Annotated in this window: 56 protein-coding genes and 1 pseudogene (1 of these 57 running past the window's edge); 21 read left to right on the top strand and 36 right to left on the bottom strand. The window is 45.2% G+C overall.

Annotated features, from left to right (window positions below):
* Positions 1-68 carry the 3' end of a GNAT family N-acetyltransferase gene (locus ACFSKO_RS01650; RefSeq protein WP_380247724.1) on the top strand. The gene continues 478 nt to the left of window position 1, outside the view, so 68 of the gene's 546 nt are visible here — the last part of the coding sequence; its start codon lies beyond the left edge, outside the window; it ends in the stop codon at positions 66-68.
* Here ACFSKO_RS01650 and ACFSKO_RS01645 read toward each other — a convergent pair.
* The 4 genes from ACFSKO_RS01645 to ACFSKO_RS01630 are packed head-to-tail and all read right to left on the bottom strand — an operon-like array spanning position 65 to position 6887.
* Positions 65-2134: a hypothetical protein gene (locus ACFSKO_RS01645; protein ID WP_380247721.1), complete on the bottom strand. Its 2070-nt coding sequence runs from the start codon at positions 2132-2134 to the stop codon at positions 65-67. The genes ACFSKO_RS01650 and ACFSKO_RS01645 overlap by 4 nt on opposite strands.
* A complete protein-coding gene (locus ACFSKO_RS01640) occupies positions 2131-4890 on the bottom strand; it encodes a DUF4159 domain-containing protein (RefSeq protein WP_380247719.1) in 2760 nt (919 codons plus the stop codon). The genes ACFSKO_RS01645 and ACFSKO_RS01640 overlap by 4 nt, the downstream gene beginning before the upstream one ends.
* The gene (locus ACFSKO_RS01635) at positions 4883-5863 is read right to left on the bottom strand and encodes a DUF58 domain-containing protein (protein WP_380247717.1); all 981 of its coding nucleotides are present in this window, start codon (positions 5861-5863) and stop codon (positions 4883-4885) included. The genes ACFSKO_RS01640 and ACFSKO_RS01635 overlap by 8 nt, the downstream gene beginning before the upstream one ends.
* A gap of 10 nt (positions 5864-5873) precedes the next feature.
* Complete coding sequence (locus ACFSKO_RS01630; protein ID WP_380247715.1) at positions 5874-6887, bottom strand: AAA family ATPase; 1014 nt, start codon at positions 6885-6887, stop codon at positions 5874-5876.
* Between the two features lie 209 nt (positions 6888-7096).
* On the opposite strand from ACFSKO_RS01630, the gene ACFSKO_RS01625 reads away from it, so the two are divergent.
* Genes ACFSKO_RS01625 through ACFSKO_RS01610 form a run of 4 tightly spaced genes read left to right on the top strand, consistent with a single transcriptional unit; the run spans position 7097 to position 9845 of the window.
* The gene (locus ACFSKO_RS01625; RefSeq protein WP_380247713.1) at positions 7097-7624 is read left to right on the top strand and encodes a DUF1285 domain-containing protein; all 528 of its coding nucleotides are present in this window, start codon (positions 7097-7099) and stop codon (positions 7622-7624) included.
* A 3-nt stretch (positions 7625-7627) separates the two neighbouring features.
* Complete coding sequence (locus ACFSKO_RS01620; RefSeq protein WP_380247711.1) at positions 7628-8296, top strand: CoA pyrophosphatase; 669 nt, start codon at positions 7628-7630, stop codon at positions 8294-8296.
* Between the two features lie 23 nt (positions 8297-8319).
* The gene (locus ACFSKO_RS01615) at positions 8320-8598 is read left to right on the top strand and encodes a hypothetical protein (protein ID WP_380247709.1); all 279 of its coding nucleotides are present in this window, start codon (positions 8320-8322) and stop codon (positions 8596-8598) included.
* Between the two features lie 11 nt (positions 8599-8609).
* Positions 8610-9845 (top strand): CCA tRNA nucleotidyltransferase, encoded by a 1236-nt coding sequence (locus tag ACFSKO_RS01610; protein ID WP_380247707.1) that lies wholly within the window; start codon positions 8610-8612, stop codon positions 9843-9845.
* A 16-nt stretch (positions 9846-9861) separates the two neighbouring features.
* Here the strand turns inward: ACFSKO_RS01610 and ACFSKO_RS01605 are convergent, their stop codons facing one another.
* From ACFSKO_RS01605 to ACFSKO_RS01595, 3 genes are all read right to left on the bottom strand, one after another.
* Positions 9862-10368: a GNAT family N-acetyltransferase gene (locus tag ACFSKO_RS01605; protein ID WP_380247705.1), complete on the bottom strand. Its 507-nt coding sequence runs from the start codon at positions 10366-10368 to the stop codon at positions 9862-9864.
* A 57-nt stretch (positions 10369-10425) separates the two neighbouring features.
* Positions 10426-11325, bottom strand: coding sequence for an oxygen-dependent coproporphyrinogen oxidase (gene hemF, locus ACFSKO_RS01600; RefSeq protein WP_380247702.1), 900 nt, complete (start codon positions 11323-11325; stop codon positions 10426-10428).
* Between the two features lie 62 nt (positions 11326-11387).
* A complete protein-coding gene (locus ACFSKO_RS01595; protein ID WP_380247700.1) occupies positions 11388-11948 on the bottom strand; it encodes a tRNA (cytidine(34)-2'-O)-methyltransferase in 561 nt (186 codons plus the stop codon).
* A gap of 225 nt (positions 11949-12173) precedes the next feature.
* On the opposite strand from ACFSKO_RS01595, the gene petA reads away from it, so the two are divergent.
* The 5 genes from petA (at position 12174) to ACFSKO_RS01570 (ending at position 16412) form a co-directional block, all read left to right on the top strand.
* A complete protein-coding gene (petA, locus tag ACFSKO_RS01590) occupies positions 12174-12728 on the top strand; it encodes a ubiquinol-cytochrome c reductase iron-sulfur subunit (RefSeq protein ID WP_380247698.1) in 555 nt (184 codons plus the stop codon).
* 10 nt (positions 12729-12738) lie between these two features.
* Positions 12739-13950 (top strand): cytochrome b, encoded by a 1212-nt coding sequence (locus ACFSKO_RS01585; RefSeq protein WP_380247696.1) that lies wholly within the window; start codon positions 12739-12741, stop codon positions 13948-13950.
* Between the two features lie 14 nt (positions 13951-13964).
* The gene (locus ACFSKO_RS01580) at positions 13965-14723 is read left to right on the top strand and encodes a cytochrome c1 (protein WP_380247694.1); all 759 of its coding nucleotides are present in this window, start codon (positions 13965-13967) and stop codon (positions 14721-14723) included.
* Between the two features lie 146 nt (positions 14724-14869).
* The gene (locus tag ACFSKO_RS01575; protein ID WP_380247692.1) at positions 14870-15742 is read left to right on the top strand and encodes a VOC family protein; all 873 of its coding nucleotides are present in this window, start codon (positions 14870-14872) and stop codon (positions 15740-15742) included.
* Positions 15743-15902: 160 nt separating this feature from the next.
* Positions 15903-16412 carry an HPP family protein gene (locus tag ACFSKO_RS01570; RefSeq protein WP_380247689.1) on the top strand — a complete coding sequence of 170 codons (510 nt, stop codon included), beginning with the start codon at positions 15903-15905 and terminating at the stop codon, positions 16410-16412.
* A gap of 108 nt (positions 16413-16520) precedes the next feature.
* On the opposite strand, the gene ychF is transcribed toward ACFSKO_RS01570, so the two are convergent.
* From ychF to rfaD, 9 genes are all read right to left on the bottom strand, one after another.
* Positions 16521-17618, bottom strand: a complete 1098-nt coding sequence (gene ychF, locus ACFSKO_RS01565; protein ID WP_380247686.1) for a redox-regulated ATPase YchF — start codon at positions 17616-17618, stop codon at positions 16521-16523.
* A gap of 60 nt (positions 17619-17678) precedes the next feature.
* A complete protein-coding gene (gene pth / locus ACFSKO_RS01560) occupies positions 17679-18404 on the bottom strand; it encodes an aminoacyl-tRNA hydrolase (RefSeq protein ID WP_380247684.1) in 726 nt (241 codons plus the stop codon).
* A gap of 38 nt (positions 18405-18442) precedes the next feature.
* Complete coding sequence (locus ACFSKO_RS01555; protein ID WP_380247682.1) at positions 18443-19093, bottom strand: 50S ribosomal protein L25/general stress protein Ctc; 651 nt, start codon at positions 19091-19093, stop codon at positions 18443-18445.
* Between the two features lie 162 nt (positions 19094-19255).
* Positions 19256-20188: a ribose-phosphate pyrophosphokinase gene (locus tag ACFSKO_RS01550; protein WP_380247680.1), complete on the bottom strand. Its 933-nt coding sequence runs from the start codon at positions 20186-20188 to the stop codon at positions 19256-19258.
* 126 nt (positions 20189-20314) lie between these two features.
* The gene (locus ACFSKO_RS01545) at positions 20315-21226 is read right to left on the bottom strand and encodes a hypothetical protein (RefSeq protein ID WP_380247677.1); all 912 of its coding nucleotides are present in this window, start codon (positions 21224-21226) and stop codon (positions 20315-20317) included.
* A gap of 156 nt (positions 21227-21382) precedes the next feature.
* A complete protein-coding gene (gene pgeF / locus ACFSKO_RS01540; protein WP_380247675.1) occupies positions 21383-22150 on the bottom strand; it encodes a peptidoglycan editing factor PgeF in 768 nt (255 codons plus the stop codon).
* A 28-nt stretch (positions 22151-22178) separates the two neighbouring features.
* Positions 22179-23291, bottom strand: a complete 1113-nt coding sequence (locus ACFSKO_RS01535; RefSeq protein ID WP_380247673.1) for a class I SAM-dependent methyltransferase — start codon at positions 23289-23291, stop codon at positions 22179-22181.
* Positions 23288-24202, bottom strand: coding sequence for a prolipoprotein diacylglyceryl transferase (gene lgt / locus ACFSKO_RS01530; protein WP_380247670.1), 915 nt, complete (start codon positions 24200-24202; stop codon positions 23288-23290). Before lgt ends, ACFSKO_RS01535 begins: the two co-directional genes overlap by 4 nt.
* A complete protein-coding gene (gene rfaD / locus ACFSKO_RS01525) occupies positions 24199-25182 on the bottom strand; it encodes an ADP-glyceromanno-heptose 6-epimerase (RefSeq protein ID WP_380247668.1) in 984 nt (327 codons plus the stop codon). Before rfaD ends, lgt begins: the two co-directional genes overlap by 4 nt.
* A 212-nt stretch (positions 25183-25394) precedes the next feature.
* On the opposite strand from rfaD, the gene ACFSKO_RS01520 reads away from it, so the two are divergent.
* The 5 genes from ACFSKO_RS01520 to ACFSKO_RS01500 all read left to right on the top strand — a co-directional run bounded on the left by ACFSKO_RS01520 (position 25395) and on the right by ACFSKO_RS01500 (position 28496).
* On the top strand, positions 25395-25697 hold the full coding sequence (locus tag ACFSKO_RS01520) for an accessory factor UbiK family protein (protein ID WP_380247666.1): 303 nt from the start codon (positions 25395-25397) through the stop codon (positions 25695-25697).
* 245 nt (positions 25698-25942) lie between these two features.
* On the top strand, positions 25943-26443 hold the full coding sequence (locus tag ACFSKO_RS01515; RefSeq protein ID WP_380247664.1) for a type III secretion system chaperone family protein: 501 nt from the start codon (positions 25943-25945) through the stop codon (positions 26441-26443).
* A 38-nt stretch (positions 26444-26481) separates the two neighbouring features.
* Positions 26482-27318 (top strand): pyrroline-5-carboxylate reductase, encoded by an 837-nt coding sequence (gene proC / locus ACFSKO_RS01510; RefSeq protein ID WP_380247661.1) that lies wholly within the window; start codon positions 26482-26484, stop codon positions 27316-27318.
* 154 nt (positions 27319-27472) lie between these two features.
* A complete protein-coding gene (locus ACFSKO_RS01505; RefSeq protein ID WP_380247659.1) occupies positions 27473-28075 on the top strand; it encodes a TetR family transcriptional regulator in 603 nt (200 codons plus the stop codon).
* 70 nt (positions 28076-28145) lie between these two features.
* Positions 28146-28496, top strand: coding sequence for a tRNA-binding protein (locus ACFSKO_RS01500; RefSeq protein ID WP_380247657.1), 351 nt, complete (start codon positions 28146-28148; stop codon positions 28494-28496).
* A 70-nt stretch (positions 28497-28566) separates the two neighbouring features.
* Here the strand turns inward: ACFSKO_RS01500 and ACFSKO_RS01495 are convergent, their stop codons facing one another.
* From ACFSKO_RS01495 to ACFSKO_RS01485, 3 genes are all read right to left on the bottom strand, one after another.
* Positions 28567-29979, bottom strand: a complete 1413-nt coding sequence (locus ACFSKO_RS01495; protein ID WP_380247654.1) for an ATP-binding protein — start codon at positions 29977-29979, stop codon at positions 28567-28569.
* A 2-nt stretch (positions 29980-29981) separates the two neighbouring features.
* Complete coding sequence (locus ACFSKO_RS01490; RefSeq protein WP_380247652.1) at positions 29982-30677, bottom strand: response regulator; 696 nt, start codon at positions 30675-30677, stop codon at positions 29982-29984.
* A gap of 72 nt (positions 30678-30749) precedes the next feature.
* Positions 30750-31256 carry a MarR family winged helix-turn-helix transcriptional regulator gene (locus ACFSKO_RS01485; protein WP_380247650.1) on the bottom strand — a complete coding sequence of 169 codons (507 nt, stop codon included), beginning with the start codon at positions 31254-31256 and terminating at the stop codon, positions 30750-30752.
* A 182-nt stretch (positions 31257-31438) separates the two neighbouring features.
* Between ACFSKO_RS01485 and ACFSKO_RS01480 the strand changes: the two genes are divergently transcribed.
* A complete protein-coding gene (locus ACFSKO_RS01480) occupies positions 31439-32317 on the top strand; it encodes a branched-chain amino acid aminotransferase (RefSeq protein WP_380247648.1) in 879 nt (292 codons plus the stop codon).
* 103 nt (positions 32318-32420) lie between these two features.
* Here the strand turns inward: ACFSKO_RS01480 and ACFSKO_RS01475 are convergent, their stop codons facing one another.
* The 10 genes from ACFSKO_RS01475 to ACFSKO_RS01430 all read right to left on the bottom strand — a co-directional run bounded on the left by ACFSKO_RS01475 (position 32421) and on the right by ACFSKO_RS01430 (position 44760).
* Complete coding sequence (locus ACFSKO_RS01475) at positions 32421-32873, bottom strand: molybdenum cofactor biosynthesis protein MoaE (protein ID WP_380247646.1); 453 nt, start codon at positions 32871-32873, stop codon at positions 32421-32423.
* Between the two features lies 1 nt (position 32874).
* Positions 32875-33126: a molybdopterin converting factor subunit 1 gene (moaD, locus tag ACFSKO_RS01470; RefSeq protein ID WP_380247644.1), complete on the bottom strand. Its 252-nt coding sequence runs from the start codon at positions 33124-33126 to the stop codon at positions 32875-32877.
* On the bottom strand, positions 33123-34382 hold the full coding sequence (locus ACFSKO_RS01465; RefSeq protein ID WP_380247641.1) for a molybdopterin molybdotransferase MoeA: 1260 nt from the start codon (positions 34380-34382) through the stop codon (positions 33123-33125). Before ACFSKO_RS01465 ends, moaD begins: the two co-directional genes overlap by 4 nt.
* A complete protein-coding gene (gene mobB / locus ACFSKO_RS01460; protein WP_380247639.1) occupies positions 34382-34915 on the bottom strand; it encodes a molybdopterin-guanine dinucleotide biosynthesis protein B in 534 nt (177 codons plus the stop codon). Before mobB ends, ACFSKO_RS01465 begins: the two co-directional genes overlap by 1 nt.
* A 112-nt stretch (positions 34916-35027) precedes the next feature.
* The gene (uvrC, locus tag ACFSKO_RS01455) at positions 35028-37085 is read right to left on the bottom strand and encodes an excinuclease ABC subunit UvrC (protein WP_380247637.1); all 2058 of its coding nucleotides are present in this window, start codon (positions 37083-37085) and stop codon (positions 35028-35030) included.
* Positions 37086-37786: 701 nt separating this feature from the next.
* Positions 37787-38179: a dihydroneopterin aldolase gene (locus ACFSKO_RS01450; protein WP_380247635.1), complete on the bottom strand. Its 393-nt coding sequence runs from the start codon at positions 38177-38179 to the stop codon at positions 37787-37789.
* 158 nt (positions 38180-38337) lie between these two features.
* The gene (locus ACFSKO_RS01445; protein WP_380247632.1) at positions 38338-39309 is read right to left on the bottom strand and encodes a calcium/sodium antiporter; all 972 of its coding nucleotides are present in this window, start codon (positions 39307-39309) and stop codon (positions 38338-38340) included.
* 361 nt (positions 39310-39670) lie between these two features.
* Positions 39671-41227, bottom strand: coding sequence for a PAS domain-containing sensor histidine kinase (locus tag ACFSKO_RS01440; RefSeq protein ID WP_380247630.1), 1557 nt, complete (start codon positions 41225-41227; stop codon positions 39671-39673).
* Between the two features lie 96 nt (positions 41228-41323).
* On the bottom strand, positions 41324-43456 hold the full coding sequence (uvrB, locus tag ACFSKO_RS01435) for an excinuclease ABC subunit UvrB (RefSeq protein ID WP_380247628.1): 2133 nt from the start codon (positions 43454-43456) through the stop codon (positions 41324-41326).
* Between the two features lie 50 nt (positions 43457-43506).
* Positions 43507-44760 (bottom strand): diaminopropionate ammonia-lyase, encoded by a 1254-nt coding sequence (locus ACFSKO_RS01430; RefSeq protein WP_380247626.1) that lies wholly within the window; start codon positions 44758-44760, stop codon positions 43507-43509.
* Between the two features lie 255 nt (positions 44761-45015).
* Between ACFSKO_RS01430 and ACFSKO_RS01425 the strand changes: the two genes are divergently transcribed.
* Both ACFSKO_RS01425 and ahpD read left to right on the top strand, forming a co-directional pair.
* The gene (locus ACFSKO_RS01425; RefSeq protein WP_380247624.1) at positions 45016-45555 is read left to right on the top strand and encodes a peroxiredoxin; all 540 of its coding nucleotides are present in this window, start codon (positions 45016-45018) and stop codon (positions 45553-45555) included.
* An 87-nt stretch (positions 45556-45642) separates the two neighbouring features.
* Positions 45643-46176 (top strand): alkylhydroperoxidase, AhpD family, encoded by a 534-nt coding sequence (ahpD, locus tag ACFSKO_RS01420; protein ID WP_380247622.1) that lies wholly within the window; start codon positions 45643-45645, stop codon positions 46174-46176.
* A 414-nt stretch (positions 46177-46590) separates the two neighbouring features.
* On the opposite strand, the gene ACFSKO_RS01415 is transcribed toward ahpD, so the two are convergent.
* Positions 46591-46803 carry a hypothetical protein gene (locus tag ACFSKO_RS01415; protein ID WP_380247620.1) on the bottom strand — a complete coding sequence of 71 codons (213 nt, stop codon included), beginning with the start codon at positions 46801-46803 and terminating at the stop codon, positions 46591-46593.
* Between the two features lie 388 nt (positions 46804-47191).
* Here ACFSKO_RS01415 and ACFSKO_RS01410 point away from each other — a divergent pair, with 388 nt between their 5' ends.
* Together ACFSKO_RS01410 and msrP are read left to right on the top strand one after the other, a co-directional pair.
* A complete protein-coding gene (locus ACFSKO_RS01410) occupies positions 47192-48397 on the top strand; it encodes a pyridoxal phosphate-dependent aminotransferase (RefSeq protein WP_380247618.1) in 1206 nt (401 codons plus the stop codon).
* Between the two features lie 224 nt (positions 48398-48621).
* Complete coding sequence (msrP, locus tag ACFSKO_RS01405) at positions 48622-49629, top strand: protein-methionine-sulfoxide reductase catalytic subunit MsrP (protein ID WP_380247615.1); 1008 nt, start codon at positions 48622-48624, stop codon at positions 49627-49629.
* Between the two features lie 19 nt (positions 49630-49648).
* On the opposite strand, the gene ACFSKO_RS01400 is transcribed toward msrP, so the two are convergent.
* From ACFSKO_RS01400 to ACFSKO_RS01390, 3 genes and pseudogenes are all read right to left on the bottom strand, one after another.
* The gene (locus ACFSKO_RS01400) at positions 49649-50761 is read right to left on the bottom strand and encodes a S1 family peptidase (protein WP_380247613.1); all 1113 of its coding nucleotides are present in this window, start codon (positions 50759-50761) and stop codon (positions 49649-49651) included.
* A 542-nt stretch (positions 50762-51303) separates the two neighbouring features.
* A complete protein-coding gene (locus ACFSKO_RS01395; protein WP_380249414.1) occupies positions 51304-51720 on the bottom strand; it encodes a helix-turn-helix transcriptional regulator in 417 nt (138 codons plus the stop codon).
* Positions 51721-51774: 54 nt separating this feature from the next.
* Positions 51775-52023: pseudogene (locus ACFSKO_RS01390) on the bottom strand (AraC family ligand binding domain-containing protein); the annotation flags it as partial.
* A 203-nt stretch (positions 52024-52226) separates the two neighbouring features.
* On the opposite strand from ACFSKO_RS01390, the gene ACFSKO_RS01385 reads away from it, so the two are divergent.
* Entirely contained in the window at positions 52227-53444 is a 1218-nt protein-coding gene (locus ACFSKO_RS01385) for an MFS transporter (protein WP_380247612.1), read from the top strand.
* Between the two features lie 415 nt (positions 53445-53859).
* Here ACFSKO_RS01385 and ACFSKO_RS01380 read toward each other — a convergent pair whose 3' ends face one another.
* From ACFSKO_RS01380 to ACFSKO_RS01370, 3 genes are all read right to left on the bottom strand, one after another.
* Complete coding sequence (locus ACFSKO_RS01380; RefSeq protein WP_380249412.1) at positions 53860-54750, bottom strand: LysR family transcriptional regulator; 891 nt, start codon at positions 54748-54750, stop codon at positions 53860-53862.
* 213 nt (positions 54751-54963) lie between these two features.
* Positions 54964-55908 carry a thioredoxin-disulfide reductase gene (trxB, locus tag ACFSKO_RS01375; protein WP_380247610.1) on the bottom strand — a complete coding sequence of 315 codons (945 nt, stop codon included), beginning with the start codon at positions 55906-55908 and terminating at the stop codon, positions 54964-54966.
* A gap of 292 nt (positions 55909-56200) precedes the next feature.
* The gene (locus tag ACFSKO_RS01370; RefSeq protein WP_380247608.1) at positions 56201-57256 is read right to left on the bottom strand and encodes a mitochondrial fission ELM1 family protein; all 1056 of its coding nucleotides are present in this window, start codon (positions 57254-57256) and stop codon (positions 56201-56203) included.
* Between the last annotated feature and the right edge of the window lie 44 nt (positions 57257-57300).

The raw sequence follows: 57300 nt of genomic DNA, 5'->3' as shown, positions 1-57300 counted from the left end.
GGGTAATACAACCTTGGTTTCCATCAAGCCGTCAAACCCGTCACCAAACTCAGGCGATAAAGGTCTAACGGCCTTCGCGATACCAGGCCCCAAAAGCTGTTAAGAGTAACAATGTGAGGAAAATCCAAGGTGGGAGTAATGCTTTCCTGCTGTCACCGGTTACTCTTTCAGCCTTCCTAGCCTGCAAACCAGCCCAATTTTTTCCATGAAGAACACCGTTGCCATGCACGAGCTTTATGTTTGGAAGGCTGTTGTTTAAAAGTGGATATATTCCACCGTCACTCTCATCGATGAGCGGGCTTAGTAAGGTAGGATCCGAGATGACCCTTTCATGTTCGGGGCCACGAAGTGTTTGGTGGGAGACGATTGTGTTCAGGCCATCGCTTATGGTGTAGATGCCGGTTTCAGGAGCAGATAATATCAATTGAGACCTTCCATCCGCTTCAGGTGACATAGTCTCTTTGAAAGTATCGCCGGATGGTTGTTGGATGGTGATTGGTGTCTCTGTAAGCGATAAACTCTGTCGGGTAACTGTCAGTTGATCATTGCTAAGTGTTGCTTTTAAGGTTTCCTCGTCAAGTTCGGGCTCTTTCATCAGCCAGTGAACCAAACGACGTATTAGTTCTGTTTGGGGGCCTCCACCTTCGATACTGCGGCCCCAAAGCCATATGTGATCACTGGTGATTTGTGCCACGCGTCCCTTTTTATAGTGGTCAAGGATGAGTAAGGGCTGTTTTTTGTCTCCTGTCATTACTGTTGAGCCACTCAAAGTATCTGTGTCGACTTGTCGGAACCACCGTCCCCAAGTTGGTTGCTCATGAACACTGATATTCGCCTGAGGTAGACGAGAAGTCACGGGATGACGTAAGCCTAGTTCTGTGATCAAGGGCCTGAAGGGATTTTGGCTTACAGTGCCTAAAGGTTCTGCAGGGAGTAGGTTGCCCAGGGCTGTGTTGTAGAGAGAAGAAGGGGTCGCGTAACCTGGACCGCCAACTTCTAATAATGCTCCTCCTTGCTCTACATAGCGCACGATGTTGCTGAGATAGTGACTGGGGAGGAAGCCCTGTCGCTGGTATTGGTCGAAAATGATAAGATCAAAATCAGCTAACTTGACTTCAAACAACTCGTGAATTGGAAAGGCAATTAAGGATAGTTCCCTAATCGGAGTTCCATCCTGTTTTGCGGGATGCCGGAGAATTGTAAAGTGAATCAAATCAACCGAGGGATCAGCTTTTAAGATATTCCGCCATGCGCGCTCGCCGGGATGTGGTTCACCTGATATCAATAAAACCTTTAAACGATCTCTGACACCATTGGTTTCAAAACTCGCCTGATTGTTAAGAAGAGTGATCTCATCTTCGAGGCCCTCGACTGTTATGTCAAATGTCGTCTGCCCCCTGTTTTCCAGAACAAGTTCCTGAGTGTAGAGTTGATCAACTGGTACAGCGAGTTCGGCTATTACTTCACCGTTTTGCCTAACGGTCACCTTTGCGGGGGGAGATTTTATTAAGGTGTTCTCGTCCGTAATATGAAAGGTAAAGTTTATTTTTTGATCGATAATCCCAAAGGCAGGTGCCTGATCAATGATGAGGCGGCGATCTTGTTTATTTGGATCGCCGGCCAAAAGCAGATGTAGAGGAATGGATTTAGGAAAGTTCGTTTGCTCCAATGTTGCAGGTATATCATGAACTTGCCCGTCGGAAATAAGAAATACTCCAGCCAAACGTGCTTTTTCTTCTGTTGTCAGGTTTAAGTTCTCAAATACTTTAGTGCCGTCTTCACCGCTGCCATTGATATGAACTGTCTTCAAAATGAGATCAGTACGTTTATTTATCTGTTCGTGCAGGGCTGTTAGGGCATCGGCAGCATGGCTTTTACGACGGCCGTAACTCATGGAAGGGCTGTTATCAATCACAGCGATTATGAGTTCTGGTAAGGGCTCGCTGATTTTAGTGTGAAGGGTTGGATTGGCTAAAAATAGAGCGATTCCAAACATGAAGACACATCTGAATTCACCGCCTTTATTTTTCATGAAGACCAGAGAAAGCAAAGAAACGACCGCTGTGCCAAGAATAATGTAAATGATTGGGAGAGGAAGAAGAGGAGCCCACTCAATCCCATAGTTAGAAATCATTGGCCCAACCTCTCCAATATGTGAGGGATATGTACCTGATCCTCTTTGTAGTTTCCTGTTAATGCATACATCACCAGATTAATGCCAAACCGATAGGAGAGTTCTCGCTGACGTTCCCCGCCCCTGACCATGGCGTAGAGAGGTCTGCCTTCTGCATTGATGGCCCAAGCCCGTGCCCAATCGTTTGAGCCAACAAGAATGCGAGCGACACCATCATTTCGATATTGATCGGTACGCTCGGCCCAAAAATCTCGATTGTTGTTGCGGCCTGGAAAGCTTTCCAGAAGGTAGAAAGAGCGGGTCATGACGTGACCTGAAGGAATTGGCTCTAGTTCCGGAATGTCAAGGCCGCTAGTCAATTGTTGAAGGTATTGGGCGTTGCCCATTGACCCCAACGCAGAATTTAATGTACCGGATGTTTCTCTGAGATCAAAGAGAATGAGGCCACCATTGTGGAGGTATTGATTTACCTGTCTTTGCCCTCTTTTTGTCAGTTCACCTTGGATTTCTGTAACAGGCCAATATAAAATTGGGTAGGGAGAAATGAAATCACGATCAAGGTCTATACCGGTAACCTGGACGTTCTCTACAGCAGTGCGCCGATGGAGTTGAAGCGATAGTCCAGCGAGACCCGAGTGACTGTCGAGATCGACTTTGTTATCTCCCGTAATAACATAGGCAAGATAAGTGTTAAGTGTAGCCTCAATTGCTTTGTTATCCAGAAGTTCGACCTGATCTTGCGCTTCTACGTTATGGGGGAAGACGTAACCAGATAAACCTATTGTCAATAAAAATGCCGTCGTCGATCTTCGGATTGGTAGATTGGAGAAAATCCCCCTGAGCCAAAGTGTAACAACTTGATCAATCAAAAATAAAAAAAGAGCCGTGAGTAGTAGGGGAACTTGAAGAGGGTTTTCTTTTTTCATGCCGTAGAAACGGCTTTCTGCTAAGTCGATATTGTTGTGAATATAGGGACCAAGATTTCCAGCCAAATTTACAGATTTTACCCGTTTGCTCACTCCATAATATCCGGGAGGGGTGCGAGGGCTTGCAAAAACATCAGAATCAACGGTTTGGGGAGCTACAGCTATTTTCAGATCTTTGTCCTGTAGTGGTGTGAGGATGCCATAGGCATCCATAATTTCACGAATAGGGAGATCTTTGACAGTATCATCAGCATTATTCACACCTTTTCCAAATTGGAGTATGCGGCGGAGTATGTTGACGAATGATCCTGATAAAGCAAAATTTGACCAACGAGTATTGGCTGTCGTGTGGACGAGAACGATATGCCCGTTGCCGGTTTTTTTTGCTGTGATTAAAGGTGTTCCGTCTTGAAGTCTTGCCCAAGTGTGTTGGTCCAATTCAGGACTTGGTTGAGCGAGGAGTTGCCCTGATATGGTAACTTCTTTTGGGATCTTTAAGCCGCGTAATGGGCTGTGCCTATCGAATTCTTCAATTGGTAGAGGTTGTTCCCAAGTTAGACTCCCCGCGAGATTTCGATATCCGCTTCTTAGAGGTACAGGAAGAAAGCGATCTCTGTGATCTGCGAGTCTAGGGCCCGCAAAACGAAGAAGTAATCCACCTTTATTTATCCATTCTAAAAGGGGTTCTTCATCGGACAGCGGGATAGGCTCGTTATCCGTAATAATGAGGGTGGAGAGTTCTCGGGACAGTAATTGTTTTATAGGGCCAGACCGGATATCTGTAAAAAGTCCCAAAGCACGTTGAAGGTAGTAATGTTCTCCGAGTAGAGATTTGTTATCAACTTTGCCACTGCTTGTTAACAGGCCAACTGGGAAACGATGATCATTTTGGTCCATAAGGTAGGTTGTTGCTGACGAGTTTTGTCCGGTAACAGTAATTTTCTGTACCCTGTTATGAAGCTCATTTGGCAGAGACAATATTACTGCTTGTGATGTTTGTCCTGTTTCCAGCGATACTTTCTCAGAAGCCAAAACTTCGTTTTTTTCAGAAAGGGCGGCGATCGTACGAATGCTTGCTTCAATGTTCGTGAGGCGCTGGAGAGTAACTTTGATACCGTTGTAATCTGTAGAAATGCTATCGATCCAGATGGGGAGCGCCGTAGTTAAAGGTGTGTAACGTATGCCTTCACCATAGCTCTTGAGTAGAACCTCTAGCTCATCTGATATGTCTGACCTGATAAGGCCGTTTGAAAGCCACACAATTTGTAGAGGGGCACGAACCTGAATTTGATCCTCTATAGATTTCAAGGCTCCAATGTGATCAGATTCCCAACTTAGGACCGGAGGAAGCTCTTGCATATCGTTAAGCAGGCTATCCGATGATTTAAACCCACTGAAGTTGAACTCCCCTTTTGTACGAGAAGCTGTTGATAGAATAGCCGTTTTGACATTCAACCCTTTACTCCGTTCGAGTTGGGATTTCAGAGCTTGAAGTTGTTTTTGCCTGCTTTGGGCTGATGCCCAGTCATTATCCAATAGGATAAGGGTATCGAGATTGTTGTTGGATCTTTTTTCAGGTTCGTAAATTGGTTCAGCCAGGGCGAGGATAATCAGAAGAAGGATCAGCAATCTGAGGATAATGAGCCACCATGCCGTATTTTGTGGTTTGGCTGTTGTTCCCGTTAGCCCGAATAATAACCGAAGGGCCGGGAAAGTAATGCGCCTAGGAGCTGGCGGTGTAATACGTAAAAGAATCCAGACAAGAGGAAAACTAAGCAGTCCAAGCAGAAGCCAAGGATTGAGAAAACCGATAAATCCCAATTCAAGCACGGCGATCTCCATACTGGTTGGTTGAGATGCTATCATCTTCTAAGTTACTGGAAGCTTCCATGTTGTTTTGTCGTTCGCGAGTATTGTGTCCAGTAATATTTTGATAGAGAGAAAGCAGAGTTGCTTCGGGTGGTTGTTCTGTGGTGTGGACGAGATGTCGCCATCCCCATTTGCGCACCATGGCGCTCAAGTCCTGATTATGCGCTCTTATTCGATCAATGTAAGACGATCGGATGGAAGCAACATCCGAGTGGAGCAGCTCCTGATCGCCAGAGGGAAGTTGAAACTTTATTCTTCCAGTGTATGGCAAATTCATTTCGGCGGGATCAAGGACTTGTACCAACCATACTTTAAGTTTTTGGCGAGCTAAAAATTGAAAGACTTGATGCAGGTCAGGTAACGGCGATAAAAAATCAGCAAAACATACCAATGCCCCATTGGGAGGAAAGTGATGGCCGGAGGGCAGGTCTCCGGATGCGTGATCATGATTTTCGAGCTGGCGGGCAATGGTGTGAATATTTTTTTGAGAATTTGAGGGAGAAGTTTGTCCGCCGACAAGCGCAACCTTCTCACCACCACGAATTAACAGATGGGCCAAGGCTAAGCTTAAAACACTAACGCGATGTTTCTTCGTGACATTTGACCATTGTGATGACCAGTCCATTCCGGGACCACCGCCAGCCCATATCCAAAGTGTTTGAGCTGATTCCCGTTCTTTTTGACGGATAAAGACACCAGAGTTATCGTGGGTGGTTTGCGATTTTGCTGAGCGTCGCCAGTCAATGTTTCTGGGCGAATCTCCAGGACTGTAGCGTCGATATTGCCAAAATTCATCTCCCTGCCCTGCGTGTCTGCGTCCATGAATGCCTTGAAAAACAGTCGATGCGACACGCTCCGCCTCTATCAGAAGCGGGGGCAAAGTGGAGGCCAGCTTTTCTGCATGTGTTTCAAGCGTTGAAATCGAATTGTTCATATCAAAGCCATTACATCAAAGGAGATATCAGGCGGTTAATAACTTTAGTTAGAGTGACGCCTTCGGCGCGAGCGGTAAAATCAAGGTGTATGCGGTGCCTTAAAACAGGTGCAGCGAGGGCGATGACATCATCTAGAGATGGGCTGAGCCGTCCTTGCAGTAGGCACCTTGCTTTACTGGCCATTAACAAGGCCTGGCTAGCACGAGGTCCCGGACCCCATGCTACGAATTGTTTTATGTATTCATCGTCAGTATCTTCGGGGCGTCCACTTCTGACCAATGACAAAATACCTTCGAGGACATCTTCGCCAACGGGAATCTCTTTTACGAGATTTTGTGCGGCAAGAAGTTCTCGTGCAGTTAGGACGATTTCTGCTTCAGGCTCTTGTGTCCCCGTCGTGGCAAGCAGCATTTGACGTTCAGCATTAAGGTCCGGATACCCCACGTAAATCTCTAAGAGGAAACGATCGAGTTGAGCTTCTGGGAGAGGGTAGGTGCCCTCTTGCTCAAGTGGGTTTTGGGTGGCAAGGACGTGGAAAGGAGAAGGTAGCTTATGGGTGTGTCCTGCAACAGTTACCGTATGTTCCTGCATGGCTTGTAGAAGAGCCGATTGAGTTCTGGGGCTTGCTCTGTTTATTTCATCGGCCATCAATAATTGAGAAAAAACCGGCCCGTGGATAAAGCGGAAGGAACGACGGCCATTTGTGTCTTCTTCCAAGACTTCGGCGCCAATAATATCCGATGGCATTAAATCCGGAGTGCATTGAATACGTTTTTCTTGCATACCAAAAACAATACCAAGATTCTCAACAAGGCGTGTTTTTGCAAGGCCTGGTGCGCCGACTAAAAGCGCATGTCCACCGGCTAATAAAGTAATTAATACCTGTTCAATGACTTCCTCTTGGCCAAAGATAACTTTGCCGAGGTTTTCATTGAGTTGAGCGAGACGTTCACACAATTGATCAGCTTGTTCTGCTAAATCTTTCGAAGACCCAGTGTTAATACTGTTATCTTCAGTGTTCATTTTGTTTCCTCTCTCACCGCACTAGGAAGAATAAATCGCGTTAGTTCCCAGCTATTTGGAGCCATTGTCGGTTGATATCCTATGATAGTATACATGAGTTCTGCGACACGTATGTTAACACCATTGGTATAATGTAGAGAAAGTTCCTTTCTGCCTAGAGCGGACGTGAACAAACAAAAGTGATATCAAGAGAAAAAGGCCAATCCGAGATGAGCCGTAATGAAAACAAAATTAATGACGAGGCTCTGAGTAAAGCTGCTAAAAGCCTACCGTTAACGAGTGAAGTGGATATGAGGATTGCCCGCGATGGTCGTTGGTATCACGATGGGGGGCTTATTAACCGCCTGCCTCTGGTTCGCTTGTTCTCGACGGTTTTAAAACAGGATGAAGACGGGGGATATTGGCTAATAACACCTGTTGAAAAGGCTCGAATCGTCGTTGAGGATGTTCCTTTCACGATTGTAGAGATGAAAAGTGTTGGTGCTGGTAAAGACCAAAAAATTACATTTCGTAACAATGTGGACACTTGGTTTGAATTTGATCAAGATCATCCGATTCGTATTGAATATAAAGATGAAAATGAAAGCCCCACTCCCTATATATTAGTGAGAGAAAGATTAGAGGGTCGGATCTTACGGTCAGTGTATTATCAACTTGCCGAGCTTGCGGTTGAGCAGAATAATGTAATCGGGGTCTGGAGCCATAGCATGTTTCATGTATTGGGAGATATTGAGTAAAAAATGTCTATTTGGGAATCTCAATGGACGGACGAACGCCTAGCCGCGCTTTTTGATGGTCGTGAGTTAGAGCTCGGCGTTCAAGACGATAAACTGCGCGGTGATCACGATTTAAATCCTGGGTTTTTAGATCTTGAGAGACGCAGAATTGCAGCTGCTGTTATTGTTCCGTTGGTTGCGAGGCCGAATGGATATTTCGTACTTCTTACAAAACGAACAGATCATCTCTATGATCATGCTGGACAAGTTAGCTTTCCAGGAGGGAGAGTTGATCCAGGTGATAAAGATCACAATGATGCTGCATTACGTGAATTGGAAGAAGAAGTTGGACTCCCTAGAAAGCATGTAACACTTATTGGGAGACTTGATACTTACCTGACGAGGACGGGTTTTGATATTACCCCTGTGGTTGGGTTGATTAAACCACCTTTTCCTGTGAATCCTGATCGCTTTGAGGTCGCAGAAGTTTTTGAAGTGCCGCTCAACTTCTTTTTAAAACCAAGTAATCGGCAGCGACATAGTAAGGAATTTGAGGGGCACAAGCGGTATTATTATGCTTACCCTTATGAGAATTATTTTATATGGGGCGCGACTGCGGGGATGTTGACGAATCTATGTGAAGTTTTGAATTCTGGCCCAATTGAATCACTTAAACGCGTCCCAAGCTATTAGCCATACTATTAAGGGAATTATTTATGTTATCTAGGTTTCTTCTGATTTTACTCCCCGTTTTGTTACCCTTTGCACTTTACTTTGGGTACTACTTTTTGACGAGGGGATCGCGTACGGAAGCGGATGGTGAACTCACAGAGGAAGAATTACCTTGGATGGAACGTGGGCCTTGGGCTTGGTTATTTCTTTCTGGCGTTGTGCTCTCGGGGATTGCGATGGCAATATCTTTTGCAAATACAGGGCCTGCCCCCGGTGATACGATTGTTCGGCCGAGCTATAAAGCTCCTCTTATAGAAGATTAAGATACGTAAATATGAGCGATATCTATCAGCTTGAACGTCAATCATGGATGGAGGCGACAGCAACACGTCGGGTGATGGACGCACTACGTGCGGGAGGACAAGATGTTCGTTTCGTTGGTGGATGTGTTCGTGATTCTTTAGTTGGTCGTGAAATCAAGGATATAGATATTGCGACACCTGATCGCCCTGAAGTAGTTATTACCTTATTGGAAAATGCTGGAATCAAGGCAATCCCGACTGGGATGGACCATGGAACTATTACAGCGGTCTGTAATCACAAGGTTTTTGAAATAACGACGCTGCGTCTGGACGTGGAAACAGACGGTCGTCACGCAAAGGTAATTTTTACAGACAGTTGGGTCGAAGATGCAGCGCGACGCGATTTGACCATGAATGCCCTTTCCGCAAATCTTGAGGGCGTGGTTTATGATCCTTTTGATGGGGTCAAAGACCTAAGAGAAAAACGCATCCGTTTTGTGGGTGATGCTGTTACCCGTATAGAAGAAGATGCCCTCAGGCTGTTGCGATTTTTCCGCTTTCAAGCTTGGTATGGTGGGGATGATATAGATGCTGTGGGGCTAGAAGCTGCGCGGAAAAAAGCACCTTTGTTAAAAGGATTGTCCGCGGAACGGATACACAGTGAATTGATGCGTCTATTGGCTGCGCCGGATCCCGGATCTGTATTAAAGCATATGTTGGACAACAATATTTTTACAACCTTCCTTCCTGAGGTTGTGACAACTGATATCTTTGACGCTTTTATCAAGTTGGAGGGACGGTGCGATCCTCTCGTACGGTTAGTGGCCCTGACGATGGTGGCGAATAAGACAATGGGATGCCCCAAGGATACGATTTTTTCCATTCCAGATCGGTTACGCTTCTCGACTGCAGAAAAAGAACACTTCTTGTCTCTTGTCAGGCCTGCTTACAATATCAATTCAAAGATTGATGACGCAACTTTTAGAGAAGCAATCTATCGTATAGGTTCTGGGCTTGTATCCGATTTGCTAAGACTGAGCATGGCGAGAACGGGGGAAGGTTTTGGTAATCAAAAAGCTCTAGAACTATCCCGAAAAATTGAAAGCTGGCAACCCGTTTTCTTTCCCTTGCAGGGGCGAGATCTGATTAAAGCGGGCTTTAAGCCAGGACCGAAGATGGGGCGCCTTTTAAAAATCACGGAACAATGGTGGATCGAACAAGCGTTTGTCCCTGATTACGATCAGTGTCTAGCCTATGCTATGAAGTGATTTTTGAAGTAACGCCTTAGCTATAGTATTTAGTGTCAGGCATATCATTGCCAAGATTGATTATGCGTTCGAATTTGAGGCCGATTTTTTCTAAGATACGGACAGAAGCCACATTCTCGGGGTTGGTAATGCCGACAACACGTGGCAACTGTAATACTGTTTTAGCGTATTCGAGCATCGCGGCGGCTGATTCGTAAGCGTAACCCTTTGACCAAAATGCTGGCAGTAAAGCGTATCCAATATCCGGATGCTCAAGACCGTCCCTTTTAACGAGACCACACATGCCGATGGGGGCTTTCTCTTTTTTTAACTCGGTAAGATAGAGGCCAAATCCGTTTTGTTGATAGCTTTTGATGGGGCCGTTATTTATATAATCACAGGCCTGATCAATGTTCCGGACACCTTTATCAACAATGTTCTGGATGAAAGTGGGGTCGTTCAGTAGTTCAAGAATGAAGGGGGCGTCAGCTTCACACAGTTCTCGTAGTCTGAGGCGGTCTGTTTCCAAAATTGTTGATGACATATTCATCTCTTGTTTTTGAGGTTACTGTGGTTGACGAGTGTATATTTAGGACCTTGTTTAAGGCCAGGCAGCTTCCGGTGGCATCGACATAAGGATAGCTTCAACGTTACCCCCGGTCTTTAGGCCAAACATGGTGCCGCGATCATAAAGTAGGTTGAATTCAGCATAACGTCCCCGACGAAACAATTGATGTTTACGTTGTTCATCGGTCCAGTCTTCTTGCATGTGTCGACGCACCAACTGGGGATAAATATCAAGAAAAGCTCTCCCGACATCTTGAGTGAAGGCAAAATCATCTGCCCAGTTACCTGTATTTAAGTAGTCGTAGAATATACCGCCAACACCGCGCGCTTCGTTGCGATGGGGGATATAAAAATACTCATCACACCATTCCTTAAAGGCGGGGAAGTAGCCTGGGTCATACTTATCGCAAGCCGTTTTATAAGCTTTGTGGAAGTCCTGTGTATCCTTTTCAACAGGATACATTGGGTTTAAATCTCCGCCGCCACCAAACCAGCTCGTCGTTGTAACGATATGGCGTGTGTTCATATGAACTGCGGGGACAAGGGGGGAGTGCATGTGTGCAACGAGAGATATACCACTGGCCCAAAACCGTGGGTCTTTGTCTGCACCTGGAATGCGTTTGGCAAAATCTTCGCTAAACTCTCCCATGACAGTGGAAATATTGACTCCGACTTTTTCAAAAATGCGGCCGTGCATAATTGACATCTCGCCGCCGCCGCCGCCATCACGATCCCATTTTTTACGTTCAAATCGGCCCGCTGCAGGGGAACCCCGTTTTTCAAGTATTGATCCAGAAAGCTCATTCTCCAACTTTTCAAATTCAGTACAGATGTTGTCACGCAATTGCTTGAACCAAATTTGTGCCTGCTCCTTATTGTCCTTGGGGGCACTGTGATCTGGGAAAGCTTGTGTAGGATCTTGGCGTTGATACATGAATATCTCTTTTGGAATATCTTAATGATAAATATTGTAAGCGATGTGGTTTAAAGAATGACTTATGATCTGGCGGCGCTTGGGAATCCCCTGGTCTGACGTAAGGCCTCTCCAAGTACCATTGCAGCCGACACGGCAATGTTTAAGGAACGAGCGCCAAGAGCCATAGGAATGAGCACACTGGCATCTACAGAATTGTGGACATCATCAGGGACGCCAGCGGACTCCTGTCCAACCATTAACGTATCATTTGGTCGAAAAGAAAAGTCGATATAGTTAGTGGTAGCTTTGGTTGAGAGCAATATTAGACGACCGGATGGTTCTTGGCTATGGGAAGGAATGTCGCGAGTTTGGTTAAATGCGCCCCATGAACTGTGAGTTACAAGCTCCGTTTGGTCGAGGTAATCCATGCCCGAGCGTTTCATACGTTTATCGTTTAAAACAAAGCCACAAGGTTCGATTATATCGACAGCTACATTTAGGCAGGTGGCCATTCTAAGCATTGTGCCAGTGTTCTGGGGAATGTCCGGTTGATATAGGGCAAGGCGCATACTGATAATCTTCAAATAAGTGACAAGAATGCCAAAGTGCTGGAAAAAACGACATTTTCCGTTCAAACTCACACTTAGAGTCTTTGCCTTTCTATGACAAATCCTTTATATCCGTGTCACTGAATATGGGACTAGCCGAAACTGCGACAGGATGTCACATCCGATCTTGCATCTTGTGTGTTTAGATAGGGACGCAAAAACGGTTAGACAAGGGCAATGGCTCAAATCGCCTGTATCGTATCGCAGCTTCGTTGTTCGGGGCTGTAAGCTTGAGAGATGAAAATAGGGATTACATAAATGGCAGATGGCGCGAATCCTGAAAGTTCCGCCCAAGAGTCCGGTGAGACTCGGCGTGAATTTTTGTACCTGACGGCGGGGGCTATGACAGTCGTCGGCGCAGCTGGTGCTTTATGGCCGATGATTGATTCAATGAATCCATCGGCAGACGTTTTAGCTCTTTCCTCAACTGAAGTAGATCTGACCCCAATCGAAGATGGTCAATCTGTGACGATCACATGGCGCGGTAAGCCTGTGTTCATTAGACGTCGTACTTCTGGAGAGATTGACACAGCTGAAAGCACCCCATTGGCTGATCTTCCAGATCCGCAAGTCGATGGCGATCGTGTTGAAAAACCTGAATGGCTTATCCTTGTTGGTGTTTGTACACACCTCGGATGTGTGCCTTTGGGGCAGAAGACAGGGGAATCCCGTGGTGACTATGGTGGGTGGTTCTGCCCATGTCATGGTTCTCACTATGATACTTCTGGCCGTATCCGTAAGGGGCCCGCGCCAAAAAATCTGGAAGTTCCTCCATATGTCTTCCTGACTGACAACTCAATCAAGATCGGCTAGGGGGCAAGTCATGAGTTTTAAATCTAACAATAAAGTCGTCCAATGGGTTGAAGACCGTCTTCCGGTTATCTCCGTGATGCATCATGCCATCTACGAATACCCAATGCCGAAAAATCTTAACTATCTCTGGAACTTTGGTTCTCTGGCTGGTTTTGCGCTCGTTACGATGATCGTAACTGGTATCATCCTCGCGATGCAATACACACCACACGTTGATTTGGCGTTTAACTCCGTTGAGCGTATCATGCGTGATGTGAACAATGGTTGGTTGATCCGTTATATTCACATGAATATGGCCTCGTTCTTCTTCATTGCAGTGTACATTCACATGTTCCGTGGCCTTTATTATGGGTCATATAAGGCACCCCGTGAATTGCTTTGGCAGTTGGGTGTTGTGATCTTCCTACTTATGATGGCAACAGCTTTCATGGGTTATGTTCTTCCTTGGGGCCAAATGAGCTTCTGGGGTGCGACTGTGATCACAAACCTGTTCTCTGCAATTCCTGTCGTAGGTGAGAGTATTGTTACGTGGCTCTGGGGTGGCTTCTCAGTTGATAACCCAACTTTGAACCGGTTCTTTGCTCTGCATTATCTTCTTCCTTTCATTATTGTTGCTGTTGTTGCCTTGCACCTTGTTGCCTTGCATACCGTGGGCTCAAACAACCCGCTCGGTATTGATACAAAAGGTCCTCAAGATAGCTTGGTGATGCAACCATATTACACAATCAAAGACCTTTTTGGTGTTGGTGTGTTCTTGATTGCTTTCTCGGTCTTCCTTTTCTGGGCACCAAATTATATGGGGCATCCGGATAACTATATCCCGGCCAATCCGTTATCAACTCCAGCGCACATTGTTCCTGAATGGTACTTCTTGCCGTTCTATGCGATTTTGCGTGCTATCCCTGATAAGCTCGGTGGCGTTTTGGCGATGTTCGGTGCGATTGCTGTACTTTTCGTCCTGCCGTGGTTGGATCGCTCTTCCATTCGTAGCTGTAAGTTCCGTCCGATCGCCCGCATCTTTTTCTGGGTATTCGTGATTAACGGACTGGCGTTGGGTGTTCTTGGTGGTAAGCCTGCTGAGGGGATTTATGTTATCTTGAGCCGTATTGCTACAGCTTATTATTTCTTCCACTTCCTGGTGTTGATGCCTGTGATTTTGCCGATGATCGAACGTCCGCGAAAGTTACCAAGCTCGATCCATGAAGCTGTAACGAAATCTTGAGAGAGGAACGACTTATGAAGAAGATTCTGTCTGGCCTCTTTGCCGTGACCTTTGGGTGTTTCACTGTTCCAGCTTTTGCTGCCGGTGACGCGGTTAAATTGCCATCTTACGACTGGAGCTTTGAAGGTGTTTTTGGCACTTACGATAAAGCTTCCATGCAACGTGGCCTCCAAGTTTACAAAGACGTTTGCTCAGGTTGTCACTCTCTTGATCTTGTTGCTATGCGTAACCTTCTTGATCTTGGGTACAATGTTGATGAAGTGAAAGCTTTTGCGGCTGACTACACTGTAGAAGATGGCCCGAATGACGAAGGTGAAATGTTTGAACGCGCTGGTAAGCCTTCAGATCATTTCCCAGCACCTTTTGCTAATGAGAAAGCGGCAGCCGCCTCTAACGGTGGTAAAGCGCCACCTGATCTTTCTTTGATGGCAAAAGCACGTGTTGGTGGGCCATCATACATCCGTGCCCTTCTTACGGGGTATGTTGATGCACCTGAAGATGTCGATGTTGGTAATTTGAGCTACAACACTTATTTTCCAGGTCATCTCATTGGGATGGCTGCGCCTCTTTCAGAAGATGCCGTTGAATATAGCGATGGAACACCAGCGTCTGTAGATCAAATGGCTACTGACGTAAGCCACTTCTTGATGTGGGCTGCGGAACCTAAACTGGAAGCACGCAAACAAACAGGTATCAAGGTTATGATCTTCCTCATAATCTTTACGCTGGTTATGTATGCTGCCAAACGTAAGGTTTTTGCTAAGGTTCATTAAGCAAAAATATCTTTAGTTATTAAAAAGGCCGTCCTGTTGGGCGGCCTTTTTTATGGTTTGGCTGTAATCTTTTAAGTAGAAGGATTCTCAAGAAAAACAAGGTAGAGTGTTGTGAAATGATAATTATGATATGAGGTGCCCTGCATATGCTATTTAACTCAACCCTCAAAGGGATTGATCATTTATTAGTCGGCGTTAAAAATCTTGAGGATGTAAGACATCAGTATTTGCGCCTGGGATTTCAGTTAACTCCCAGAGGCCGCCACATTGGTTGGGGGACAGCGAATTACTGTATTATGTTTCCCGATGATTATCTTGAACTTATTGGCATTGTCGATGCCAGTCAGGACACGAATGGTTTGGACGTCTTCTTGGAAAAGGGAGAAGGGGGACTTGGCTTCGCATTTCGTAGTTTGGATACAAAGGCAACAGCTAACAGTCTCGCTTGTTTGGGGGTTAGTTTAGAAGGCCCAAATGATTTGAAGCGGATACTGGAGCTTGATCAAGGGGATGTTATGCCAGCCTTTGAGTTGTTGCGGTATGGCTCAGAAGTGACACCTGGAATGGGAAGCTTTGTTTGCGATCACAAAACACCTGAGATCGTGTGGCAAGATAAATGGTTGCCCCATGCAAATGGTGCAAAAGGCATCAAGCGGATCGTCTATGCCATGGCAAACCCAAGTGATGTGATTAACAAGTACGCCCGTTTTTTTGGTGCGGACTCGATCGTTGTGACTGATGGATGTATTGATATTCAGCTTCATGAGAGAAATCAGACCTTGCGTTTGATCGCAAGTGACGCCGTCAGCCATTTTTATCCAAGTTATAACTTTCTCAAGAAAGAAAGAGATAGTTATATGGTCGGATTTCATTTGTGGAGTGATAGTGTAAAGGCCACACAAGCCTATTTTGATAAATACAGGGTTCAGTACCGAATTGAAGGGAATCAAAGCCTCAGGCTTATGGAAAGTGACACCGGGGGTATGGTTATAGCTTTTGATGCTGTGGTATGTCCTTGATATTCTTTTTTGAGTAGGTATGTATGATCGTTGTGCCTATGGAGTGATAAGAAATTAAAACTAGAACGATCGGTATGTTTTGCTATATCTCTCACAATCACAATCACAATCACAATCACAATCACAATCACAATCACAATCATTTAGAGTTTTAATTGAGATGAAGAAGCATTTTGCAAAATACAAAGGGCGAGGTGTGGCAGCGCCGGCTATTCCAAATGGATATCATATTTTATGGAGTTGGATTGGGGCCTGCCTTGCTATAGGTATGATTTCTTGGCTTTCTAATGAAGCAAATGCACCATTTTTCATGGTACCTTTTGGTGCAAGTTGCGTTCTTGTCTTTGGTCTCCCGAACAGTCCTCTGGCGCAACCTCGAAGCTTAGTGTTTGGTCATCTATTATCCGCCATAATTGGCTTGATTGTGATGAAGGTCTTTGGTCTTGAGTGGTGGGCTATGGGAATTGCTGTTGCTTCAGCTATTGCCTTGATGCAGATGACGCGGACCCTTCATGCCCCAGCTGGTGCGACGCCTCTTGTGGTTATGTTGGAAAACGCAGATTGGTCGTTCCTATTTACGCCTGTGTTGAGTGGAACATTGGTCCTCCTACTTATTGGGCTTGTCGCCAATAACTTATCAAAAGAGAGGTCCTATCCTGATTATTGGTGATAGGACACAAAAAAGGCGGCTAGAAGCCGCCTTTTAAGATCATTGTTATGTCCCGTCCTGAATAAGTTTACTTATCATGGGACATTTAGGACGGATCATTACTTCGTTTTAAACGTTGAAGCGGAAGTGAAAGATGTCTCCATCTTTTGTGATGTATTCTTTACCTTCAGCCCGCATTTTCCCTGCATCTTTAGCGCCTTGTTCACCGTTACAGGCGATGTAGTCATCAAATGCAATCGTTTCAGCGCGTATAAAGCCACGTTCGAAATCAGTATGAATTGCGCCCGCGGCATTCGGGGCGGTTGATCCTTCAACAACTGTCCATGCTCGAGCTTCTTTGGGGCCAACGGTAAAGAAGGTTAGCAGACCAAGTAGTCCGTAACCCGCACTAATAATACGTTTGAGGCCTGTTTCTTCTAAGCCGAGATCGGATAGAAATTCAGTTTTCTCTTCTTCGTCTGACAAAGAGGCAACTTCTGCTTCTATCGCGGCCGAGATGATCACGCAAACCCCTCCTTCGGTGGCCGCTTTTTCTTCTAACAATTTTGAATAGGCATTACCTGTGGCAGCGTTTTCTTCCTCAACGTTCGCCACATAAAGAACGGGCTTGGATGTGAGAAGTTGCAATTGTTCGTAAATATCCTGTTGATCCTTGGTAATTTCTGCAGTGCGTGCAGGTTTTCCATCTTGCAAAACGGCGCAAACGGCATTGAGGACTTCAAGCTTGGCCTTGGCTTCTTTGTCATTACCTTTGGCGCGTTTTGCATTTGTGACGATTTGTTTTTCAACAGAATCAAGATCAGCAATCATAAGTTCGGTCTCGACTGTATCCGCGTCGCGTATAGGGTCGACAGAACCATCAACATGGGTCACTTCGCCATCAAAGCAACGTACGACATGTACGATAGCGTCTACAGAGCGAATGTTGCCAAGAAACTCATTGCCCATACCTTCGCCTTTAGACGCACCGCGAACCAAACCGGCAATGTCGACAAATTCGAGTTGGGTTGGAATGATTTTCTGTGAATTTGCGATTTTAGCTATTTGATCCAATCTAGGGTCGGGAACAGAGACGCGCCCCACGTTGGGTTCAATTGTACAGAAAGGATAGTTGGCTGCTTCCGCTGCTGCTGTTTCAGTAAGCGCATTGAAAAGCGTGGATTTGCCTACGTTCGGTAAGCCGACGATGCCGCAGTTAAAACCCATGGGTAATTCCCTTTCACTAAGGTGCTGGTATGGTTGTTATACCGTACGGAGCTGTTGTTTCTAATCTTGGGGCGTTTTACTATTACTAAACCAGTTAGCCAAGGTGGATTGCCATCCTTGAGACGAATCAGATGGTTTATCTTCTTTTGGAGAAGGTATTTTGACTTCAACTCTGGATTCTAATGGTTTTTTTTCTTGTTTTGTCTTTTGAGGTTTAGACGGGGCAACATCATGAGCGACCTTTGACATATACCCGGAGCTGTCCCCTTCGGCAAGTAACGCAGCGTGGCGTGACAGGGCTTCTAGTTCTTTACCTAGCCAATCTTGATCGGCTTTAGAAAAATCACCTAACACGTGTCCAGTTACGCGATCTTTATGGCCGGGATGACCTATGCCGAGCCGAAGTCGCCAGTATTCTTTACCTATATGGGCATCTATAGACTTGATTCCGTTATGGCCCCCTGTCCCACCCGCTTTTTTAATACGGAGTTTTCCAGGAGCTAGATCAAGCTCGTCGTAAAAGATAAAAATATTTTCAGTCGGGATTTTGAAGAATCTGATGGCTTCGCCTACGGCGCGCCCAGACTCATTCATGTAGGTATCAGGCTTTAAAACAAGAATTTTTTCTGTTCCCAGTCTGCCCTCTGATACTTGACCTTGGAATCGAGATTTCCAAGGGGAAAAATTATGGCGGTGAACGATATCGTCCACCGCCATAAAACCGATATTGTGTCGGTTGCCTTCATACTTCTTGCCTGGATTACCGAGCCCCACAAATAATAACATAGTGGTTTACCTCATTGTTCAAGCCAGAAGGAAAAGACTTATTCTTCTGCTGCTGCAGGAGCGGCTGCTTCTGTAGCCACTTCTTCTTCACCATCTTCATCATCACCCTGTGAAGATTTGACGGAGCTAGGTACAGCAATTGTCGCAATTGTGAAGTCACGATCATTGATCACAGGAACGGCGCCATCAGGAAGTGTCACAGATGAAATGTGAACACTTTCGCCGAGTTCAACCGTTGCCATATCAACAATGATACTTTCTGGAATACTGTCTGCGCGTGATGTCAGTTCAATATCGTGACGAACAACGTTAAGAACACCACCTTGCTTCAGGCCAGGGCATTCTTCTTCGTTGATGAACACAACAGGGATCATAACGTTGACAGTTGTTTTCGCGGATACGCGCAAGAAGTCAACGTGTTCAACCATGTCTGTTACAGGGTGCAATTGAATGTCACGAGGAAGTGTACGCTCTTTTTTGCCATCAATTTCGATTTCCCAAAGAACGGTACCGAAATGGCCAGAAGCGTACTGTTTCATGATTGGACGTGGGTCCAAATTGATCATGACAGGGTCTTTTTTTGCACCGTAGATGACGGCAGGTACAAGGCCTGCACGACGAGCGGCACGAGCGGGCCCCTTGCCGGCTCTATCGCGAGCAGTTCCGCTCACTTTTGTGATATCACTCATTGTATTCTCCAATAGTAAAATAACAGCGGCAGAGCATGTGCTCCGCCGTTGTGTTAACTGGCCAGCCTCCAGGGGTGCTGCACCAGAATTTTCGGCCATATAATTAAACAGGCCCTTATTACAGGGGCCTTTTATACGGCCGAAAGGATTTCGTCAAATCAATCAGTCAAACAAGCAGGAAACGGATTGCTCATCACTAATACGACGCATTGCTTCACCGAGAAGGGGAGCAATGGAAATTTGTCGCATGTTGTGTGCAACTCTTACTGCTTCAGTCGCCTGAATTGAGTCTGTTGTTACGAGTTCTTCAAGTGGAGAAGCTGTTACGCGCGCAACCGCACCTCCGGAAAGAACACCATGCGAAATGTAAGCAGAAACCGAAGTCGCGCCAGCATCTTTTAGAGCGCCAGCAGCATTGCAAAGCGTGCCGGCTGAATCTACGATGTCATCAATCAGTATGCAGCGCTGCCCTTTTACATCACCGATGATGTTCATAACCTCAGAGACTCCGGCTTTTTCTCGACGTTTGTCGATAATAGCAAGATCGGCATCAAGACGTTTGGCAATAGCTCTCGCGCGAACAACACCACCAACATCAGGTGATACGATCGTAAGAGGCCCTTTATCCATACGGTCTTTGATGTCTTTGATGAACACAGGAGCTGCAAAGAGGTTATCTGTTGGGATATCGAAGAACCCCTGAATCTGCCCCGCATGGAGATCCATGGTCAAGACACGATCTGCACCAGCTGTCGTAATCAAGTTTGCAACAAGCTTGGCAGAAATCGGTGTACGAGGGCTAGATTTACGATCTTGCCTCGCGTAGCCATAATAAGGAATCACTGCTGTTATGCGGCTCGCTGAGCTGCGTTTTAAAGCATCAATCGTTACCAAGAGTTCCATAAGGTTATCATTGGTAGGATATGATGTTGGTTGAATGATAAATACATCTTCACCGCGCACGTTCTCGTGGATTTCCACGAAAACTTCTTCATCAGAGAATCTACGAACTGACGCTTCTGTCAGTGGCAGGTTCAGATATGCAGAAATGGCCTCGGCAAGTGGTCGGTTGCTGTTACCCGTTAAGATCTTCACGCCAAAATCCCCGGCTAGGCTGGACCAGACGCTTAATGCGTCTCAGTCATCAGTTTTCATATTGGTCGGGCGGAACTTACCAATACCTGTCTCGCCTGTAAACGCCCATAAGGATTCATTTCTTCGTTATTTCAGAACAGTTTGATTTTGATGACTATTTTGCAACAAAAGATCTTCAATGCCGACCGCGACGCCCTCAGAAATGGCTTCAGATACGGGGATAATTATCCTGGATAGTGGTATATTGGGCACCGGATTGGTTTGTTCTATTATACCAACTTCTTCGCCAGTCTTATAATCTGCAACGATCCAACTGAGTGTAAGGAAGAAGTTATTTTCCTTCTGGAAAGGCGTAATATCGAGTTTTAACGTGTATTGGTTGTTCGAGTCTTGTTGCTCAACGAGCTTATAACCACGTAACCGTAATGATGTTTTTAGTTCCGTTTTTAGCACTTTTTGTGTTGGGGGGCTCAATGTATCTGGAAAAGGCTGAAGGGCGATGAGGAGATCAGTATTTGAGTTCGGTTTCTTTTGATCTGGTTTGTCGAGAGCAATAATTTCAACACTCAACCTTTGGGCAGCCCTTTGAAGTAACTCGTTTATTAATGGTTTGGGTGATTTGGATAGCAGGGACGTTGGTACGTTTGTTTGTTCAGAGAAAACAATGATGGCTTCATTTGGTATGCTTGTCTCTGTAACAGAAATGTCCATTCTGAGTTCTGTCGTCAGGCTCTCAGTGTTAGCGGCGTTGAAGTGACTTATAATATGAAGGCTGTTTTCAGCTGGAGCATAACCAGCGGCAGGAAAACCCTGTTTTCGAATGTCTTCACTCAAAATTTCTTGTGCCCATAGGGCAAGATCCGTGATCTGATCTTTAGGGGCCGGTATACTAAACAGCGGTAGTTCAACAGCTATAGGGCGCGTTCCAGAGAGCTGAAGTAAGGGATTATTTTGAGGTTGCTGATCGATAAAGGGGCGCGGCAAAGGACCACAGGACGTCATTATTAAAGCGGCAACAAAAATGAAGAGTATTTTCATAGGCTATAATTTTCGTTCCTGCTTATATAGGCTGAAAAATATGTCGATAGTATTGAAGATGTTGGTCTGTCTTACATAATGGTACAGCTGACCGCTAAGCCAAGAATACACATGAGAAAGAATAAGATTAAGTGGGGCATTTGTTTTCCAATTAATTTATTTCAGGGCGATTACTGACAGGCCTCGACCATAGTCAGCTTCTTTGCGGTGGCAAGAACGACGATAGCTAAAGAATAGTTCTTCTTCTGAATAGGTGTCATTTTTAGAAATTGATACTTGTCCGACGCCATAGGATTTTAATCTGTCCCCGACATACTTTCGAAGGTTAAACAAGAATCGCCCTTCTCTGGGGGATGGTATGAAATACCCCATGTTATTCTCATTCTCTTCAAAGAATCGATGAGCAAATTCGGCGCCGACTTCATAGGAACTCTGAGCGATACAAGGACCGATGGCGCAAGAAATATTTGATCGCTGGGCACCAAGGCTTTCCATGGCATCAATCGTATTGTCTGTAACGCCTTTAATGGCACCTTGCCAACCAGCGTGAGCCGCGCCAATCACACCTGCTGATGAATCAGCAAAAAGAACCGGGACGCAATCAGCAGTCATTATGCCAAGGGCTATCCCTGATTGCTTTGTCACTAGGGCATCTACTTGTGGTGCATCTTCCGGACATTTCCAGGGGGTTGTGACGATCTCTACTTTTGCGGAATGGATTTGGTAGCCTGTGACAAGTTTTGCAGATGGACAACCAACCCGTTCCAGCGTGCGTCGTCTATTCTCATGAACATTTTCTTTTGCTTCATCAGCCCCAAAGCCACAATTGAGTGAACTGTAAAGGCCTTCGCTTACGCCATCACGACGGGTGAGGAACCCATGCACGATACCTTCAAGATTATGTAAAGCAGGACTGTTCAGCATAAATATTCCTTTGAGGGCAAGCCGTCGTTTATTTTCGGTGTTCTGGAAAAGTCGCAGGTGTGGGGTGATTGGGGTGTGTCAGCGAGAGGACTTTAAATAAAGTCCCCATTTCATTAGTATCGATTAGTCGATGCTCTGCGGACGTAATATCAACGATTTGTTCGTCGGTCCCGGTTTTTCGTAACATTTCCGCACGTTGTTCAATGCCAAGAGAACGTAAAAAATCACCTTGAGTTATGGGGCCATGAGCCGCAACGCCAGATTTTAAAGCAGTGCTTACAAGAGTGGGAAAATCAACTAAGGCAGAAATATCAGCAGTACCCGGTTCTTTGAGGACGGAATGTTTTTTGTGTGCCTTTATCGCTTGAAGGCTTGGTATGGCAGTAGGAACATCCCGGCCATAATCAATAAGCAAAGCGGCCCCACCATGATCAAGAATGTGTCGAGAGATCATGTCTATGATTGTCGAGGCTATGGGGGACAGTTCAACCACAGCTCCTTCTTCTGCGGAACGCAAATCTTGAGGGATAAGCGATTCTATAGCCTTTGAAGGAGGTGAAAGCGTGAATATTAGTTCTTTCTCATCTTCGTTCAGGGTGATTAATCGCTCACACCACCCTTTGGGAGAACGTTCGAATTGCTTGATTGGAAGTGCATCAAAAAATTCATTGGCAATAAAAATCGTTGGGCCTTCTGGGAGAGTCGTTAGGTCCTGATGCCATGTTATGTTGTAACCTGCTAAAGTTTGTTTTTGCTTTTTCTTTAGGCTTGGACTTATTTCAATTAGATGAACTTGAAGAGTTTGCAAAAAGCCGGGCACCATTCCTGCGGCACGGAGCATATCGGCCATAAGGGTTCCTCGACCGGGACCCAATTCAACGAGGTTCAGAGACGTTGGGCCCCCCATGTTATACCAGGTATCGGCACACCAAACACCGATCAGCTCACCAAACATTTGGCTGACTTCTGGAGCCGTAATAAAATCGCCTGCCTTTCCAAAAGGTTCGCCAGACATGTAGTAACCATGTTTGGGGGCGACCAGAACATCTGCCATGAAGTCTGCGATCGTTATGGCGCCTTCTAGCTTAATGCGTTTGGCCAAAAGATTGAATACGGATACTCCATCTTGGTCGGTCGTCATTTTCTTTTGGACCCGTTATTTTTTTGCTTGGATTTCTTCTTAGCTGTTTTGTCATTTTCTTTTGGTGAAATGTCTTCAGGTTTGTGCTCAGGGCCAATGGCCTGTTTGGGCTGCTTGAGGGCATAAAAAGCAACACTCAGGCCAATTAAAATCATCGGTAATGATAACAGTTGCCCCATTGTGACTTCGCCAAATAAGAAGCCGATGTGGGCATCTGGTTCACGAAACAGCTCTACAATAGTTCTGGAGAGTCCGTACCCGACAAGGAATATACCAGCGGTAAGGCCTCGCCTTCTCAAACCGCCAACTCGGGCGATAAGAAAAAGGATAAGAAAGAGGGTTATCCCTTCCAAGCCGGCTTCGTATAGCTGACTGGGGTGTCTTGGAAAAGGCCCACCATTTGGAAACACCATACCTATTTCAGCTGTGGTGACCCGTCCGAAAAGCTCTCCATTGATGAAGTTAGCCAGTCGACCAAAAAATAGACCTATTGGGGTCGCGCAGGCAACGATATCGGCGAGGGTTAGGAAATGTACATTCTCTTTTCTGGCAAAAAGAACCATCGCTGTTATGACGCCGAGGAGACCACCATGAAAGCTCATGCCACCTTGCCATACGGCGAATATTTCAAGTGGGTTATATAGAAAATAGGTAAAGTTGTAGAACAGTACGTATCCAACCCGTCCGCCCAGTATAATCCCAAGAGTTGCCCAGACGATGAAATCGTCCATTGCAATGGGGCGCATTTGGCGGGGTGCTTGAAAACAAAGCCAGCGGCTGTAACGCCATCCAGCAAGGATTCCAAAAATATAGGCAAGAGAATACCAGCGAATCGCGATAGGACCGAGGCTGATTGCGATAGGATCAATTTCCGGATACGCCAGTGCGGCAAAAACCAATTCTTGTGTCATCGGTGGGAATCTTCCTTTGCGAGGAATTCTTTGACATAACGTCCGACGCCTTCTTCAAGAGAGAGGAACGGGTGGTTGTAGCCAGCAGCTTTGAGCTTATTCATATTTGCTTCGGTAAAATACTGGTATTTATCACGTATACTTTCCGGCGTCGGCACGTATTTGATATTCTCGTTTTTATCCATGGCCTCAAAAACGGCTCTGGCAAGATCGACAAAAGACCTGGCTTGTCCCGTACCTACATTAAAAAGACCGTTCACATCTTGGTGGTCTTTCAACCACATCATAACAGAGACACAATCTTCAACGGCAATAAAGTCGCGCAGTTGGCCGCCATCAGAGTAATCAGGATGATGGGATTGGAAAAGTCGCGCGGGTTCACCTGATGTTACCTGATTGAATAAATGGAAGGGAACACTTGCCTGGCCGCCTTTATGATATTCGTTGGGTCCGTAAACGTTAAAGAACTTTAGGCCGGCCCACTGAGGTGGTTGTGGAGATTTATTCGCAATTCGACGCGCGACCCAACGATCAAATAGTTGTTTGCTCCAACCATAACCATTAAGGGGGAGAAGGTTTGAGAGATGATCAATACTGTCAGTATCATCAAATCCTTGTTCGCCACCACCGTATGTCGCTGCTGAAGAAGCGTATATAAAGGGGATAGAGTGCTTGGCGCAAATACTCCAAAGAATTTTGCTCAGACGGAAATTATTTTCCATCAAAGCATCACCGTCGGTTTCGGTTGTTGCTGAAATAGCTCCCATATGGAACACGCCTTTTAAATGTTGGGCGTGTTCCGCTAAAAACTCGGATAGCTTTTCAGGGGCGATAACATCTTCGAGTTCATGCTTGGCGAGGTTCCGCCACTTGTCTCCTTCGCCCAGCCAGTCGCTAACAACGACAGCCTCACCCTTTTCAGTAAGTGATGCGACGAGATTCGAGCCGATAAAACCAGCACCGCCAGTGACAAGATACATGCCTGAAGCCTTCCATTTTATTCTTTAGCTTCTCTATATATGCCGTCCGTCGGAGATAGAGAAGGACCTGTTGTGATATTTTTCGATAACTTTGTCCAATCTGTGACGAACTTTGGTTGAAGCTTACGGGGCAACGCGCCATATTAGGGTTGTAGAACAAATTTGCTGAGATCCTGAAATAGGACATATCCAGCTATGTGAAAGGCAAAGTCATGCAAACTCAGAATCGTATCCTTGATGATCTGGCAAAGGTCGCCAGCAGTGCTATGGGAGCCGCGGCAGGAATGCGCGGCGAAGTTGAGGCAAGGATTCGTGAACAATTCGAGCGAATTATTACCCAGATGGATATTGTGCCACGGGAAGAATTTGATGCAATGAAAGCTGTTGCGGTTAAGGCGCGTGAAGAAGGAGAAGATCTTGCACAAAAGGTCACGTCTCTTGAAGCGCGTCTTGCTCATCTCGAAGGCGGAGTGAAGACAGCAACAAAAAAGGTGTCCTCTAAAAAAACGGATTAAGTTTAATGGGGTGATTTTTTTCAAAAATACGATAGTATTTATGCGAGGTAGATCTCCTTAAAGACGAACTCTTTAAAGCTCGGAACAAATGTTTCGAGCTTTTTATTTTTTCGTTTTTACTTGAACCGTGGATTCGTTCTGTGGCACACTATATTTGGTAGGGCGTTACCCATAGTATTCAACATATTGAATGATGGTAGTGCCGATTGTGTCTTGCTCGACTATTTTAGTGAGGGGTCAGTGCAATGAATTCAGATTCTACAAACCAATTACTACCTTTTAATCCTATTGATTCAATTGAAGAGTGGGTCCTAGATTATGACTGGGACTTTGAACGCGAGAGTGACTTTGAGCTTCTTGCTGTCATAGAGGGAAATTGGAGCCCGCTACATCTTCATTTCCAGTGGCAAAGCGAATTACAGGCTATGTTCTTTGCATGCCATGGAGATGTTGAAATTCCGCAAACAGCTTTTAGCCGTATTTGTGAACTCTTGGTTTCTGTAAACAGCCAGTTATGGCTCGGGCACTTTGATTTTATACCGGAAACAGGGGCACCAGCTTATCGTCATACCATCCCGTTGCGTGGACAAGATGGTTTTAGTGAAGATCAAACAGAAGATTTAGTTGCTACAGCAATCGCGGAGTGGGATCGGTTAATTCCTGCAATTCAACTGATTGCCATAGGGGGGGATTCCGAATTAAATGCTGTTGATCTTGCCTTGATGGATACGGCAGGAGAAGCGTAAGGTTCTGTTCTCTAAAATTTGGGAATGGGACAAGCCGGATGTTTAATGGCCAGATGCTTAATGGTGGAACTTTACTGCTCGTTGGTTGCGGTAAAATGGGTGGGGCTATATTACAGGGCTGGCTGGATAGTGGTCTTTCCGGCTCGCAAGTAACGATTGTCGATCCATCGGCAAGTGCGGATTATTTAACACCGTTCAAAGATCAAGGCGTTATCGCTGTTGAAAACCTGAGTGCGGTTCATGCCGATTTGTCACCTGCACTGGTTATGTTCGCGATCAAGCCGCAGATGATGGATGATGCCATTGGGAATTATCAACGCTTTGTAAGTTCCGATACCGTCTTCTTATCTGTCGTGGCGGGGAAAAAAATTTCCTTCTATGAAACTAATCTAGGTGCAGAAGCCGCGATTGTTCGAACGATGCCAAATACACCCGCGGCAGTCTCTCGCGGGATGACAGTTCTTTTTGCAAACCGGCAAGTTAGCGATCAACAAAAAAAGAGCTGTCAGGACTTGATGGCAGCGGTTGGGGAAACTGCGTGGCTAGATAACGAAGAGCAGATCGATGCTGTTACAGGTGTGTCTGGCAGTGGCCCTGCCTATATTTTCTTAATGGCTGAATGTCTTGCTCAGGCTGGTATTGATGCTGGACTTCCTGAAAATCTCGCCCGTAAATTAGCCCATGCGACGGTTTCAGGTGCGGGAGAACTTATTCACCAATCAGATGAAGCCCCAACGCAACTTCGTATTAATGTAACCAGTCCTAATGGTACTACTCAGGCAGGATTAGAGGTTTTAATGACGGATAATGGTCTGCAATCTCTTATGAGCAAGGCAGTTGCGGCCGCAACCAATCGAAGTAAAGCTTTGTCCTGATATATTGAGGGGCTGCCCACTCGGCTATAGAATGAGATGAGAGAGGGAATGTTTTATGCTCTTAGATTTAGATCTACTTGATCGAGTAAGGCATTTTTCGACTTATCTGCTATAATAGGGTTGTTCTTTGTTATTACAGGTGTGGAGACAAACTATGAAAAAGGCTGAAATCCCTCAACATATTGTGGATACAGCAATGTCCTTAGCAGCGGAGAAGGGGTGGCGAGATGTATCACTTGCCGATATCTCCAGTTCAGCGAAAATTCCGCTCGCTAAAATACACGATTTGTTTCCATCAAAACGGGCTATTTTGACGTACATATCAAGTAGTGTCGATAATCAGGTTACAGATGATGAAGATGGCGATCGTCTGGAACAATCGGCGAAAGATCGTTTGTTCGATCTACTTATGAACAGATTTGATGCACTTCAATCATATAAAGTTGGCTTGGCATCGGTTGTTCATGATGGCTGTCGGGACCCATTTATGGGGATCTCTTATTTGTATAATTTACGTCATTCAATGGCGTTGGTTCTTGAAGTTGCAGGCCTGTCCACTTCTGGAATACGTGGCGTTATTCGTATTAAAGTACTGTCGTTGCTCTACATAAAAATATTCCAGGTTTGGTTACATGATGACAGTGTTGATTTGTCAAAAACGATGTCGGCTTTAGATAAAGGGCTGGAGCGTATTGATACTTGGGCGCGTCGTTGTTCGCGCTCTGGTGGACACGAAAAAAGCGCGCACGCATTATAGCAACTCTTGCGTTATGGATATGGTCAATACACACTCTTGAAAATTTCAAGAGGACGATTTGGGTATAAACATGAACAACGCAATTGACGACATTACGTTTGATGATTTCCTGAAAGTTGATGTCAGGGTGGGTACGGTAATCGATGCGCAACCTTACCCCGAGGCGCGACGACCAGCGATTAAGCTCTGGGTTGATTTTGGAGACGAAATCGGGGTGAAAAAATCTTCTGCCCAAATCACCCTACACTATATTCCAGAAGATCTAATTGGTCGCCAAGTTATGGCAGTGGTAAATTTTCCGCCACGCCAAATTGGGAAATTCATGTCTGAAATACTTGTGCTTGGCGCTTCTGATCCCGAAGGTGGCATCGTGTTGATTGCGCCGGATAAGAAGATTCCAAACGGCAACAGAATGCATTAATACAGATACTTAGGCTTCACATTGAGAGAGTTTTGCTCGAACATATACACTCTCTCAATATATTGTCTGTCTAAAATGGTAGGGTTATTCTTGCGCGAAGGCCTCCGCCGGGGGCTTCTTCTAATGAGAGATCTCCACCGTGGTTGCTGATAACATCATTTGCTATTGAAAGACCCAATCCGACGCCCCCAGTGGCTTGATTACGGGACTGTTCTAAACGGAAGAAGGGCTTTAGAACATCCCTGCGGCTTTCTGTAGGAATGCCAGGGCCGTCATCATCAACCGTTATCTCTAAAAATCGCCTTTGTTGCGCCGATCTGATTTTTGCGCAAATCATCACATGCATTCCGTATCGTTGAGCATTGATAACCAGGTTGGTTACGGCACGTCTAAAGTTTTCCCGGCGCAAAGGGATTTCAATATTTTCTTCGATGTGTAAATCAATGGGATTATTGTTCATTCCTAATTGATGTACGAGCTCTCTCAGCAAAGAGGATATATTGCAAATTGCGGTTTCTTCTTGCCCCTCTCCTCTGGCAAAGGCGAGATAGCCCTCGATCATTTTCTCCATGTCTGAGACATCGGCCTGGAGGTTTTTGGTTTCTTCATCTTGGCCGGACATAGCAAGTTGAAGCTTCATACGTGTTAAAGGTGTACGTAGATCATGACTTACACCAGCGAGCATGGCTGTGCGATGTTCGACTTGGCGTTTGATGCGAGAACGCATACGAATAAAGGCGCCAGAGGCTTGTCGTACTTCTGTTGCGCCTTCTGGTTTGAAGCCTTTGACATCTCTTCCTTTTCCAAAGCTTTCCGCGGCTCTGGCCAAGCGTTGAATAGGGCGAACCTGATTTCTCATAAAGATAAAGGCGACCCCAAAAGTGATAACAGAAGAACCTACCATCCATAAAATGACGAGATAGGTCGTCGAGGTGAATAGGCGTTTGCTCGGAACCAGAACTAACAAGACACCTTCTTCGATTTGAATTTGAATTTTGACCTGATCGATCAGACTGACGGTATCGATAGTGTATCGATACCTTTTCTTTAAATTTTTGACGATTTGCTCATGAATAGCCTGATCTAAACGGCGTTCTAGCACAGACCATCCTGGCGACCAGTTGTTTTGTGATAACTCTATTCCATGGTGCAAGGTGAGTGAAAGATCAGCCGTTTTTTGCATGAGTTGAAACACATGCGCTTTTCCATAAGGCGTTTCTGCCTCCTGGAGCAATAATATCGAAGCTGCGATGTCACCGGCCAGGCCCTGGGCCAGACGTTTGGTCACTGTTTCGTAGTGCCGATCGTAGAATACCCACACGGAAATAGCCTGTACGAGCAGTAGGGGGGTGATAATAATGAGAAGAGAGCGTCCCAGTAGAGATTTCGGGAGGATCTTTTTTAAAAAAAATGGTCGCTTCCTTGGGCGTTTGTCTTTCCGATCCTCTGAGGGACGTGCTTCGTCTATTGGTTCAACTGCCATGCTTAATCCGTTTTGAGGACATACCCAACGCCTCGAACCGTTTGTAAGTACCTGGGATATTTAGGATCTTGCTCAATTTTGCGACGTAATCTGGTAACCTGAACATCTACGCTTCGTGTGTTGGAAAGGTCAGAGCCCTCTTCAACTAACGCGTCTCTGCTTATTGCTGACCCAGGTTGGTCGGCAAGGGCTTTTAACAGGGCAGCTTCGACATCGGTTAAGTGGATAAAGTCATCATTATTCCAGAGCTGAGACCTTCGGATATCAAATCTAAAGGTACCAAAGACAACACTTTCGCTGGGTAGTTCTTTTTCAAGTGGTTTGCTTTGGATGCGTTTTAAAATGGCATTGATTCGCAAAACCAACTCTCTGGGCTCAAAGGGTTTGGAAAGATAATCATCTGCACCACATTCCAAGCCGCTTATACGATCATCAGTTTCGCCCATGGCCGTTAGTAACAGAATAGGAACGTCGTCTTTTTCACGCAATGACTGGGTAAGTTCTAGTCCTGTTTCTCCGGGCATCATGATATCTAGAATGAGCAGATCGAATGATAGCGATACTAGGTGTGATCGGGCTTCTGCTGCGCTTGAAGCTGTGGTGACAACAAAGCCCTGATCGGTAAGAAACTTTTGAAGAAGATTTCTAAGTCGAGTATCATCGTCAACAACCAAAAGGTGTGGGTTCATATCATTCATGTTGCTCAGTGTAATACCTCGTTTAATTCTTTCCCAGAGCTTAATTTTGCCAAACTGTATAGGGAATTAACATTATCTTTTTCTGAAAGGCTTCTTTTGATTTTTGACGAATCTGGGGCGATCTTCTTCTTCCATCATGTTCATCAGAACGGATCTAAAGCCTGCGACCGCTTCCGCACCAGATTCTTTGTAAGCTCGGACAATCCGTTGGCGTTGGACATTGAATAACTTTTCGTCCAAATCCAGTCCTTTATCGGTTAATTCCAAGAGACGTTGGCGGCGATCTACAGCGCCAGGGGTCTGTTTGATAAAACCTTCCCGAACTAATTGTCCAAGGACTCGAGAAAGACTTTGTTTGGTGATTTGCAGGATGGAAAGCAGTTCACTAACTGTGATCCCAGGATGACGACCAACAAAGTGAATTACGCGGTGGTGAGCGCGACCAAAGCTATATTCGGCAAGAAGTTCATCCGGTTCCCCGGTGAAATCTCTATAGGCGAAAAAGAGAAGTTCTATCGCCTGCATTATCTCCTCAGTTCGTAAGAATAGAGGGTTCGTTCCTGATTTTACGTCAGTCATGTTGACTTATCTATCGAAGTGCTATTACATAATACGAGAAAATTTTGAAATAATTGTTCAAAATTCTTTATGACCATAAACTATATATGCCTCTAGTCGCGAAGTCATTCGATCAAATGCTCAAATGGAACCAAGCGATTAAAGCTGACTAGAGACACTATACCACCTTGGATGGGAAAGCCATGACTATACTACCATTTGATGATCGCGACGGGTTTATTTGGTACGATGGAGAGCTGATCTCCTGGAGGGATGCCAAACTCCATATTCTCAGCCATGGCTTACATTACGGTAGCAGCGTATTTGAGGGTGAAAGAGCGTATAATGGACGGATTTTCAAAATGCGTGAGCACCATGAACGTTTAATTCGCTCAGGGGAGTTGCTCGGCTTTACAAATCCTTATTCAGTTTCTGAAATAGATCAGGCCTGTAAAGACGTTATGGAGGCAAACAATATTGTAGATGGTTATTTTCGGCCAGTTGCATGGCGGGGTAGTGAAATGATGGCTGTTTCGGCTCAGCAATCAAAAATTCATATGGCGATTGCTGCGTGGGATTGGCCGTCTTATTTTTCACCGGAAGCTAGGTTAGAAGGCATTCGTCTGGACTTTGCCAAGTGGCGTCGTCCTGACCCGGCAACAGCCCCGGTCAACTCTAAAGCTGCAGGACTTTATATGATTGCGACCCTTTCTAAACACGCAGCTGAGGAGAATGGATATAACGACGCGTTGATGTTGGATTATCGAGGACAAATAGCTGAGGCAACCGGCGCGAACGTGTTTTTGATTCAGGGCGGTAAGATACATACACCAACACCAGATTGTTTTTTGGATGGGATTACCCGTCGGACAGTAATCGCGTTGGCAAAAGGAAAGGGCTATGAGGTGATCGAACGTGCAATTATGCCCGAAGAATTGGCTCAAACACAGGAGGTTTTTCTAACCGGTACGGCTGTGGAGGTTACACCTGTTCGTGAAATTGGTGAATATAAGTTTATCCCCGGAAAAATCACAAAAGATCTTCTCTTGGCTTATGATGAACTGGTTCGTAAGTCCATCTGATTAAATAGAATAGGTAACGTCTTACGGGTGGTTTTGTGCTTAAGTATTAGCTTAGCAGGATGCCACCCGGATTGATTCTTCGGCCATATTTCTGAAAGAATGGTTATTTCTCCAGCCATCTCGAGGCTGCATTATCATCAGAATCTCTGGCGTCGACCCATTTGCCGCCTCTGGAAGTTTCCTCAAGCTTCCAGAACGGAGCCTTGGTTTTCAGATAGTCCATTAAAAACTCACAACTTTCGAAAGCATCTTTACGGTGTTTACTGCAGGTGACAACAAGGACGATCTGCTCACCCGGCTCCATTCTGCCGTACCGATGGATAATCAAGCTGGCATCAAGGTCCCATCTTTGGTTGGCTTCGGCTTCGATTTCGCCAAGTAACTTCTCTGTCATACCCGGGTAGTGCTCAAGCGTCATTGCTGAAATGTTCTCGTCACTGGCAATATCTCGGACGAGGCCAAGAAAAGAAGCAACCCCACCAATTGAATGATTCTTTTTGGTAAGTTCTTTAAGCTCGTAACCAACGTCAAAATCTTCTTGTTGGACTCTTATCATTTTAACCGCCTGTAACGGGAGGGAATAGAGCGATTTCATCATCTGCTTTTATGAGTTGTTCAAGCTCCGCGTATTCTTGGTTAACTGCGACCCGAAGCAGGTCTCTTTTTTCCAAAGCACTCGCATAGTTATCACCTAGGGTAGGAAGCCAATCGAGAAGATTTCCTACAGTTTTGACCTCTGTGGGAGGGGATAAGGTTTCGGTTGATTTACCAATAGAAGTTCGTAACCAGGCGAAGTAAAGAATTTTCATAAGGCAATCTCATTAAAAGGTAGGTAGGTAATTATTTGACCGGGCTCGACGGTTAGAAGATCTTCTGGAAGCTCTGCGAAGCCGTCAGATGCGCAAACAGAAGAGAGCACACCTGCGCCATCCCCGGGGTATTTATGCGCTTCCCAAACATTCGCATCGTTTTTTTGAAGATGTACTCTGAGCCATTCCCTGCGATCGATTTTTTTCTTGTGACTGAACGCGGCAATAACGGGGAATGTAAAGGGGGGGCGAGTTTGAGAACCTGATAGGATTTGAATTAGAGGGCGGACAAAATTGGCAAAGGTGACCATTACTGCAACGGGGTTTCCCGGAAGGCCAACAAAAGCTGTTTGCCCAAGTTGGCCAAGAGCAATAGGGCGCCCGGGTTTGATTGCCAGTCGCCAGGCGTGCAGGTGGCCTTGAGTTTCAACGGCTTGCTTGACGTGATCTTCTTCACCAACAGAAACTCCGCCGGAAGTGATGATGAGATCAAACTTTCCGGCAGCTTTAGAAAGGGCATTACTTATGTGATCAAAATTATCGGGAAGAATACCGAGATCGCTAACCCGACAGCCCATATTCTGAAGTAACCCAGCAATGGCAAAGCGATTGGAATCATAAACTTGACCGCTTGCGAGGGTGTCCCCAGGGTTTTTTAATTCGTCTCCCGTTGAAAAGAGGGCAACGCTCAGAGGGTTTTGAATGGATATGCTTGGAATACCAACTGCTGAGATCAGGCCCAAGTCTTGGGGCCTAAGAGTACGCCCCGCTTCAAAGATGGTGCTGCCAGCAATGACATCTTCCCCGGCAAAGCGTCGGTTGGACCCGCGTTTAATACCGTGAGGAATGGTAACATTACCAGCATCATCGAGCTGACAGTCTTCTTGCATAAACACGGTATCTGCTCCCAATGGCATGGGAGCACCAGTAAAGATCCGGGCGCATGTTCCTGGCGTGAGATGTCCTTTGATCCGACTTCCTGCCGCGATGCGGTCACTGATGGGGAGACGTGTGTTTTGGTTGCATTTGAGATCATCAAAATAAACGGCGTAGCCATCGACAGCAGAATTGTCGTGGGGCGGGACATTACAGGGGGCAATCACATCCTGCGATAAAACCTTGCCGAGACAACTTGCTACGGGAAGTTCTTTTTGTTGGACGATGCAATGCAGCTTTTGATTTAGAAGCTCAAGTGCTTGCGCTGTTGTCATAAGTTTGCCGCCGTGTGCAAAACAATCGTCAGTTAGCTGGGCCATTAATCAGCAGCCTTTCGGATACTGTCGTCAAAGCCACAGATTTTACAGATAAAATCAGCAATCGTTTCTATATCATTGAGATCTAGAATGGGCAGAGATGAGGTCGCGAGTGTTTCATCTGTTGTGACATCTGTTGCGATGGCAATGATATTAGGGTCATCCTTGTGCAACATGCGTTTCCCAAGAGATGAGCGGTAGATTTCAAGCTTTTGATGACCTTCTTTTTTGAAGCCTTCTATCAAGAGGATGTCAACCGGTGTCATGTGGGGTATCAGTTCTTTAAGAGAAGGTTCTTTCTCATCGCGCAATTCGTGCATCAAGGCCCAACGGTTGCCGGAAGCAATCATGACCTCCGACGCTCCTGCTTCGCGGTGCTCGTAGGAATCTTTGCCAGGCTTGTCGACGTCGAATTTATGATGGGCGTGTTTCAGCGTTGAGACCTTTAAATCACGATCTACTAAAATTGGAATGAGTTGTTTGAGTAAAGTTGTCTTTCCACTTCCGCTCCAACCCGCAAAACCGAATACCTTCATTATATACCTTCTGGCCTAAACATGACTTTGTCAGTAGCTGTATAGCTAGCTGTCGTATCTGTCTCCATGTTATAGATCAAATCATCTGATGGCGACTGCCGATTAAGCTCTTTTATTCCGCATTGAAATGATCGTAAATAGACTGGGCAACGACGCGATTGATGCCTTCAACTGCTTCTAAATCTCCAATGCCTGCTCTGGCGACGGCATCTGCTGATCCAAATTTGAAAAGGAGGGCTTTTTTGCGCTTTGCGCCAATGCCAGGAATGCCATCGAGTACAGACTTTAGTCGAGCGTTTGATCTGCCTTTACGGTGTGTTTCAATCGCATAACGGTGTGCTTCATCTCTCAGGCGCTGGATGAAATAGAGCACGGGGTCTTTGGGATCTACCAGAAAAGAGGGACGGTTGGGTAAGAAAATACGTTCTCTCCCTGCATTTCTATCTTGCCCTTTGGCAATGGCAACGATGGGAATGTCACTCAATCCAAGTTCTTCTAAAACTTCAATGCCAACAGTCAATTGGCCTTGTCCTCCATCGAGAACAAGCAGGTCGGGCCATTGATCTGTTTGTCTATCTGGATCTTCTTTATGACTACGAGACAGGCGACGAGTGAGAACTTCGCGCATCATGGCGTAGTCATCTCCGCCTGTGTACGCGGCTTCTTGAGAGGTTCCTTGCTCGTGAGTGTTCGTTAGGGGGATCGTTGAAGATTGATCATTTTCAGAAGGTTTATCTCCTCGGATTTTAAATTTCCGATAAGCCTTCTTCATGAAACCTTCTAATCCCGCGACAATCATGCCTCCGTAAGCTTCTGAGCCTTGAGTATGGCTATTGTCGTAGACTTCGACCCGTTCTGGCGTGGCTTCCAAGGATAGCATCTCAGCTAAGCCTTCTAGCAGACGACGCTGGCTAGCGCTTTCAGCCATTCTCCGCGCCAGAGCTTCTCGTGCATTAACCGTGGCATTCTCGACAAGCTTTTTCTTTGGACCTCTTTGAGGATGGTTTACTTCTATACGGTAACCAGCCTTACTACTGAGGGCTTCTGCCAGAATTAACTGCTCGGGTAATTTGTGGCTGATCATTACCAATTTTGGAACTGGTTTGTTTACGTAAAACTGAGCAATGAAAGAGGTTAGGACGGTTTCTTCATCGATGGTTTTATCATGACTTGGAAAATAAGAACGGTTCCCATAATTGCGTCCTGCCCGGAAAAAGAACACCTGTATGCAGGATTGCCCGGCTTTTTCAAACAAGGCAAAGACATCTGCATTATCAATTTCAGCAACGTTGATCTCTTGTTTAGACTGTATATTGGTAAGTGCGCGAATGCGATCACGGTAAACAGCTGCTTGTTCATAGTCCTGTTGAGCTGCGGCATCCTGCATTTTAAGAGCCATCTTCTTTTGAAACTCCATGGATGAACCACTTAGATAGCTTTCTGCCTCCTTTACCTGTGACGCGTAACTCCTGAGAGATACACGGCCGACACAAGGTGCTGAGCAACGCTTGATTTGATACATTAGGCAAGGGCGTGCTCTATTTGTGTAAACGCCATCACTACAAGATCTCAAGAGGAAAGCTTTTTCCAAGGCGGTGATGGTTTGATTTACTGATTTTGCATCAGCGAAGGGGCCAAAATATTGACCGTCTCTTTTTTGCATGCCCCTGTGTTTGGTTATTTGAGGGGCTTCGTGGTCAGCTGTGATCAAAATGTAGGGGAATGATTTATCGTCGCGCAGAAGAACATTATAGCGGGGGCCTAGCCGCTTGATAAGGTTGCTTTCCAATAAGAGTGCTTCAGCTTCAGTATTGGTTTGGACGATTTCCATTGAGCGAGTTTCGGATACCATCCGCTTAAGCCGATAGGGAAGCTGATCCACTCGGGTATAAGAGACCACTCTCTTTTTTAAATTTTTGGCTTTCCCAACATAGAGGGCATTTCCGTCGCTATTTAGCATACGGTAAACACCTGGGGAATTAGGCAGAGTTTTTACAACATTTAGAATAATGCGGGTACCGAGCTCAATATTACTGACTGTGGTTGTTTCAGTATCAGATGAGGTGTTTGAAGAATTCCAAGTGATTGCAGATTCGGATAGACCAGAAAGGCCATTATCTGTTTGGTGTTTTTCAGGGGATTCTTTGTCATCAATTTCATGAATTGCCATCGCGGAGCGTTTCCCGCCCTGGGAAAGATCTTTTTTACGTGACTTATGAACGGGTGTTTTGGTCATGAGTTAGAAATTAAATACGCCCCAGATGAGACGCGATCCTCTGTTAATCCATGAAATATGACAGCAATGGGTCTAATCCCAAAGTAAAATAGATTTAGAGTTATTAAATGGACATTCACAGGGAACAGGTCAAGAACACTTTATTAACGCTAAAAGGTGACTCTGGAGAACTTCAAGGATTCGTACAAAGGGTGGTTGTACCAGTGTTAAACCCTCTGAAATTATATCCACGATTCCTGTGGATAACTTTGTGACTATCTTGTGTGCGTTTGCGTATACCCCTTGAAAACACTAGTGTTACAATAAGCTGCTCAAAAAATAGGCATTATTTTTAAGTTATTGAATTTATTATCTTATTTAAAGTCAACGCTCCTATATGGAAAAATATTTGTTTTTTTTAGTCTTGACCATTACAGAAAGATTTCTCCTGTGCACAAGTGAGGGAGCTTTATGAGCAATCTCTTTGATTTGTCTAGATTCTCTCTTTGATAATGGATGATTTGTTGGCGACTCTAGAGAATGATCCAGGCAGTGTTTTTAAAAAATAAGACAGTTAATAAATTCATAGATCGACATAATCGATAAAAAAGGGACTGAAAAAATCAGTCCCTTTTTTATCGATTATATATTTTACCCTAAGTACGGGTTCGTGTGATTTCAATCCCGACACCTGCGACATCAGGATAGCGGTCCAGCTTTTCTATGCGCATGTGCACGATTTTAATGCGGTCATCGAAGAAACAAGTTTCTGATATGTCGTTAGCCAGAGTTTCTAAAAGTTTCACTTTGGTCTCCAGGCACACATTACGAACTTTTTTTACGAGCACGCCGTAATTGATGGTTTCATCAATTTCGTCCTTGAGAACAGGTATCGGGTTCAACGTAAGTTCAAGGTTCAGTTTCAACCGCTGAGGTCGGATACGTTCTTCTTCAGTGAGGCCAATGTTGCAGCTAAGAGAAAGATCCCGTACGACCAATTTCTGCTCTGTAAGGTTACTATCTGTTGTCGTTTTATTTACGGATGCCATTTTTGACATTCCTTCTCTTTTATCAAATGAGGATATATCCGTATGTGATACGGCATTGATTGGGCGCCAATTTACGCTTTGATATATCAGAGGTCAAAAGACAAATATCATCTGCTCGATTGTTAAGGTTAAAGCGTACGTAATATGTAGTTTCGGTGTCAGGCTACTAACAGTTTATCTTTGAACTGATAAAGAATGTATGCGGCATAAAGAGCGATAAAGAAAACACCCTTTATGCGGCAGATCTTCCCAGAATGGCACATCGCGGGAATAACAAGAAGGCTAACGCCTGCCATCACCCACATATCAAACTCCAAAATAGCGGGAGATACAGTAAAAGGGGAGACAATTGCCAGAACGCCAAGGATGAGAAGTATGTTGAAAATATTCGATCCGAGGGCGTTGCCAAGGGCGACTTCGGTATGTCCACGAATGCCTGCTACAACGGCTGTAGCCAGCTCAGGTAATGAGGTTCCTAAGGCAACAAGCGTAACGCCGATAACTGTTTCAGAAATCCCTGCAGCGCGAGCAATAGTCTCTGCGCCGTCTACAAGGAGTTCTGAACCGATAATAAGCCCGCCAACACCAACGAGAAGTAAAAATAGAGCTAAGGGGATGGAGCCGGGTGCCGCTTCGAGTTCTTCGGCAAGTTCTGGATTAGCTTCTTCTTTGGGGTTACATTTTTTTTCACGATAATAGCTGCGCCAAATATAAAAGGTCAGCATTGCCAGCATGAAGATTCCGTGCCAGATCGTGAAGGTGCCAATAAGAGCAAAGATAATAAAGATAGCGGTCGCAATTAGCATGGCAATGGCATCGCGCATAACGTCACAAGGCTTAGTTGCCAGAGGCGATATTAAAGCACCAACACCAAGGATTAATAAAATGTTGGCAATGTTTGAGCCGACAACGTTACCGACACCGATATCTGTCGCGCCGTCTAATCCCGCAGTGAGGGTAACCATTAATTCCGGCATGGACGTGGCGCAAGCCACGATGGTTAACCCGATTAACATGGGGGAAATTTCGAGCTTATTCGCAATCCCTATTGCACCACGGAGGAGAATCTCACCACCTACTGCTAAGAGGACGAGGCCACCGCCGGCGAATAGAAATGCTGTCGCTGTCATGTGTGTTAGCTCTTTCTGTTTTGCACACTTGTTGCCCCGCATTTTGCTGGATGCGAGTGGCATAGGCCAATAGATGCCCCTAGAGTGAAGAGTTTTCAATAGAAGAAGTTGAAATATGTCGAAAATAGGGCTTATTTATCTGGATAAGAACGTCACTTTCAGAGTAAGAGAAACTGAGTTTATTTAATTGTGTGGACTTGTTCATCCGGGTTGTCAGGAAGAAACGTTTAGAGTCTTGAGCCCTGCTTTTTTCGTGCTGTAAAACTCTTTTTTTGATGAAGATTCATTTTATTAACTTTGTGTCGCGAAAATGAAATTTCAATTCCTTGAGATGAATGTTTTCTTAAAAATTTAAAAGAGATTAGTGTGAAGTGTTGGGATCGATGTTCTCGTTTAGTCTTGATTTGGGGATAATAACCGAAACTTTTGTCCCTTGTTTGGGCATACTTTCTATTACGAGTTCGCCATCATGAGCAGCGACCAATCGAGAGGCTATATATAGCCCTAATCCAACTCCTTTTCCTGATGCCCAAGAAGAACTTGCCGCCTGTGTAAATGGTTTACATACATCATTACGACGATCTTCAGGTATACCTATGCCGGTGTCTTTAATGGTGAAAACAATGTTACCTGTAGCATCATAATCAACGCCTAAGGAGATTGTGCCACCGTTGGGAGTGTACTTGATAGCATTGCTGATAAGGTTGATAAGGATTTGTCTGAATCGTCTGGAATCTCCTTTCATTGATATCCCAGTAACATTGTTTTGAACGAGGAAAGTTTGTTCTTTTTTTATTGCTTCAAGTTCAAAAGTTGCGCGGCAATAATCAATAAGAGTGACATGCTTAAAATATTCTTCAAAAAGGTTTAATTCTCCACTGTCAATTGTGGATGCATCAAGAAGCTCATTGATAAGCTCCAACAAATGTTGCGCACTGCAATGTATATCTTTTAACGCTGAACTTTGTTTGTCATTTATGGGGCCATAAATTTGATGTTCTAGCATACTGGAAAATCCGATAATCGCGTTCAAGGGCGTTCTGAGTTCATGGCTCATGGTTGCCAGAAAATTACCTTTGGATTTGTTTGCTGATTCAGCTTCGTGACGGGCAAGGGTGAGTTTATGAGTTCGTTCGTTCACACGTTGTTCTAAATCCAGATTGAGACGTCTCAACTCTTCTTGGGCCATGACCCTTTCGGTGATATCTTCTTCCGTGGCAACAATAACTTTTGCGCCAGAAACAGGATCCAGACCAAACTCGGTGGTTAAAGTGTGCCAACGATCTCCTATGGCTGTTTGGATTTTAATGTCTCGGCAAAAAGGGCTCCCGGTTTCCTGGTTATCAATAATTTCTTTGATAATGTTTGGGGCGTTGTAACGCTCTGCCAGTGTGGTTGTTGGCTTGTCTTCTATATCGTAAATTAATGCTGCAGACGGGTTTTGGGCGAGTAATTTTCCATCAATTGCAAAGGTGCTAATCATCAGTGGCGTATGTCGAACAGCTTCTAAAATGCGTTTGGCGCGATGATCAAGTTCTGCCCTGATCTGTGGACTAGCCTCAGTAATTACTGCGCGGTTACCGTTTTCTATGAGGATTGGAGTAAATGTAACAATGACCATTTTGGGGTGGCCATTGGGGTAGAGTGTCCAGTTTTCTTCAACACGATTGCCCTGTGATGTATTAGAAAAAAAACCCTCTAATCTTCGTCGGACAGAACTTGAGTCAGACGAAAAATCTCGAGCGATAAGAGTATCAAGAGAATCTGCTTCCCAAAATTCAAGTGCAGATTCATTTCCCCACCAAATTTTATGGTCATCAATATCAAAAACCCAAATCGCTATGCTAAGTTTATTAAAGGCATCCAAGTCTTGCCAAGTATAGAACTTAGGGGGTTTTTCTTTATCAGTGACAGTCATATATAAATCCCATAAATTAGATATGAATACCCCTGTATATAAGGAATGTGGGGACATCTTCTCACATTGCAGATGTATGTTTTCTTAACTTGTTGATTATTTTCCTTTTCGTCCTCTTTTGTACTTCTTGCTCTTGGACGTTGCTTCGGCCATTGCCATACGATCAGATAAGTTAGGGCTTCCCGGAGGAGCAATTCCAAGCTCTGATTCTTGTAGTTTTTTGATTTCATCCCGCATTCTGGCGGCTTCTTCAAATTCAAGATCTGCGGCGGCTTCGTGCATGCGCTTGGTTAAGTCATCGATGTAAGACTTCAGGTTATGGCCCACCATATTCGGAGTACTTAGATCGTTAATATCAACAGTAACGTGGTCGCTTTCGTAAACTGATCCTAATATATCGTCGATTTTTTTACGAATTGATTCGGGGGTAATGTTGTGGGCCTCGTTGTACGCCTGTTGTTTCTCTCTACGACGGTTGGTTTCATCTAAAGCTTTTGTCAGTGATTTTGTCATTTTATCGGCATAAAGAATGACTTTACCATCGACGTTACGTGCTGCGCGTCCAATGGTTTGAACTAGAGCGGTTGTCGAACGTAGAAAGCCTTCTTTGTCAGCATCTAGAATACAGACAAGACCACATTCTGGGATATCAAGACCTTCGCGGAGAAGGTTGATGCCGACCAGGACGTCAAAAATTCCTTTGCGAAGGTCGCGAATGATTTCGATACGTTCAAGAGTGTCGATGTCAGAATGTATATAGCGGACTTTTAAATTTGCTTCGTGGAGATATTCTGTGAGGTCTTCAGCCATACGTTTGGTCAGGGTTGTTACCAGGACACGCATGTTGCGGCTGACGACATCTCTACATTCTTTTATTAAATCATCGACCTGGGTTTCAATAGGCCGGATTTCACAAACCGGATCAAGCAATCCTGTAGGACGGATGATTTGCTCTGCGAAGACGCCTCCTGTCTCGTTCATTTCCCAAGGTCCGGGTGTGGCCGAGACAAAAACTGTCTGAGGGCGCATGGCTTCCCATTCTTGGAATTTGAGAGGCCGATTATCAATACAAGAGGGGAGACGGAAGCCGAATTCTGATAAGTTTGATTTACGGGCAAAGTCACCATTGTACATGCCGTTAAGCTGACCAATGGTGACATGACTTTCATCGACAAAGAGTAGGGCGTTATCCGGTAGATACTCAAACAGTGTCGGTGGTGGCTCGCCTGGAGCACGTCCTGTAAGGTAACGGGAATAGTTTTCAATCCCTGCACAGGCTCCGGTGGCTTCAATCATTTCAAGGTCGAATACTGTTCTTTGTTCCAGGCGCTGGGCTTCAAGAAGCTTGTTTTCTTCGTTGAATCTCTGGAGCTGGATTTTTAAATCAGCTTTTATCCCTTTTGCTGCCTGAATAAGAGTTGGTCTTGGTGTTACGTAGTGACTGTTCGCATAGACTCTTATCCCTTCAAGATCGGCCGTCTTACCACCGGTTAAAGGATCAAACTCTTGAACAGTTTCGATTTCATCGCCAAACATGGAAACCCGCCACGCACGGTCTTCATAGTGCGCGGGGAATATTTCAAGAGTGTCACCACGTACTCTGAAGGTGCCGCGTCCAAAGGCAATATCATTACGGGTATATTGTAATTCGACCAAAGATTTCAGAATGTCGCGCATGTCGACTTCTTGGCCAATTTTTAAACCCAATGTCATTTGAGCATAGGTTTCAGGTGAGCCGATACCATAAATACAAGAGACTGATGCAACGATGATTACATCGTCACGCTCAAACAAGGCACGGGTTGCTGAGTGTCGCATACGGTCGATTTGCTCATTTATAGAGCTATCTTTTTCAATATATGTATCTGTGCGCGCGACATAGGCTTCGGGTTGATAATAATCGTAGTAAGAAACGAAATACTCAACGGCATTATCTGGAAAGAAACCTTTCATCTCGGTATAGAGTTGAGCCGCCAACGTTTTGTTGTGTGCTAAGATCAAAGCGGGTCGCTGTAATTTTTGGATGGTTTGGGCCATGGTAAAAGTTTTACCTGACCCTGTTACCCCCAGAAGTACTTGGCTTCTCTCGCCTTCACTTAGGCCTTCGCAAAGCTCTTTGATCGCCTGGGGTTGATCCCCCGAAGGTGAGTATTCTGACTCAAGCCGAAATGGTTTTGAATCATCCTTAAAAAAGCTATCTGCGGCGCGTTCAATAAGCAAAGAAGTCATGCGTGCTCTCGGTACTAACCTGAAATAATTGGTGTTGGGTTCCTGGTGGTTTACTGGGACTGATCTTCAGTAACCAGTTTCTGATATAGCGTTTGATCCATTGCGCCTTCACTATTGATGAGCAGGATACGCGAATCAGGGGATAAGCCAAGGGCCTGACGAGTTTCATCGTGACTGGCGGCCATAATCAACGCAGCTAAACCAGCAATACTGGACTCTCCTGCGATAATTGTGGGATCTGTAAAGGGTGATTTAGCAAGTAATTTCATTGTCGGGCCAGTAATGTCATCTGGCACGGTCATAAAAAAATCAGCGCCTTTTGAAAGTATTTTCCAGGCAATAGGGGACGCTTCACCACAATCCAGTCCCGCCATAATCGTGTGTACCTCACCAGTTTCTTTGTCTCCAGAGGCTTTGGTCAAAATCCCCTCTGCAGCTGAGGCATAAAGGCAGGCAGCATTTTCAGGTTCTACAACAACAATAATAGGCCTCTTCTCTGCCATAAGGTCCCATAAATACCCGGTAATCGCTGCAGCTAACCCACCAACTCCAGCTTGTATGAATACGTGGCTTGGGGGGATCGCTTTACGAAATGCTCTGGTGAAATATTCGAGGATGGCTTCTTGTGCTATTAGGCTGTAGCCACGCATTATCTGGGCAGGAATTTCAATATATTCGTTCCAAGAAGTGTCTGATATTACTTGATGATTATTCTGTTGGGCAAAATTGGCGCATAATCGTACGGTATCATCATAAGACAGATCAGTTTGAATGACTTCGGCATCAAACTCCTTGATTGCGTCTATGCGTTCCTGACTACAAGACGCGGGGACATATATGGTGGCTGAACAACCAAATAGCTTTGCACCCCAAGCAACAGATCTTCCGTGATTGCCATCTGTGGCTGTCGTCACTGTTATCTGTGACGTGATATCTTGGTACTGGCCAGTCCTGAGGACATCTGAGCTGATGTATTTATCTGTTTTTGTACTAACAATATTTTGAATGTGTTTGAAGACAGCGTAAGCTCCACCCAAAGATTTAAAGCTTCCAAGATTAAATCTTTTACTCTCATCCTTGAAACTTATATCGACGAAATTAAGTGTCCGGGCAAGTTCAGGCAGAGAGATGAGATCACTGATTTTGTAGTCTGGCCAGCTTTGTATTTCCTGATATGCTTCCTTACAATTTTCCTTAGAAAGTATCTTGCGTAACTCATTGCCGTATTTTTGGCTTCGATCCGCATCTGGATTGGGGAGGAGGCTAAATTGGGACTTGATCCAGAGGGATAAAGGGCTTTTCATGAGGTACGTCTTGTCTTTCTTGAAATGGCTCTGCGGTAAACAGGTTACCCTTATATAATATTAGGTTAAGTATCAGGAAATGAGCGCTAGTTGTTAATTAGAATTATTCTAACTATATCTTGACTTTTTATACAGCTGTCTATTAAGTTCTCGACATGAAAATACCCTCAGCGCGGGGCAATGCGCAATCACATATTTATTCATTGTATCCGGCGCTCACGGTAAGAGCATGACTATAAGGACGAGTACGAACTAATGCTTACTATTGGTGATAAATTTCCAGAATTCGCACTAACAGGTGTTGTATCCAATAATCCATCTGATGGGTTCGTTGATATTTCTGACAAAAGCTACGAAGGTAAATGGAAAGTCGTTTTCTTCTGGCCTAAAGATTTCACATTCATCTGCCCAACTGAAATTGCTGCTTTTGGTGCAATGAACGAAGAGTTTGAAGATCGCGATGCACAAATTCTGGGTGTTTCCACTGACAGTGATTTCGTTCACATGGCATGGCGTAAGGATCACGAAGACCTAAACGATCTTCCTTTCCCAATGGTTTCAGATATTAAGCGTGAGCTTTGTGAAGGTCTTGGCATTCTTGATACGGATGCAGGTGTAGCTTTGCGTGCAACATTTATCGTCGACCCAGATGGTATTATCCAGCACGTTGGTGTGAACGGTCTAAATGTTGGTCGTAATCCACAAGAAACGCTTCGTATTCTAGATGCTTTGCAGACCGACGAACTCTGTCCATGCAACTGGAATAAAGGCGACGATGTTCTTAAAGTCGCTTAAGACGCTTAAGTAAAAGAAAAGGCGGGTACGGGGAACCGAGCCCGCCTTTTTTGTATTTCCTCCATTTCAGTATTTAGAGATAATCTTATGTCAATAAATGATTTGAAATCTGCTGTTCCAGATTATGCAAAAGACCTGAAGCTGAACATTACGAATGTTCTGACTTCAACAGTACTTAACGAACAACAAATCTGGGGGACTGCTCTTTCGTCTGCTCTGGCAAGTCGCAATGCTTTGGTTATCAAATCTATCAACGCCGAAGCTAAAGAAAAATTATCACCAGAAGCGTATAGCGCTGCAAAATCGGCCGCATCGATTATGGCGATGAATAATATCTATTATCGTTTTGCGCACCTCAGCGGTAATGAAGACTATTTAAAACTTCCAGCCCGTTTACGCATGAACGTAATTGGTCGTCCAGGCGTTGATAAGGTCGATTTTGAGCTTTGGTCACTGGCTGTATCGTCGATAAATGGGTGTGGTATGTGCATTGAATCCCACGAAAAGCAAGTTGCTGCGGGTGGTATATCCAAAGAAGGTATTCAAGATGCCATTCGTATCGCGGCGGTAATGCACGCGCTTGCCGCGACATTTGATGGTGAAGATGCGCTTGTAGAATGACCTTGCGCCAAAGTTTCCCTATCAGGCTTAGTTGCTTAGCCTGATAGGGAGCGCTGTATGTTGTATATTGTGGGATCAGGTAAGCTCAAAATGGTCAAGGCTCATCATCTTGTCCCATGCTGCCACAAAATCAGTTATGAATTTCTGCTGTCGTTATTACTGACATAAAGCTCCTGCTATAGTCCGGAGTTGAGAGTTTGAGCCAAAGATTAAGATCAACAGCTGGGCCTCTCCACTTTATCGTGCCAGATTTTCGATCTCGTCCTTTGTACACATCCTTAGGTGCCGTTAATCCTTGCCCCTCCGTATTCATGCCAAGTAGGTTCGAGAAGAAATCATTGCTCAGCGTTTCGAGGTATTAAGGCTTTGAGCATTAAGCCCACGGATACTCAATTGTGTTTTGAAAGCTTAAGGTTAGTTCTTATTAATTGTTGAAATTTTTTGCCCAGTGTTGTTAGGATCGACCATCCGATCAGCGAGGAATTTCTCTGGCGAGAGAATCGCGGCAAGTGAGACAGATACGGTGGAAATAGATAAAAGGGTGACCAGAAGCAGTGTTAAACTTAAAAGGCCAGTTTTGCGATCACTAGTTTTATATGTATCGCGGACATATCCAGTTCTTTGCATCCCGCGCACTCCTCATATCTTTATATAGCTAATTTAGTTGGAAAGTTTATTCAAACGAACTTTGGATAATAAATCTGCTCGACTATTTAGATAGCGGTCAACTGTGACAGTTGTTTAGATTAAATAAGGCAATTTGGTGTTTTTTCTGATCCGTAGCTGACAGGGTTTTGTTCCTCATGACGATCACTAACTAATCATGGAATTTTAGATATTAAATACCACTCGTGGGTTAAAATGCACAGAAAGTGAAGACTTTTACAGATTCACAGTTGCGATCACTATGTTGGTTATATTACGGTGCCGCAGTGCATAACCCCGTCTTGAAACTCGTAAGTCCGATCTAGGTGCTTTAATCTGGAGTTCGGCGAAACAACAGGAGCATAAGGTCATGCCGCAACTTGCGGATCGCCTCTCGCGAATCAAACCCTCTCCGACTATTGCTGTAACTACCAAAGCCCGTGAGCTTAAAGCTGCAGGCCGTGACGTAATTGGCCTTGGCGCTGGTGAACCGGATTTTGAAACTCCGGATAACATCAAAGCTGCCGCGATTACCGCGATAAAAGGTGGTGACACCCGCTACACCGCTGTTGATGGAACGCCAGAACTTAAGGCGGCTATCTGTGAAAAGTTTAAACAGGATAACGGTCTCGTGTATACACCAGATCAAATCTCTGTTGCGACTGGCGGCAAACAGATTCTTTATAATGCTTTCATGGCGACCCTAAATCCCGGAGATGAAGTTATTATTCCTGCCCCTTTCTGGGTTTCCTATCCAGATATGGTTCTTCTTGCAGATGGTGAGCCTGTTGCGGTTCCTTGTATGCAGAGTAACGGCTTCAAATTACAGGCAGAAGACCTGGAAGAAGCAATTACCCATAAGACCAAATGGGTGCTTCTCAACAGCCCTTCCAACCCAACGGGTGCCGCCTATTCTTATGATGAGATGAAGGCGCTGACCGATGTTCTTAAACGTCATGAACACGTAATGATCCTGACCGACGATATGTATGAAAAGCTCGTCTATGACGACTTTGAATTTGTCACTCCGGCACAGGTTGAACCTTCGCTTTATGACCGTACCCTGACCATGAACGGCGTATCCAAAGCCTATTGCATGACAGGATGGCGCATCGGTTATTGCGGTGGTCCAGCTGCTTTGATCAAGGCAATGGCGAAAATCCAGTCACAAAGTACCTCTAACCCTTGCTCAATCAGTCAAGCTGCTGCGGTTGAAGCTCTTCGGGGCGACCAGGGCTTTATTGCCAAACACAACGATGTCTTCAAGGCGCGTCGTGATATGGTTGTTGATTTACTTAACGATTGCCCAGGTATCAATTGCTCCAAGCCAGAAGGTGCGTTTTATGTTTATCCTTCTTGTGAAGGAACAATCGGCAAAACAACACCTGACGGCAATCGGATCTCTTCAGACGGCGATTTCGTGACCTATCTGCTTGAAAGTGCGGGTGTGGCTGCGGTTCAAGGACAAGCTTTTGGGCTTTCCCCTTATTTCCGTATTTCCTACGCGACGTCTACAGAAGCCTTAAAAGAAGCTTGTGAGCGTATCAAGAAGGCATGTGAAGCCTTGACGGACTAAGATCGAATTTGTTCTCGTGGTGGTGACCTCTTGCGGTGAAAACCCAATGTGGGGCCTTACATCCCCGCAAGTTCATCTGGTTATTAAGAGAGAAAGGGTGCATCATTTGATGCACCCTTTCTTATATTGGGGAGAGTGTACACAACGAACTCGCGAAGCGGTGATTTGTTTGTGAGAGCACAAGAGGTTATCTCTGTAGGAGAAATTAGACAGAGGAATAAAGAATGTTGATCAAGTTACGCAAGCGTTGGGAACTGAAGGAAAATCAGACAACCTCTGAGAGCGTTTATTTGAATCGTCGCAGTTTTCTTAAAAAAGCTGCTTTAGGCTCAGTGGTTCTTTCATCAGGTATGGTTGCGGGTTGCGAGGAACAAAGTGCTGAAGCCACAGCGGCAACGCCAGTTAAAACACCATTAAGCAGCTTGGATCCCAGTGCTAAATACTATCCGGCTACGCGCAACGAAAGCTATAAGCTGGATCGTGAATTGAGCCTGGAAGAGTTGGCTACCACTTATAATAATTATTACGAGTTTGGTTCTTCAAAAAATATCCATGCAAAAGCACAATCTTTGTCTATACGTCCTTGGTCAATTGTCATTGATGGTATGGTCGAAAAGGAAATGAATCTCGACATAGATGATTTGTTTTCCAAGATCGAGTTCGAAGAAAGACTCTATCGTCACCGTTGTGTCGAGGCTTGGTCCATGGCTGTTCCTTGGACGGGATTTCCTCTTCGAAAGCTTGTCGAACTCGCGCAACCGCTTTCCAGTGCAAAGTACCTTCGTATGGAGACCTTCAACTTACCAGATGTCGCTACGGGTCAAAAAGCACACTGGTATCCTTGGCCTTATATTGAGGGGCTGACAATTGAAGAAGCGACCCATGATCTCGCGTTTATAGCGACGGGAATTTATGGCAAGCCGATGCCAAAACAAAACGGTGCGCCGTTACGTTTGGTTACGCCTTGGAAATATGGGTTTAAGTCAACCAAAGCTATTATTAAGTTTACCTTTACGGATAAGCGCCCTGTTTCCTTCTGGGAGGAAATCCAGGGCTCTGAGTATGGTTTTTGGGCCAATGTAAATCCTGAAGTGCCACACGCGCGCTGGAGCCAGGCCACGGAACAACCGTTAGGCAAAAGCGAACGAGTTCCGACACTTCCCTTTAATGGTTATGCGGATGAAGTGGCCGACCTATACAAAAGCATCAAAGGCGAGCGGTTGTTTACATAAAAAACATATAGCGTTTAAGTCAGTACTGGCAGGAGATGAGTACGGTATAGCTTTTGATTTCTTTATTTAAATCCTCAGGTAAATAAGCTTTTTTACCTGAGTGATTTGAACTGTACAGAATATTTACCCGGTCCAAAAGACGAGTTAGACGACTTTCTTTGACAGCAAAGTTAACATTCTGGGGGATTTCTCCAGTCATATCTGCGACTTTGATGGCGTTTAACTTTGAGGCAATTATACCAACGAGTTGCCCGTATTTGTTTACGAGCGCTCCCCCACTATTTCCAGATTGTACAGGAAGAGAAACTTGAAGATAATTTTTGTCACCGCCAAAACCTTTTAACGCATTAATTCGGCCATCGGTATAAATACCGTCATCTGATAAAAGCCCAATCAATGGGAATCCGTAGGTTGCGACGTATTCACCTTGTAATGGAGGAGCAGAGATAGAGGCATATTTTTTTGAATTTATGCTGGTTTTAATTACTGCTAAGTCATTGTCTTCAGAATAAGTGACGATTTCTGCACTGGCGATGTTACCTATATTTGTCTCAACTGAGATGCTCTTGCATTCGTCAATTACATGATGGTTTGTTGCGATAAAGCCCTTATTGTTTATAAAAAAACCAGTTCCAAAAGATGCTTCTGATTTGTTGTCTTCCTCATGGTCAGGGGGTGAATTCTCTCTTGCTGCAAAACTTGTTGCAAGTTCTTGAAGAGATAGGATATGGCCACTTTCTCCTGTATAGGAAATGTTGTTTAAAGCAGCAGCAGTTGCGCCGATGAAGTCATCTTCTTCAAAATCGCCCATATGTTCACCAAAACCATTATATATCCGTTTACCAGATATATAATCTACAGCTGAACAACTGACCTTTTGAGATATACCAATGACAGCTCTTTCAGCCGTGCCTGCAGCATTGCATTGAAAGACAAGTGCATCCTGTATTATGAAATTTTCAAGTATGATTTTATATAGCTTATCAGGAATTACCGTGTAGCCTTTCTCGAGGAGAAAGCCTTGCATCTCTTGTTTTGAAAGAGGGTGAGATAGAGGTGACAGCAGTGCATAGGTATACTGTTTTTGAGTTTCTCCAGAATAACTTCCTTTGGTTTGGTATGTTGCCGACACGCCACATCCTGCGAGTAAGGTTAACATTACTACACTGATTAAACATTTGATGTGCATGATTAAATTCCGGCAATTTTTATGGAAGTTATATTGAGCCGAATTTTTGCCCATGAACCGTGTATCGTCAACTATAAGGGGCGTACGGCTAGGTTATTCTAGTATTGATACGAGTTGAATTAGATCGGAGTGTGTAGGGAAACTATCGGTGTTGCGTTAGGGAGATTAAGGTCCGCAACAGGAGACCAGAAAGCAGATAAAAAAAACCTCCAAGCACAAGGCTTGGAGGCAAGTCAAACAGGGAGGTTTCACGTCTGGGAGACGTAGGGTCCGAAAACCCTCAGGCCGAAGCCTGGAAATAGACCAACCGGAGCAAGCTCAACAGTCAGTCCAACCAGATATTGCAGAGCAACATCCGATGACCTGAATGTAGCAATTTTTTTTATAATGTCGATTTACATTATTACAGTGCCGTTATGCGTTCTATGCATGCGTTGGAAATAAGCTGCGTTTTCTGTTCTAAAATAGGTATTTTGAACAAATGATCAGCGTGTAAAATAAGCTGCGGGTGATTTTCCTAAAGTACGTTTGAACATGGCAATGAAGGCGCTGGGACTATCATAGCCCAGATCAATTGCAACAGTGGTGACTGGTTCGCCGAGCGCCAGACGCTCCATTGAAGCCATCAGGCGGCATTGGCTACGCCATTGGCGGAAGGTCATGCCAAGCTCTTTGGAAAACAATCTTGCAAGAGTGCGGCTGCTGGCCCCGACCTCGCTGGCCAGCTCTTCCAGTCCACGAGGAGCTGATGGGTCGTTGATGAAGCACTCAGTGACTCGACGCAATCTTGCATCCTGTGGCATTGGCAAATGCAAGGGCACGGTTCTGGCTGCCCTGATCTGGTCCATCAATACTTGCATCAAACGCCCATCTGCGCCTTCTTCGTCGTATTCAACTGGCATGGTCGCGGCGTGGATCAGCATTTCCCGGAGTAGAGCGGAGACGGAGATCACACAGCAGGTATTGTGCATTCTATGGGCAAAGTTGTTATCCAGATGTACCGCGCGCCATTTTGAGCCATGGGGGGAATAAACCTCATGCACGGTTCCGTGGGGAATCCAAACTGCACGTTGTGGCGGCACGACCCAGTTACCCTGATCAGTATAGATGGCCAGAACCCCCTCAGAGGCGTAGGCCAGTTGGCACCACTCATGGCTGTGCGGTAACACCCGACGACCTGGCCGCATGTTGGCGGCACGTACCATCACTGGGCGCACCAGGTGATCCGGCATATCGTTTGGCTTTGAGATCAAGGGGCCGCCGGGTTCAGGCTCAATTCTCATGGCATCTACTCAATCGTCATGTTTGTCCGTTTGTCGATATCATATGGCACGATAGCGCAAGACAGTCGTAACTGTCATCCTTATATTAGCGACAATAGAAAACCACGATGGAAATATTTGCTGTTATGAAATCACTCACGCACTATCTCAAGCCTGAAGTTTGGCGCACGCCAGAAGGCTGTCTGATCATCCTTTCAGCGGCGATGCCCTTGGCCTTTGCCACCTGGATGAGCCTTTTGAACAATTTTGTCGTGGAAAGAGCTAACTTTGGTCTGGCGGAGATCGGTATCTTGCAGTCTGTGCGTGAAATCCCCGGCTTGTTGGTGGTTACCGCACTTTTGTTCCTGCTCTTTATAAAGGAACGCAGCTTTGGCTTGATGGCTTTGATTTTGCTGGGAGTTGGCGTTGCGATCACGGGGTTTTTCCCCAGTGCTTTCGGGCTATACGTTACCACAGTAATTATGTCGTTTGGCTTCCATTACTATGAAACCGTACAGATGTCTTTGACCTTGCAATGGGTTGATAAATCACGGGCACCACTTTCCATGGGACGACAACTCTCTGCTCGTTCCATTGCGTCGATTGTCGCCTATGGAATGATCTGGGTGATCTTCACGTTCTTTGGTCTCGATTATAAGTGGGTTTATTTGGCCGGCGGGACCATGACCATCATAATGGTACTGTTTGTTGTGCTTGCTTTCCCATCCTATCAGCCAAAAGAAGTACAACATAAGCAAATGCTGTTGCGCAAACGCTATTGGTTGTTTTATGCGCTGACTTTTATGGGCGGTGCCCGACGCCAGATTTTTGTGGCTTTCGCCAGTTTTATGATGGTTGTGAAATTCGATTTTTCTGTGGCCGAAATTACCATGCTCTATCTTGTCAATCAGGTCATCAATTTTTGGTTAGCTCCCAAAATTGGTAAATTCATTGCTACCTGGGGCGAACGCCGTGCGCTGATCTGTGAATATATTGGACTGATTATCGTATTCTCAGGATATGCACTGGTGGCAGAAGCCTGGATTGGTGCAGTGCTCTATGTGCTTGATCATCTGTTCTTCTCTTTTGCAATTGCTCAAAAAAGTTATCTTCAGAAAATTGCTGATCCTAAAGATATTGCTTCTACATCTGGTGTCAGTTTTTCGATCAATCATATCCCGGCGGTTTTTATACCAGTACTCTTTGGGCATGCTTTCTCGGACGATGCAATGTGGATGGTGTTTGCTGCTGGTGCGGGTATGGCGGTGATATCACTGATCCTTGCTTTTAATGTGCCAAGGAACCCAAGACCAGGTAATGAGGCTATCTTTGGAGGATCTCCATTGCCTCAAGCCGCGGAATAGATAGTTTTTACAGACATAGTTTTTACAGACAAGGGTAATCCTTGGGTTTATCTTTAAGCTGTTTAAGGGGGGCGTCGGACATTTAATTCCGGCGCTCTTTTTGATTTCCGATTCTTGTTGAGGACATAATTAAACAAAAAAAAACCTCCAAGCACAAGGCTTGGAGGCAAGTCAAACAGGGAGGTTTCACGTCTGGGAGACGTAGGATCCGAAAACCCTCAGGCCGAAGCCTGGAAACAGACCAACTGGAGCAAGCTCAACAATCAGCCTAAGTAGATATTGCATAGCAACATCTGATGACATGAATGTAGCAATTTTTTTTACGATGTCGATTTACATTATTACAGTGCCGTTATGCGTTTCATGCATACCTCGCAACATCTTGTAATTATTGTGTAATTTTACCTTGGAGTAGTCAGAATTTTGATTCGGCAACCTTACGTAAAAGGAAGTCTCGGAAGATAGAGATCCGCTTTGAAGATCGCATTTCTTCTGCATAGGTAAAGTAGGCGTCGAATTGAGGTCCTTCTAGCTCAGGTAGTACTTGGACGAGGTCACTAGATTCCTGTGTCATGAAATCTGGAAGAGCGCCAAGCCCAGCACCGGATCGAACAGCCTTCATAATTGCATAGACATTATTAATACTCATAGAAGGGCGCCTTGGTGCCCCACCATCGATGCCGACCCGCAAGAGCCAGTTAATATCAGGAAGTGGCGGTTTCGAATCATCACCATAAACGACGAGTCTGTGATCGGATATTTCGTCGACGGTTCTCGGCATGCCGTGTTTTTTGATGTAACCAGCTGAGGCATAGATATGCATTTGGGCAGTGAGCAGATGGCGCTGAATAAGATCAGCCTGTCGTGGTGGGTGTAACCTGACTGCGACATCAGCTTCGCGCATGGATAAGTCTAGTTCTCTATCCGAGAGGATGAGCTGTACTTCAACATCTGGGTAGAGTTCTATGAACTCAAGAAGCCGTGGCGAAAGCCAAGTCGACCCAAAAGCGACGGTAGTGGTGATTTTCAGAGGCCCCTTCGGACGGTCCTTACTTTCGGTTAGTTGCGCTTCGGTCATGGCAAGCTTGCCAAAGACTTCGTGTGCGGTGCGGTAAAGTAACTCACCTTGTTCTGTGAGAATAAGCCCGCGTGCATGTCTGTGAAAAAGAGAAACCTTTAGGCTGTCTTCTAATGCCGATATTTGCCTGCTAACGGCGGATTGGCTTAGATTCAGTTGTTCACCTGCATGGGTAAAGCTTCCCGCCTCTGCAACAGCGTGAAAAATACGCAGTTTGTCCCAATCCATAATGGTTGCTCCCAGTCCACCCCGGCGCTTTGTGCCCTCTGGCAAGGCTTTTCTCCCTTAAAACTGTGTGTTGAAGTCGACACAGCGATTCGTTTATTATAGTTATCTTACTGTAATTACAGCTTGTTAACAAATTGTACCTATTGGCTTTAAATTGGCAAAAATAAAGCAGAGCCCAAATTAGGACTCTGCTCAAAACTCTCTCTATTTTGGCTAGTCGTTGAGTTCGGTGATATACCGTTCAGCTTCCAAAGCAGCCATGCAGCCTAGTCCTGCTGCGGTTACAGCCTGGCGATAAATTTTATCAACACAATCACCTGCAGCAAAAACACCGGGAATATTTGTTGTTGCTGTACCTGGGGTTGCGAGGAGATAATTTTCATCATCCATATCCACTTTGCCCTTGAATATCTTCGTTGCGGGATCGTGACCGATGGCAACAAACATACCGTTGACATCTAGCTCAGAGAAAGAACCATCTAGAGTATCTTTAAGCTTTATTCCGGTGACCCCGTCAGTGTCTGTACCAAGAACATCGTCGACGACTTTGTTCCACTGGATATCAATTTTTTCATTTTTAAGCAGGCGGTCTTCGAGGATTTTTTCACATCTAAGTTCGTCACGACGGTGAACGAGTGTCACTTTTGAACAAATATTGGCAAGATAAAGAGCTTCTTCAACGGCAGTGTTCCCACCACCGATAACGGCGACTTCTTTGCCGCGATAGAAAAAACCATCACAGGTAGCACAAGCTGAAACGCCTTTGCCATTGTAAGTCTCTTCACCAGGAAGGCCGAGCCAGCGCGCCTGAGCGCCTGTTGCAATAATAACGGCGTCTGCGACATAACTATTGCCGCTGTCGCCTGTGCAGACAAAGGGGCGTTCATCAAAGTTGACTTCGTTGATGATATCAAAATGCATTTTTGTGCCGACGTGCTCTGCTTGCTTTTGCATTTGCTCCATCAACCAGGGCCCTTGGATTACATCCGCAAAACCGGGGTAGTTTTCTACTTCGGTCGTGATTGTAAGCTGCCCGCCGGGCTGTAGCCCCTGTACAAGGATTGGCTCCAAATTGGCACGGGCTGCATATATGGCTGCGGTGTAACCAGCGGGGCCAGAACCAATGATCAGTACCTTTGCACGGTGGGTTTCGGACATACTTTCAAATCTTTCATTTTTTCTCGCGATCTTGCCGCGATGGAATCCATCTGTGTGGGCTGAAAAATAGAGTGCCTTCCCTGTCTCTTCAAGGGTGTGATCACGATCTTTTGTTACTTTACAACATATGGAAATTTTCGCGGGGCTTTGCGAAGGAGGAAATTTTATAAAAAAGGCACTTTAATTGTAGACAGAATAGCCGGAAAAGGAGGGTGAGTGTGTAATATTTATAATGCACAGGTTAGGTCTCATGGAGTGCACCAGTGGTTTGATAAATCTTGTTTTGTGTGACTTACAATCGTCCCTGAGATTGCATCCTGCGTAAGACTTCGTTCGCCATACGCTCCGTTTCTTTTAAAGGAGAATAGCTCCAACTTTCCATGCGGCCAGAAAAGGGCCGGGTAATACCTTTTTGCTCAAGTTGTTTATGAAAGCGATCAAATTTTTTATTTCCACCTTCAAGATTAACAGTGAAAACAGGCTTTCCGGTACTTGCGGCTTCGGTCACCATGTTAACTGAATCACTGGTAACAATGATCGCTTCAGCGCTCCCCAAAAATCCAAAATATGGATTGTGACCAGTTCCATCCCAAATAAACGCGGGAAGATCGGCTAGGTATTGTTTCAAAAGAATCTCATTTGTTTCACCGGTTCTGCGAGAGGTTGTAATTAAAAAACCACATCCGGTAGTGCTGTGAAGTTTTTGAAGCTGAGTGCCAAGGTGTTGAATTACGGAGGTTGTAAGATCGTAGGCCTTGCTTTTTCCACCAACCAATACTGCGATAAGTGGGCGAGGGAGTTTTGCAATTCGTGGGCTTAGTATGGTAGATTCGTCTCTCAGGCGTTGACTGGTTACTCTGTTGAAACCACCAGTCGTGGTCAGAACGTTGCTTCCTCTGAGTAAATCGTGTTCAGGGGTTATTACCAAGTCGAAATGGTTAGGTGAAATTTTGGGATCCTGTACTTGGATACAAAAACTTTTTCCATGACTTTGTTTTCTGACCAAAGTGTTGAATATCGCAGCTTGTCTCCCACAACCGATGACCAGATCGGGCCACTCGCCTTTTGAGGGGAACTGATCGTAGATGGATTGGTGTACGGGGATGAGCGAGGGGGGGAGCCAGTGCCAGGGGCGCTTCATCTTTACATGATAAATTTCTGGGGTAAGGCCCATGGCTTCTGCCAGTCCGGTGCATTGCACTTCGATACCAGCACGACCATCGCTAACGGCCCAACATATAAGTTTTTTCTGTGATTTATTTTTTAGTTTTGGCATTGCATCAGGAATATTGCGTGAGAATGAAGGCGTGGCAAGGAAAAGGGGTGTCAGGTAAAAAAATCCTGTCACTTATTAGGTATTAGTATCTTGAATTTATGGGCTTCACGAGTAAT

The organism is Kiloniella antarctica (genome assembly GCF_042682825.1).
GTDB lineage: Bacteria > Pseudomonadota > Alphaproteobacteria > Kiloniellales > Kiloniellaceae > Kiloniella > Kiloniella antarctica.
The sequence above is the reverse complement of the archived record's forward strand: the minus strand, read 5'-3'. Positions and strand labels throughout refer to the sequence as shown.

Bases quoted from the DNA above. Each gene is read 5' to 3' on its own strand.
- ACFSKO_RS01480 (WP_380247648.1), top strand. From the start codon at position 31,439: ATGACTATACTACCATTTGATGATCGCGACGGGTTTATTTGGTACGAT.
- ychF (WP_380247686.1), bottom strand. From the start codon at position 17,618: ATGGGTTTTAACTGCGGCATCGTCGGCTTACCGAACGTAGGCAAATCC.
- ACFSKO_RS01535 (WP_380247673.1), bottom strand. From the start codon at position 23,291: ATGACGACCGACCAAGATGGAGTATCCGTATTCAATCTTTTGGCCAAA.
- ACFSKO_RS01625 (WP_380247713.1), top strand. From the start codon at position 7,097: ATGAGCCGTAATGAAAACAAAATTAATGACGAGGCTCTGAGTAAAGCT.
- ACFSKO_RS01495 (WP_380247654.1), bottom strand. From the start codon at position 29,979: ATGGCAGTTGAACCAATAGACGAAGCACGTCCCTCAGAGGATCGGAAA.
- ACFSKO_RS01490 (WP_380247652.1), bottom strand. From the start codon at position 30,677: ATGAATGATATGAACCCACACCTTTTGGTTGTTGACGATGATACTCGA.
- ACFSKO_RS01610 (WP_380247707.1), top strand. From the start codon at position 8,610: ATGAGCGATATCTATCAGCTTGAACGTCAATCATGGATGGAGGCGACA.
- pgeF (WP_380247675.1), bottom strand. From the start codon at position 22,150: ATGCTGAACAGTCCTGCTTTACATAATCTTGAAGGTATCGTGCATGGG.
- ACFSKO_RS01630 (WP_380247715.1), bottom strand. From the start codon at position 6,887: ATGAACACTGAAGATAACAGTATTAACACTGGGTCTTCGAAAGATTTA.
- ACFSKO_RS01430 (WP_380247626.1), bottom strand. From the start codon at position 44,760: ATGAAAAGCCCTTTATCCCTCTGGATCAAGTCCCAATTTAGCCTCCTC.
- msrP (WP_380247615.1), top strand. From the start codon at position 48,622: ATGTTGATCAAGTTACGCAAGCGTTGGGAACTGAAGGAAAATCAGACA.
- proC (WP_380247661.1), top strand. From the start codon at position 26,482: ATGTTTAATGGCCAGATGCTTAATGGTGGAACTTTACTGCTCGTTGGT.
- ACFSKO_RS01580 (WP_380247694.1), top strand. From the start codon at position 13,965: ATGAAGAAGATTCTGTCTGGCCTCTTTGCCGTGACCTTTGGGTGTTTC.
- ACFSKO_RS01380 (WP_380249412.1), bottom strand. From the start codon at position 54,750: ATGGATTGGGACAAACTGCGTATTTTTCACGCTGTTGCAGAGGCGGGA.
- ACFSKO_RS01585 (WP_380247696.1), top strand. From the start codon at position 12,739: ATGAGTTTTAAATCTAACAATAAAGTCGTCCAATGGGTTGAAGACCGT.
- trxB (WP_380247610.1), bottom strand. From the start codon at position 55,908: ATGTCCGAAACCCACCGTGCAAAGGTACTGATCATTGGTTCTGGCCCC.
- rfaD (WP_380247668.1), bottom strand. From the start codon at position 25,182: ATGTATCTTGTCACTGGCGGTGCTGGTTTTATCGGCTCGAATCTCGTC.
- ACFSKO_RS01500 (WP_380247657.1), top strand. From the start codon at position 28,146: ATGAACAACGCAATTGACGACATTACGTTTGATGATTTCCTGAAAGTT.
- hemF (WP_380247702.1), bottom strand. From the start codon at position 11,325: ATGTATCAACGCCAAGATCCTACACAAGCTTTCCCAGATCACAGTGCC.
- ACFSKO_RS01620 (WP_380247711.1), top strand. From the start codon at position 7,628: ATGTCTATTTGGGAATCTCAATGGACGGACGAACGCCTAGCCGCGCTT.
- ACFSKO_RS01410 (WP_380247618.1), top strand. From the start codon at position 47,192: ATGCCGCAACTTGCGGATCGCCTCTCGCGAATCAAACCCTCTCCGACT.
- ACFSKO_RS01515 (WP_380247664.1), top strand. From the start codon at position 25,943: ATGAATTCAGATTCTACAAACCAATTACTACCTTTTAATCCTATTGAT.
- ACFSKO_RS01615 (WP_380247709.1), top strand. From the start codon at position 8,320: ATGTTATCTAGGTTTCTTCTGATTTTACTCCCCGTTTTGTTACCCTTT.
- uvrC (WP_380247637.1), bottom strand. From the start codon at position 37,085: ATGGCAATTCATGAAATTGATGACAAAGAATCCCCTGAAAAACACCAA.
- mobB (WP_380247639.1), bottom strand. From the start codon at position 34,915: ATGAAGGTATTCGGTTTTGCGGGTTGGAGCGGAAGTGGAAAGACAACT.
- ACFSKO_RS01385 (WP_380247612.1), top strand. From the start codon at position 52,227: ATGAAATCACTCACGCACTATCTCAAGCCTGAAGTTTGGCGCACGCCA.
- ACFSKO_RS01425 (WP_380247624.1), top strand. From the start codon at position 45,016: ATGCTTACTATTGGTGATAAATTTCCAGAATTCGCACTAACAGGTGTT.
- lgt (WP_380247670.1), bottom strand. From the start codon at position 24,202: ATGACACAAGAATTGGTTTTTGCCGCACTGGCGTATCCGGAAATTGAT.
- ACFSKO_RS01415 (WP_380247620.1), bottom strand. From the start codon at position 46,803: ATGCAAAGAACTGGATATGTCCGCGATACATATAAAACTAGTGATCGC.
- ACFSKO_RS01505 (WP_380247659.1), top strand. From the start codon at position 27,473: ATGAAAAAGGCTGAAATCCCTCAACATATTGTGGATACAGCAATGTCC.
- ACFSKO_RS01645 (WP_380247721.1), bottom strand. From the start codon at position 2,134: ATGATTTCTAACTATGGGATTGAGTGGGCTCCTCTTCTTCCTCTCCCA.
- ACFSKO_RS01445 (WP_380247632.1), bottom strand. From the start codon at position 39,309: ATGACAGCGACAGCATTTCTATTCGCCGGCGGTGGCCTCGTCCTCTTA.
- ACFSKO_RS01485 (WP_380247650.1), bottom strand. From the start codon at position 31,256: ATGACTGACGTAAAATCAGGAACGAACCCTCTATTCTTACGAACTGAG.
- petA (WP_380247698.1), top strand. From the start codon at position 12,174: ATGGCAGATGGCGCGAATCCTGAAAGTTCCGCCCAAGAGTCCGGTGAG.
- ACFSKO_RS01635 (WP_380247717.1), bottom strand. From the start codon at position 5,863: ATGAACAATTCGATTTCAACGCTTGAAACACATGCAGAAAAGCTGGCC.
- ACFSKO_RS01475 (WP_380247646.1), bottom strand. From the start codon at position 32,873: ATGATAAGAGTCCAACAAGAAGATTTTGACGTTGGTTACGAGCTTAAA.
- ACFSKO_RS01465 (WP_380247641.1), bottom strand. From the start codon at position 34,382: ATGGCCCAGCTAACTGACGATTGTTTTGCACACGGCGGCAAACTTATG.
- uvrB (WP_380247628.1), bottom strand. From the start codon at position 43,456: ATGACTTCTTTGCTTATTGAACGCGCCGCAGATAGCTTTTTTAAGGAT.
- ACFSKO_RS01555 (WP_380247682.1), bottom strand. From the start codon at position 19,093: ATGAGTGATATCACAAAAGTGAGCGGAACTGCTCGCGATAGAGCCGGC.
- moaD (WP_380247644.1), bottom strand. From the start codon at position 33,126: ATGAAAATTCTTTACTTCGCCTGGTTACGAACTTCTATTGGTAAATCA.
- ACFSKO_RS01605 (WP_380247705.1), bottom strand. From the start codon at position 10,368: ATGTCATCAACAATTTTGGAAACAGACCGCCTCAGACTACGAGAACTG.
- ACFSKO_RS01570 (WP_380247689.1), top strand. From the start codon at position 15,903: ATGAAGAAGCATTTTGCAAAATACAAAGGGCGAGGTGTGGCAGCGCCG.
- ACFSKO_RS01575 (WP_380247692.1), top strand. From the start codon at position 14,870: ATGCTATTTAACTCAACCCTCAAAGGGATTGATCATTTATTAGTCGGC.
- ahpD (WP_380247622.1), top strand. From the start codon at position 45,643: ATGTCAATAAATGATTTGAAATCTGCTGTTCCAGATTATGCAAAAGAC.
- ACFSKO_RS01395 (WP_380249414.1), bottom strand. From the start codon at position 51,720: ATGCCAGTTGAATACGACGAAGAAGGCGCAGATGGGCGTTTGATGCAA.
- ACFSKO_RS01520 (WP_380247666.1), top strand. From the start codon at position 25,395: ATGCAAACTCAGAATCGTATCCTTGATGATCTGGCAAAGGTCGCCAGC.
- pth (WP_380247684.1), bottom strand. From the start codon at position 18,404: ATGTTATTATTTGTGGGGCTCGGTAATCCAGGCAAGAAGTATGAAGGC.
- ACFSKO_RS01545 (WP_380247677.1), bottom strand. From the start codon at position 21,226: ATGAAAATACTCTTCATTTTTGTTGCCGCTTTAATAATGACGTCCTGT.
- ACFSKO_RS01450 (WP_380247635.1), bottom strand. From the start codon at position 38,179: ATGGCATCCGTAAATAAAACGACAACAGATAGTAACCTTACAGAGCAG.
- ACFSKO_RS01440 (WP_380247630.1), bottom strand. From the start codon at position 41,227: ATGACTGTCACTGATAAAGAAAAACCCCCTAAGTTCTATACTTGGCAA.